The 55,726-nt window shown below is 70.2% G+C and carries 55 protein-coding genes and 1 riboswitch (1 of these 56 cut by a window edge); of the genes, 26 read left to right on the forward strand and 29 right to left on the reverse strand.

Annotated features, from left to right (window positions below):
- Nucleotides 1–96: 96 nt before the first annotated feature.
- Both ACWCRB_RS11975 and ACWCRB_RS11980 read right to left on the reverse strand, forming a co-directional pair.
- Nucleotides 97–795, reverse strand: coding sequence for an SDR family oxidoreductase (locus ACWCRB_RS11975; RefSeq protein WP_450995925.1), 699 nt, complete (start codon nt 793–795; stop codon nt 97–99).
- Nucleotides 796–802: 7 nt separating this feature from the next.
- Nucleotides 803–1,342, reverse strand: a complete 540-nt coding sequence (locus tag ACWCRB_RS11980; RefSeq protein WP_389348951.1) for an LOG family protein — start codon at nt 1,340–1,342, stop codon at nt 803–805.
- 70 nt (nt 1,343–1,412) lie between these two features.
- On the opposite strand from ACWCRB_RS11980, the gene ACWCRB_RS11985 reads away from it, so the two are divergent.
- Nucleotides 1,413–1,736 (forward strand): DUF427 domain-containing protein, encoded by a 324-nt coding sequence (locus ACWCRB_RS11985; RefSeq protein ID WP_450995926.1) that lies wholly within the window; start codon nt 1,413–1,415, stop codon nt 1,734–1,736.
- Nucleotides 1,737–1,773: 37 nt separating this feature from the next.
- Here the strand turns inward: ACWCRB_RS11985 and ACWCRB_RS11990 are convergent, their stop codons facing one another.
- Nucleotides 1,774–3,060, reverse strand: coding sequence for an MFS transporter (locus ACWCRB_RS11990; protein WP_450995927.1), 1,287 nt, complete (start codon nt 3,058–3,060; stop codon nt 1,774–1,776).
- 615 nt (nt 3,061–3,675) lie between these two features.
- On the opposite strand from ACWCRB_RS11990, the gene ACWCRB_RS11995 reads away from it, so the two are divergent.
- Nucleotides 3,676–3,942, forward strand: coding sequence for a hypothetical protein (locus ACWCRB_RS11995; RefSeq protein WP_450995928.1), 267 nt, complete (start codon nt 3,676–3,678; stop codon nt 3,940–3,942).
- The gene (locus ACWCRB_RS12000) at nt 3,939–5,249 is read left to right on the forward strand and encodes an ATP-grasp domain-containing protein (protein ID WP_450995929.1); all 1,311 of its coding nucleotides are present in this window, start codon (nt 3,939–3,941) and stop codon (nt 5,247–5,249) included. The genes ACWCRB_RS11995 and ACWCRB_RS12000 overlap by 4 nt, the downstream gene beginning before the upstream one ends.
- 330 nt (nt 5,250–5,579) lie before the next feature.
- On the opposite strand, the gene mnmA is transcribed toward ACWCRB_RS12000, so the two are convergent.
- Nucleotides 5,580–6,704, reverse strand: coding sequence for a tRNA 2-thiouridine(34) synthase MnmA (gene mnmA, locus ACWCRB_RS12005; RefSeq protein ID WP_450995930.1), 1,125 nt, complete (start codon nt 6,702–6,704; stop codon nt 5,580–5,582).
- 59 nt (nt 6,705–6,763) lie between these two features.
- On the opposite strand from mnmA, the gene ACWCRB_RS12010 reads away from it, so the two are divergent.
- From ACWCRB_RS12010 to ACWCRB_RS12020, 3 genes are all read left to right on the forward strand, one after another.
- On the forward strand, nt 6,764–7,516 hold the full coding sequence (locus ACWCRB_RS12010) for an N-acetylmuramoyl-L-alanine amidase (protein WP_450995931.1): 753 nt from the start codon (nt 6,764–6,766) through the stop codon (nt 7,514–7,516).
- Nucleotides 7,517–7,727: 211 nt separating this feature from the next.
- Nucleotides 7,728–9,299, forward strand: coding sequence for a multicopper oxidase family protein (locus ACWCRB_RS12015; RefSeq protein WP_450995932.1), 1,572 nt, complete (start codon nt 7,728–7,730; stop codon nt 9,297–9,299).
- A 230-nt stretch (nt 9,300–9,529) separates the two neighbouring features.
- On the forward strand, nt 9,530–11,113 hold the full coding sequence (locus ACWCRB_RS12020) for an alpha/beta hydrolase (RefSeq protein WP_450995933.1): 1,584 nt from the start codon (nt 9,530–9,532) through the stop codon (nt 11,111–11,113).
- A gap of 84 nt (nt 11,114–11,197) precedes the next feature.
- Here the strand turns inward: ACWCRB_RS12020 and ACWCRB_RS12025 are convergent, their stop codons facing one another.
- The 3 genes from ACWCRB_RS12025 to ACWCRB_RS12035 are packed head-to-tail and all read right to left on the reverse strand — an operon-like array spanning nt 11,198 to nt 12,846.
- Nucleotides 11,198–12,361 (reverse strand): cysteine desulfurase family protein, encoded by a 1,164-nt coding sequence (locus ACWCRB_RS12025; protein ID WP_450995934.1) that lies wholly within the window; start codon nt 12,359–12,361, stop codon nt 11,198–11,200.
- A 51-nt stretch (nt 12,362–12,412) separates the two neighbouring features.
- Nucleotides 12,413–12,688 carry a DUF4190 domain-containing protein gene (locus tag ACWCRB_RS12030; protein WP_450995935.1) on the reverse strand — a complete coding sequence of 92 codons (276 nt, stop codon included), beginning with the start codon at nt 12,686–12,688 and terminating at the stop codon, nt 12,413–12,415.
- 5 nt (nt 12,689–12,693) lie between these two features.
- Entirely contained in the window at nt 12,694–12,846 is a 153-nt protein-coding gene (locus tag ACWCRB_RS12035; protein ID WP_450995936.1) for a hypothetical protein, read from the reverse strand.
- Between the two features lie 121 nt (nt 12,847–12,967).
- Here ACWCRB_RS12035 and ACWCRB_RS12040 point away from each other — a divergent pair, with 121 nt between their 5' ends.
- Complete coding sequence (locus ACWCRB_RS12040) at nt 12,968–13,594, forward strand: TetR family transcriptional regulator (RefSeq protein ID WP_450995937.1); 627 nt, start codon at nt 12,968–12,970, stop codon at nt 13,592–13,594.
- Nucleotides 13,595–13,748: 154 nt separating this feature from the next.
- Here ACWCRB_RS12040 and ACWCRB_RS12045 read toward each other — a convergent pair whose 3' ends face one another.
- Entirely contained in the window at nt 13,749–14,108 is a 360-nt protein-coding gene (locus ACWCRB_RS12045; RefSeq protein ID WP_450995938.1) for a hypothetical protein, read from the reverse strand.
- 273 nt (nt 14,109–14,381) lie between these two features.
- On the opposite strand from ACWCRB_RS12045, the gene ACWCRB_RS12050 reads away from it, so the two are divergent.
- The 5 genes from ACWCRB_RS12050 to ACWCRB_RS12070 are packed head-to-tail and all read left to right on the forward strand — an operon-like array spanning nt 14,382 to nt 18,625.
- Nucleotides 14,382–14,936, forward strand: coding sequence for an RNA polymerase sigma factor (locus tag ACWCRB_RS12050; RefSeq protein WP_450995939.1), 555 nt, complete (start codon nt 14,382–14,384; stop codon nt 14,934–14,936).
- Complete coding sequence (locus ACWCRB_RS12055; RefSeq protein WP_450995940.1) at nt 14,933–15,766, forward strand: zf-HC2 domain-containing protein; 834 nt, start codon at nt 14,933–14,935, stop codon at nt 15,764–15,766. The genes ACWCRB_RS12050 and ACWCRB_RS12055 overlap by 4 nt, the downstream gene beginning before the upstream one ends.
- 47 nt (nt 15,767–15,813) lie before the next feature.
- Nucleotides 15,814–16,632: an ABC transporter ATP-binding protein gene (locus tag ACWCRB_RS12060; RefSeq protein WP_450995941.1), complete on the forward strand. Its 819-nt coding sequence runs from the start codon at nt 15,814–15,816 to the stop codon at nt 16,630–16,632.
- Nucleotides 16,629–18,020, forward strand: coding sequence for a hypothetical protein (locus tag ACWCRB_RS12065; RefSeq protein ID WP_450995942.1), 1,392 nt, complete (start codon nt 16,629–16,631; stop codon nt 18,018–18,020). The genes ACWCRB_RS12060 and ACWCRB_RS12065 overlap by 4 nt, the downstream gene beginning before the upstream one ends.
- 26 nt (nt 18,021–18,046) lie before the next feature.
- Nucleotides 18,047–18,625 (forward strand): hypothetical protein, encoded by a 579-nt coding sequence (locus tag ACWCRB_RS12070; RefSeq protein WP_450995943.1) that lies wholly within the window; start codon nt 18,047–18,049, stop codon nt 18,623–18,625.
- A gap of 216 nt (nt 18,626–18,841) precedes the next feature.
- On the opposite strand, the gene ACWCRB_RS12075 is transcribed toward ACWCRB_RS12070, so the two are convergent.
- Nucleotides 18,842–19,702 carry a thioesterase family protein gene (locus tag ACWCRB_RS12075; protein WP_450995944.1) on the reverse strand — a complete coding sequence of 287 codons (861 nt, stop codon included), beginning with the start codon at nt 19,700–19,702 and terminating at the stop codon, nt 18,842–18,844.
- A 147-nt stretch (nt 19,703–19,849) separates the two neighbouring features.
- Between ACWCRB_RS12075 and ACWCRB_RS12080 the strand changes: the two genes are divergently transcribed.
- A complete protein-coding gene (locus ACWCRB_RS12080; RefSeq protein ID WP_450995945.1) occupies nt 19,850–21,124 on the forward strand; it encodes an alpha/beta hydrolase in 1,275 nt (424 codons plus the stop codon).
- On the opposite strand, the gene ACWCRB_RS12085 is transcribed toward ACWCRB_RS12080, so the two are convergent.
- The 9 genes from ACWCRB_RS12085 to ACWCRB_RS12125 all read right to left on the reverse strand — a co-directional run bounded on the left by ACWCRB_RS12085 (nt 21,030) and on the right by ACWCRB_RS12125 (nt 31,257).
- Nucleotides 21,030–21,689: a trimeric intracellular cation channel family protein gene (locus ACWCRB_RS12085; protein ID WP_450995946.1), complete on the reverse strand. Its 660-nt coding sequence runs from the start codon at nt 21,687–21,689 to the stop codon at nt 21,030–21,032. The two genes, ACWCRB_RS12080 and ACWCRB_RS12085, sit on opposite strands and share 95 nt — an antisense overlap.
- Before the next feature lie 340 nt (nt 21,690–22,029).
- On the reverse strand, nt 22,030–23,286 hold the full coding sequence (locus ACWCRB_RS12090; protein ID WP_450995947.1) for an ABC transporter ATP-binding protein: 1,257 nt from the start codon (nt 23,284–23,286) through the stop codon (nt 22,030–22,032).
- Entirely contained in the window at nt 23,283–24,380 is a 1,098-nt protein-coding gene (locus ACWCRB_RS12095) for an ABC transporter ATP-binding protein (protein WP_450995948.1), read from the reverse strand. The genes ACWCRB_RS12090 and ACWCRB_RS12095 overlap by 4 nt, the downstream gene beginning before the upstream one ends.
- Entirely contained in the window at nt 24,377–25,375 is a 999-nt protein-coding gene (locus ACWCRB_RS12100) for an ABC transporter permease (protein WP_450995949.1), read from the reverse strand. Before ACWCRB_RS12100 ends, ACWCRB_RS12095 begins: the two co-directional genes overlap by 4 nt.
- A 110-nt stretch (nt 25,376–25,485) precedes the next feature.
- Nucleotides 25,486–27,282: an ABC transporter substrate-binding protein gene (locus ACWCRB_RS12105; RefSeq protein WP_450995950.1), complete on the reverse strand. Its 1,797-nt coding sequence runs from the start codon at nt 27,280–27,282 to the stop codon at nt 25,486–25,488.
- 68 nt (nt 27,283–27,350) lie between these two features.
- Nucleotides 27,351–28,358 (reverse strand): ABC transporter permease, encoded by a 1,008-nt coding sequence (locus ACWCRB_RS12110; protein ID WP_450995951.1) that lies wholly within the window; start codon nt 28,356–28,358, stop codon nt 27,351–27,353.
- Between the two features lie 339 nt (nt 28,359–28,697).
- Nucleotides 28,698–29,501, reverse strand: a complete 804-nt coding sequence (locus ACWCRB_RS12115; RefSeq protein WP_235479879.1) for an enhanced serine sensitivity protein SseB C-terminal domain-containing protein — start codon at nt 29,499–29,501, stop codon at nt 28,698–28,700.
- Nucleotides 29,502–29,687: 186 nt separating this feature from the next.
- The gene (locus ACWCRB_RS12120) at nt 29,688–30,488 is read right to left on the reverse strand and encodes an enhanced serine sensitivity protein SseB (protein ID WP_450995952.1); all 801 of its coding nucleotides are present in this window, start codon (nt 30,486–30,488) and stop codon (nt 29,688–29,690) included.
- An 82-nt stretch (nt 30,489–30,570) separates the two neighbouring features.
- The gene (locus ACWCRB_RS12125) at nt 30,571–31,257 is read right to left on the reverse strand and encodes an AAA family ATPase (protein WP_235479880.1); all 687 of its coding nucleotides are present in this window, start codon (nt 31,255–31,257) and stop codon (nt 30,571–30,573) included.
- A 213-nt stretch (nt 31,258–31,470) separates the two neighbouring features.
- Nucleotides 31,471–31,570, forward strand: a riboswitch (glycine riboswitch).
- Between the two features lie 148 nt (nt 31,571–31,718).
- Between ACWCRB_RS12125 and gcvT the strand changes: the two genes are divergently transcribed.
- From gcvT to ACWCRB_RS12170, 9 genes are all read left to right on the forward strand, one after another.
- Nucleotides 31,719–32,840, forward strand: a complete 1,122-nt coding sequence (gcvT, locus tag ACWCRB_RS12130) for a glycine cleavage system aminomethyltransferase GcvT (RefSeq protein WP_450995953.1) — start codon at nt 31,719–31,721, stop codon at nt 32,838–32,840.
- Nucleotides 32,841–32,950: 110 nt separating this feature from the next.
- Nucleotides 32,951–33,328, forward strand: coding sequence for a glycine cleavage system protein GcvH (gene gcvH / locus ACWCRB_RS12135; RefSeq protein WP_450995954.1), 378 nt, complete (start codon nt 32,951–32,953; stop codon nt 33,326–33,328).
- 30 nt (nt 33,329–33,358) lie between these two features.
- Nucleotides 33,359–34,621, forward strand: coding sequence for a serine hydroxymethyltransferase (glyA, locus tag ACWCRB_RS12140; protein ID WP_450995955.1), 1,263 nt, complete (start codon nt 33,359–33,361; stop codon nt 34,619–34,621).
- Nucleotides 34,622–34,687: 66 nt separating this feature from the next.
- On the forward strand, nt 34,688–36,055 hold the full coding sequence (locus ACWCRB_RS12145) for an L-serine ammonia-lyase (RefSeq protein ID WP_405535309.1): 1,368 nt from the start codon (nt 34,688–34,690) through the stop codon (nt 36,053–36,055).
- 396 nt (nt 36,056–36,451) lie between these two features.
- On the forward strand, nt 36,452–36,691 hold the full coding sequence (locus tag ACWCRB_RS12150) for a hypothetical protein (RefSeq protein ID WP_450995956.1): 240 nt from the start codon (nt 36,452–36,454) through the stop codon (nt 36,689–36,691).
- On the forward strand, nt 36,688–37,587 hold the full coding sequence (locus ACWCRB_RS12155) for a hypothetical protein (protein ID WP_450995957.1): 900 nt from the start codon (nt 36,688–36,690) through the stop codon (nt 37,585–37,587). The genes ACWCRB_RS12150 and ACWCRB_RS12155 overlap by 4 nt, the downstream gene beginning before the upstream one ends.
- A 64-nt stretch (nt 37,588–37,651) precedes the next feature.
- On the forward strand, nt 37,652–37,885 hold the full coding sequence (locus ACWCRB_RS12160) for a hypothetical protein (protein ID WP_235474690.1): 234 nt from the start codon (nt 37,652–37,654) through the stop codon (nt 37,883–37,885).
- Nucleotides 37,882–38,589, forward strand: coding sequence for an RNA polymerase sigma factor (locus tag ACWCRB_RS12165; protein WP_450995958.1), 708 nt, complete (start codon nt 37,882–37,884; stop codon nt 38,587–38,589). The genes ACWCRB_RS12160 and ACWCRB_RS12165 overlap by 4 nt, the downstream gene beginning before the upstream one ends.
- Nucleotides 38,586–40,646, forward strand: a complete 2,061-nt coding sequence (locus ACWCRB_RS12170) for a M48 family metalloprotease (RefSeq protein ID WP_450995959.1) — start codon at nt 38,586–38,588, stop codon at nt 40,644–40,646. The genes ACWCRB_RS12165 and ACWCRB_RS12170 overlap by 4 nt, the downstream gene beginning before the upstream one ends.
- Nucleotides 40,647–40,656: 10 nt before the next feature.
- On the opposite strand, the gene ACWCRB_RS12175 is transcribed toward ACWCRB_RS12170, so the two are convergent.
- The 3 genes from ACWCRB_RS12175 to ACWCRB_RS12185 all read right to left on the reverse strand — a co-directional run bounded on the left by ACWCRB_RS12175 (nt 40,657) and on the right by ACWCRB_RS12185 (nt 43,011).
- Nucleotides 40,657–41,115, reverse strand: coding sequence for a DnaJ domain-containing protein (locus ACWCRB_RS12175; protein WP_450995960.1), 459 nt, complete (start codon nt 41,113–41,115; stop codon nt 40,657–40,659).
- On the reverse strand, nt 41,112–41,846 hold the full coding sequence (locus ACWCRB_RS12180) for a hypothetical protein (protein ID WP_450995961.1): 735 nt from the start codon (nt 41,844–41,846) through the stop codon (nt 41,112–41,114). The genes ACWCRB_RS12175 and ACWCRB_RS12180 overlap by 4 nt, the downstream gene beginning before the upstream one ends.
- Nucleotides 41,847–41,952: 106 nt before the next feature.
- Nucleotides 41,953–43,011 (reverse strand): LacI family DNA-binding transcriptional regulator, encoded by a 1,059-nt coding sequence (locus ACWCRB_RS12185; RefSeq protein ID WP_450995962.1) that lies wholly within the window; start codon nt 43,009–43,011, stop codon nt 41,953–41,955.
- A gap of 122 nt (nt 43,012–43,133) precedes the next feature.
- Here ACWCRB_RS12185 and ACWCRB_RS12190 point away from each other — a divergent pair, with 122 nt between their 5' ends.
- The 4 genes from ACWCRB_RS12190 (at nt 43,134) to ACWCRB_RS12205 (ending at nt 47,173) form a co-directional block, all read left to right on the forward strand.
- A complete protein-coding gene (locus tag ACWCRB_RS12190; protein ID WP_450995963.1) occupies nt 43,134–44,312 on the forward strand; it encodes a phytanoyl-CoA dioxygenase family protein in 1,179 nt (392 codons plus the stop codon).
- A 17-nt stretch (nt 44,313–44,329) separates the two neighbouring features.
- Nucleotides 44,330–45,091: an SDR family oxidoreductase gene (locus ACWCRB_RS12195; protein WP_450995964.1), complete on the forward strand. Its 762-nt coding sequence runs from the start codon at nt 44,330–44,332 to the stop codon at nt 45,089–45,091.
- A 61-nt stretch (nt 45,092–45,152) separates the two neighbouring features.
- Complete coding sequence (locus tag ACWCRB_RS12200) at nt 45,153–46,157, forward strand: Gfo/Idh/MocA family protein (RefSeq protein ID WP_450995965.1); 1,005 nt, start codon at nt 45,153–45,155, stop codon at nt 46,155–46,157.
- Nucleotides 46,154–47,173, forward strand: a complete 1,020-nt coding sequence (locus ACWCRB_RS12205; RefSeq protein WP_450995966.1) for a Gfo/Idh/MocA family protein — start codon at nt 46,154–46,156, stop codon at nt 47,171–47,173. Before ACWCRB_RS12200 ends, ACWCRB_RS12205 begins: the two co-directional genes overlap by 4 nt.
- Before the next feature lie 57 nt (nt 47,174–47,230).
- Here the strand turns inward: ACWCRB_RS12205 and ACWCRB_RS12210 are convergent, their stop codons facing one another.
- The 8 genes from ACWCRB_RS12210 to ACWCRB_RS12245 all read right to left on the reverse strand — a co-directional run.
- Nucleotides 47,231–48,259 carry a Gfo/Idh/MocA family protein gene (locus ACWCRB_RS12210; protein ID WP_450995967.1) on the reverse strand — a complete coding sequence of 343 codons (1,029 nt, stop codon included), beginning with the start codon at nt 48,257–48,259 and terminating at the stop codon, nt 47,231–47,233.
- Between the two features lie 29 nt (nt 48,260–48,288).
- A complete protein-coding gene (locus tag ACWCRB_RS12215) occupies nt 48,289–49,188 on the reverse strand; it encodes an ATP-binding cassette domain-containing protein (protein WP_450995968.1) in 900 nt (299 codons plus the stop codon).
- 4 nt (nt 49,189–49,192) lie between these two features.
- Nucleotides 49,193–50,269 (reverse strand): ABC transporter permease, encoded by a 1,077-nt coding sequence (locus tag ACWCRB_RS12220; protein WP_450995969.1) that lies wholly within the window; start codon nt 50,267–50,269, stop codon nt 49,193–49,195.
- Between the two features lie 5 nt (nt 50,270–50,274).
- Nucleotides 50,275–51,294 carry a sugar ABC transporter substrate-binding protein gene (locus ACWCRB_RS12225; RefSeq protein ID WP_450995970.1) on the reverse strand — a complete coding sequence of 340 codons (1,020 nt, stop codon included), beginning with the start codon at nt 51,292–51,294 and terminating at the stop codon, nt 50,275–50,277.
- Nucleotides 51,295–51,716: 422 nt separating this feature from the next.
- The gene (locus ACWCRB_RS12230; RefSeq protein ID WP_450995971.1) at nt 51,717–52,565 is read right to left on the reverse strand and encodes a sugar phosphate isomerase/epimerase family protein; all 849 of its coding nucleotides are present in this window, start codon (nt 52,563–52,565) and stop codon (nt 51,717–51,719) included.
- 166 nt (nt 52,566–52,731) lie between these two features.
- The gene (locus ACWCRB_RS12235; RefSeq protein ID WP_450995972.1) at nt 52,732–53,643 is read right to left on the reverse strand and encodes a sugar phosphate isomerase/epimerase family protein; all 912 of its coding nucleotides are present in this window, start codon (nt 53,641–53,643) and stop codon (nt 52,732–52,734) included.
- Nucleotides 53,640–54,635 carry an NAD(P)-dependent oxidoreductase gene (locus ACWCRB_RS12240; RefSeq protein ID WP_450995973.1) on the reverse strand — a complete coding sequence of 332 codons (996 nt, stop codon included), beginning with the start codon at nt 54,633–54,635 and terminating at the stop codon, nt 53,640–53,642. The genes ACWCRB_RS12235 and ACWCRB_RS12240 overlap by 4 nt, the downstream gene beginning before the upstream one ends.
- A 4-nt stretch (nt 54,636–54,639) precedes the next feature.
- Nucleotides 54,640–55,726, reverse strand: the 3' portion of a protein-coding gene (locus ACWCRB_RS12245) for a Gfo/Idh/MocA family protein (protein ID WP_450995974.1). The gene runs 131 nt beyond the window's last position; only the last 1,087 of its 1,218 coding nucleotides appear in the window; its start codon lies off the right edge, out of view; its stop codon occupies nt 54,640–54,642.

A 55,726-nucleotide genomic window follows, 5' to 3' on the forward strand; every position in this document is an offset into this window, starting at 1 on the left:
GGTTGAGGACGAGCGCGTTCAGCGCGATACGGGGGTTCGGGGGCGGAGCCCCCGAGGATGGGAACGGGTAAGGGCGGCGGGGGCGGAAAGAATCCGTCAGCGGCCCGGGCGTACCGTCACGTCGTTGATTTCTGCGTCCCGGGGCAGGTCCAGTGCCAGCAGGATCGTCGATGCCACCGACTCCGGGTCGATCCACTTCGACGGGTCGTACTCCTTGCCCTCCTGCTGATGGACCTTCGCCTGCATGGGGCTCGCCGTGCGCCCGGGATAGACCGTGGTCACCCGCACCCCCGCCCCCCGCTCCTCCTGCCGCAACGAATCCGCCAAGGCCTTCAGCCCGTGCTTGGACGCGGCGTACGCCGACCAGTTCGCACTCGCGTTCAGGCCCGCACCCGAGTTCACGAAGATCACCTGTCCCTGGGAGAGGCGAAGTTGGGGCAGGAGGTGCCGGGTCAGTTCGGCGGGGGCGATCAGGTTGACGTTGAGCTGGTGGCGCCAGGTTTTGGGGGTCAGGTCGCCCACCGGGCCCAGGTCCACCACGCCCGCGATGTGCAGCAGGGAGTCCACCCGGTCAGGCAGCGACTGGTGCGAGAACGCCCAGGACAGGCGATCCGGGTCCGACAGGTCACCCACCAGGGTTCGAGCCCCGGGGAACTCCGCCGCCAACTCCTTCGCCCGCCCCGCGTCACGCGCGTGCAGCACGAGTTCGTCCCCGCGCGCGTGCAGCCGCCGCGCGACCGCCGCCCCGATGCCCGACCCCGCCCCGGTGATCACATGTGTAGCCATGCCCGCCATGCTCGCATCACACCGTGCCCGCCGACTCCTCCAGGTACGCCAGCGCCCCCACCGGCTCCTCCGCGAAGAACACCAGGTCGGTGAGCGGTCGGGGCAGGAAACCCTCGGTCTCCATGCGGCGGAACTGTTCCTTCAGGCCGTCGTAGAAGCCCGCGGTGTTCAGCAGGACCACCGGCTTGTCCGTCTTGCCGTGCTTCTTCAGCTCCAGGATCTCCGTGGCCTCGTCGAGCGTCCCGGTCCCGCCGACCATGATCACGACCGCGTCGGCCTTCTCCAGCAGGAGCCGCTTGCGTTCAGCGAGGTCCCCCGCGATCACCATTTCGTCCGCGCCCGGACGGGCCTTCGCCGCGAGGAAGTCCACCGAGACGCCCAGCAGCCGGCCGCCCGCCTCCTGGACCCCGTCCGCGACCACCTTCATCAGACCGACGTCCGAGCCGCCCCAGACCAGGGTGTGCCCGCCCTTGCCCAGCAGTTTCGCGAACTCCCGCGCGGGGCGCGTGTAGCGGTCGTCCAGGTCGGCGGCGGAGAGGAAGACACAGATGTTCATGCCGTCACCGTACGCGGGAGGAGCATGGTCGTTCAGGGAACAATCCGGGCTTCCCGAACGCTCTTCGGGTATGGCTGAAGGACACACGATCACCATCGAGCAGACCGACGACCGCGTACGGGTCGTCCACGGCGGTGAGGTGCTCGCCGAGAGCGAGCGGGCCCTCGTCCTGCGTGAGACCGGTTGTCCCCCGCGCTACTACCTCCCCGCGGAGGACGTCCGCCTCGACCTGCTGACCCCCTCCGAGACCCACACGTACTGCCCCTTCAAGGGCACGGCGTCCTACTGGTCCCTCCCGGACGCCGCCGACCTCGTCTGGGCGTACCCCGAGCCGAAGCCCGAGGTGGCCCGGATCAAGGACCACCTCTGCTTCTACGAGGTGGAGACCGTCTAGGCCCCCGAGCCCTGCGAAGAACGGAACGAGAGGGGATTCACGCGGGCGAAGCCGGCACGTCCTGGGTGCGGGGTGATTCCGGCTCGGAGACGGGGTCGGGCAGGACCCTGCGGGCCCGGACCGGGGAGAGGAAGACGGGCAGGAAGGCCGTCGACACGAACACGCCACCCACCCACAACGTGGCCTGGACGCCCACGAGTTCGCCGAGCACACCGGAGATCGCGGCACCGACCGCCAGGGCGCCCGTCAGCAGGAACCGGAAGGTCGCGTTCATCCGGCCGAGCAGCGAGCCGGGGGTCATCCGCTGCCGCAGGCTGACTCCGAGCACGTTGTCCACGCCCACCTTGAACATGGCCAAACACCAGCCCGCACCCGCGAGATACAGCCACGGGCCCCGGTCCACCAGCGGCACGAGCAGACCCGCCGGGGCCAGACAGAGCCCGGCCAGCCCGAGCGTACGGCCGAATCCCAGCCGGGCCGCGATGGGCCGCGCACTGCGGGCGCCGATCAGCAGACCGATCCCGCCGGCTCCCCAGAACAGGCCCAACGCGGCCCCGGGCAGGTCGAGTTCGCGGACGAACCAGATGGGCAGCATGGTGTTGATGACGGACGAGCCGAGGTTGGCGAGGGCCGCGGTGAGCACCAGCGCCCGCAGCTCCCGGTTGCCGAAGACATGCCGTACGCCCTCGGCGATCTGGGCGCGCAGCCGGTTGCCCGCACCGGCCTTCGCCGGGGCGGCCGGCGGGGTGCGCCGGATCGCGACGAGGCCGAGGCCGGAGCCCAGATACGTGCCGGCCGAGACCAGTACGGCCACGGGTGCGGTGAGCAGCGAGACGAGCCCACCGCCCGCGCCGCGGCCCAGGACGTTGCCTGCCGCGATGAGCGTGTTGATGTCGGCGTTGGCCTGAACGAGCGCCTCCTTGCCGACCAGTTGGGGCAGCACGCTCTGTGAACCCACGTCGAAGAACACCGTCGCACAGCCATTGAGCAGGACGACCGCGTAGAGCTGGCCGAGAGTGAGCGCGTCCAGCCACCAGGCCAGCGGCACCGAGGCGTAGAGCGCGGCGCGGCACAGGTCGGCGGCGATCAGCACCCGGCGGTGGCTGAGCCGGTCCACCCAGGCGCCGGCCGGCAGGCCGATGACCAGGAAGGCGATGGTGCTCAGGGTGGCGAGGGCGCCGACCTGGCCGGGTCCGGCGTCCAGCGCGGCCACGGCGACCAGGGGTACGGCGACATAACTGACGTTGCTGCCCAGCTGACTGAGCGCGGATGCGGTGAACAGCGTGCGGAAATCGGCCGTCCGCCATGGGGAGTCGGGTCGCATGATCCGTTCGTCCGGTGGGATCGAGTGAAGGAGGAAAAAAGGGCGCACGGCGGAGCAGGTGGGGGTCCGGGTAGCTACCGGCGCGGCGTGTTCGGCCGTGGCACCTGCCGTCGTACGGCCCGGCCGGTCGGCGGATCCGATGCGCTCCAGAAGAAAGGTGCAATTCCGCGCCGTCTTGGCCGGAAAACACCCGCCAGAAGATTGTTCACGCTTGCCCCCGTTCCGCTTGTTCCTCTTCGACGTGGCCGAAGAGGACTCCTGGAGGATGACGCCGGAACCGGTCCGCTTCCCAGGTTCCCGACGCCATTTCATCGACTGTTCACAGTACTTGGCCGGGCGGTGCAGCATACTTTCGAGGTGCCCGTTCGACCGACGGACACTACCTGGTCGGTGCGGTCCGAGTGCAAGGGTCTCTTCCGCGTGTCACGGGCAAGCGGGAAACGGAATTGTGGCGAATTTGCCGTCGAATTCGAGTACGACGTCGACCGAGCAGGCCGACAAGGCCTACATACGGCGTATTCCGATTCTCGACAAAGAACCCCATGTCAAGGGTATTGCGGTGGCGCGGACCCGAATTCAGGAATGGGCGCCGGACACGGACTCCATGCAGAGCCTGTGATCGGCGGCTTCCTGGTCGAGCAGGGCTACGATCTGGGGCCCGTGACCCGGGAGTTGGCGGCCATGGAGCGCTCTGCCCGTGATTTCGGGGTGAGTTGGGCGCCGATGAGCATGTTCTACCTCGAAGGCGGCGGCGACCGCGAGATCCGGCTCGGCTTCGGCAACCTCGCTCCCGACGCGATTCGGGAAGGCATCACCAGGCTGGCACGCTTCGTCGCGGACACTCCCCGCGAGAGACCCGAACCATCCGAAGGACAGGCATGAGCGTTTCCGAGACCCCCGCTTCCAAGGCAGCAACTTCTCAGGCCACAGGCGCAGTTGACGGCGCCGCAGCCGCCGCCGTGGTCGTCGACGGCTACTCCGCCGGCAACTTCTACCCGGCCGCCTTCACCGCTCTCGGCGCGCGCGTGATCCACGCGCAGACCACGGCGGAGCTGATCCCGACGATGCTCGCGCCCGACCTGACGGCGTACGAGCAGAACCTCGTCAGCACCGACGAGACCGAGCTGGCCGGGCTGTTGCGCGCCCACGCCCCGGTCGCCGTGGTGCCCGGCCAGGAGTCCGCCGTACAGGCCGCCGACCGGCTCAGCGAGGCGCTCGGGGTGAAGTCCAACGGCACCGCACTGTCGGCGGCCCGCCGGGACAAGTACGAGATGATCGAGGCGCTGCGCCGGGCGGGGGTGCGCTGTGCCGACCAGTTCAAGAGCGACGACGCCTCACTGATCGTCAAGTGGGCGGAGGACCAGGGGCGTTGGCCGGTGGTCGTGAAGCCCCTGGACTCAGCGGGCTCGGACGCGGTGTTCGTCTGTCAGGACGCCGCCGAGACCCGTACCGCCGCCGAGAGTGTGCTCGCCGGGCGGACCATCTTCGGCAACGCCAACACCGAGGCGCTGGTCCAGTCGTACCTCAAGGGCACCGAGTACATCGTCGACACGGTCAGCGCCGACGGTCACCAGTATGTGTGCGGGGTCTGGGAGTACGAGAAGACGCTGCTGCCGACCGGCCGCAACATCTACAACCGGGACATCCTGGTGGCCCCGGACGCCGACCCCGTACCGGCCCTGATCGCCTATGTCACCGAGGTCCTCGCGGCCCTCGACGTGCGCTGGGGGCCGACGCACGCGGAGGTCATCGTCACGGACGAGGGCCCGGTGCTGGTGGAGATCGCCACCCGTCTCAACGGCAATCTGAACCCGGCCTTCCAGGACCTGTGTCTCGGCCACAACCAGGCGGGGCTGTCCGCGCTGGCGTACGTCCGCCCGGCGGAGTTCGTCGAGCGGTACGGCGACGGGGTGTACCGAAAGCTCCAGTCCGCCTACACCTACAACGCGCCCACCGTCCTGGACGGCGTCGTGTCGGCCGTGGACCAGGAGACGGTGGCGGCGATCGACGCGCTGCCGAGCACGGTCGTCACCGCGGTCAAGTACCGGCCCGGGTCCCGGATCCGGCCCACGAACGACCTGATGACGGCCGCCCTGCGGATCTATCTGACCTCCCCCGACGACACCCTGCTCGACGCCGACTACGAGAGGGCGCGCGCCCTCAAGGACGCGGTCTACCAAGTGAACTGACCCGACCGGAGCCTCTCCGACTTCGACGCGGCCTGGTTCGGTCAGCACCACACGCCTGGTTGGAGGTTGGCCGGCGCATCCCAGACGCCGGTGCACACCGCGGCGGACGCGCGGGCCGCGGTGTCCTGGGCTTCCGGATCGGCGTGCAGGTCATGACCGAGGAGACGGAGGTCGTCCTCGTGTGCGTCGGTGACGCGGACGGCACCCCGAAGTACGCGGGGTACGCCTTCGGCAACGACCCGCGGGCGTGGCGCCGTATGTCTCCCTGGGTTCGCCACGCACGGGGTGACGCTGTCCCATCCCCTGCACTGGGGATGAGGTCCGGCTCGTTCAGGACACGCCCGCCGTGACCCTCGTCGTCGTGGCGATCGTCGCCGAGCCCACGACGCGTGTGCCGTCGTACAGGACGATCGCCTGGCCCGGTGCCACCCCGCGCACGGGCTCGGTGAACGTGACCTCCAGGGTGCCGTCGACGAGTTCGGCGGTCACCTCGGTCTCGCCGCCGTGGGCACGCAGCTGGGCCGTGTAGGTGCCGGGGCCGGTGGGGGCCGCTCCGCACCAGCGGGGCCTGATCGCGGTGAGGGCGTCGACGTCGAGGGAGGCGGCCGGGCCGACCGTGACCGTGTTGTCTACCGGGGAGATGTCGAGGACGTAGCGCGGCTTGCCGTCGGCGGCCGGGGTGCCGATGCGCAGGCCCTTGCGCTGGCCGATGGTGAAGCCGTACGCGCCCTCGTGGGTGCCGACGACCGCGCCGGACTCGTCGACGATGTCGCCCTCGGCCTTGCCCAGGCGGTTGGCCAGAAAGCCCTGGGTGTCGCCGTCGGCGATGAAGCAGATGTCGTGCGAGTCGGGCTTCTTGGCGACCGCGAGACCGCGCCGCTCGGCCTCCGCGCGGATCTCGTCCTTCGTGGTGAGGGTGTCACCGAGGGGGAACATCGCGTGGGCGAGCTGACGGTCGTCGAGAACGCCGAGGACGTACGACTGGTCCTTGGCCATGTCCGAGGCGCGGTGCAGCTCGCGGGTGCCGTCGGCCAGGGTGACGACCTGCGCGTAGTGGCCGGTGCAGACCGCGTCGAAGCCGAGGGCGAGGGCCTTGTCGAGGAGCGCGGCGAACTTGATCTTCTCGTTGCAGCGCAGGCAGGGGTTCGGGGTGCGGCCCGCCTCGTACTCGGCGACGAAGTCGTCCACCACGTCCTCGCGGAAGCGCTCGGCGAGGTCCCAGACGTAGAAGGGGATGCCGATGACGTCGGCCGCGCGGCGGGCGTCGCGGGAGTCCTCGATGGTGCAACAGCCACGCGCGCCCGTGCGGAACGATTGGGGGTTCGCGGACAGGGCGAGATGGACGCCGGTGACGTCATGGCCGGATTCCGCCGCCCGGGCGGCGGCTACGGCGGAGTCCACGCCGCCGGACATGGCGGCCAGTACGCGGAGGGGCTGCTGCGAGGTGTGAGTCATAACCCTTCCAGGGTACGGGGCGCCGGGAACCGGGGCGCGCGAGTATCCGTTGGGATCACATGGAGGAAACACAGGCTCGTCGCGACACCGGCCACGGCCTTCCACAGGACGTTCCCCGGCAGTCGCGCGGCGAGGGCCACCGGAGAGCTGCTCCGAAGGACGGCGACCGGCGGATCGGGCGGCGGGCCCTGCTCATCGGCGGCGCGGTCGCCGCCGTCGCCACGGGCGTGCTCGCGCGGGACGAGCTGGGGCGCATGTGGTGGCGGATGCCCGGGATGGCGAAGCCGCGCAAGGAGGGCGAGGTCGACTACACGGGGGCGCGCTGGGTGGCGGCCTCCTCGGCGAACTGGCGGATGGCGGACCGGCCCGACGACTACGCCGTGGACCGGGTGATCATCCATGTCACCCAGGGCAGCTTCGACAGCGCGGTGAAGGTCTTCCAGAACCCGGCGCACGGGGCCGCGGCGCACTACATCGTCCGCAAGGACGGGCACGTCACCCAGATGATCCGCGAGCTGGACGTGGCGTTCCACGCGGGCAACCGGGAGTTCAACGAGCGGAGCGTCGGCATCGAGCACGAGGGCTTCGTGGACAAGCCCGAGGACTTCACAGACGCGATGTACGCGGCCTCGGCGCGGCTGACGGCGAGGGTCTGCGCGCGGTACGGCATACCCGTCGACCGGGAGCACATCATCGGGCACGTGGAGGTGCCGGGCACAGACCACACCGACCCGGGGAAGGGCTGGGACTGGGACAAGTACCTGGGGCTCGTCGCCCGGGCGAGCACTGCGCTCACCCAGCAATCAGCGTGACACACATCACACACCTCGGATCATGAGCCTTTGATGAGAGCGGGCCGCCCGAACTGTCCCGCCCGCCGATCCTGACCTGCGGGACACCAACTCGCCTTTTCTCTCATGGAGTTGAGGTCGGGAGAGGCGACTTCAGGTTCCACAGGCTTTCATCGGGTTTCCTAAGTTCGCCTCAGTCTTTACACAGTCCTTAGCTCAAAGCTCCGCAGCCATGACCCAAACAAACGATCCCCTCGACTCGACGGGACAGCAGAGCAAGGGTGCCCACGCGAAGCGCGACCGGGCGGGCAAGGGCGAACACTCGCACGAGAGCAGGAGCCGGTCGGGCAAGGGCCTGCACCGGCGGAAGTTCCTCGGCGGCATGGCCGGGGTCGGGTTCGCGGCCGTCGGCGCGGCGACGGGGACGTTCGCCCTGCTGACCGACGGCAACACCTTCAAGGCCTCCGCGGCCGACACCACCCTGAACATCCCGGACCTGCTGGAGGGCACCACCGCCGACGGCACGACGACCTTCACCCTGACCGCGCAGACCGGCACGGCGGAGGTGATCAGCGGTGTCACGAGTACGACGGCCGGCTACAACGGGTCGCTCCTCGGCCCGACCATGAAGTGGACCAACGGCAGCACGGTCCTGCTGAACATCACCAACAACCTGGGCGACGACACCAGCGTCCACTTCCACGGCGCGCACATCCCGCCCAAGATGGACGGCGGCCCGCAGAACGCCTTCGCCGACGGTGAGACCTGGTCGCCGACCTTCGAGATCAAGGACGAGGCCAAGACCCTCTGGTACCACCCGCACGCCCTGGGCACCACGGCCGAGCAGGTCGTCCACGGTCTGGCCGGGATGATCATCGTCGAGGACGACTCGGACGCCTCGGCCGCGCTGCCGAGCGAGTACGGCGTCGACGACATCCCGCTCATCCTGCAGTGTCTGGCGGTCGACACCAGCGGTGACATCAAGTACAACATCACCGGCTACCTCAGCTCCGGCCTCACCTATCCGGTGCTCTGCAACGGCACCAACGTCGACGCGACCACCCTGGGCTTCACCGCCACCAAGAAGCGCACCCGCTTCCGCGTCCTGAACGCCTCCCCCTCCGACATCCTGACCCTGCAGCGCAGCGACGGCGGCACGCTCACCCAGATCGCCACCGACCAGGGCTATCTCACCGAGGCCACCGAGGTGACCTCGATCCGGCTGGTGGCGGGCGCCCGCGCCGAGTTCGTCCTCGACCTCGACGCGGCGGTCACGCTCCAGACGGTGGTCACCACGGGCTGGATCCGGGGCGGCAGCGGGACGTACGACTTCCTGACCGTCACGCCGGACGCCTCCGACACCCCGGACGACCTGCCGAGCAGCCTCAACACGATCACCCGGTACGACACGACCGACTTCGCCGCCCGCACGATCACCCTCGGGCAGAGCGGGCAGCTGATGACGATCAACGGCTCCGCGGGCACGACCATGGACTCGATGGCCACGATCATGACGACCCTCGACGCCGAGGAGATCTGGACGATCACCAACAGCACGCAGCTGGAGCACTCCTTCCATCTGCACGACGTGCCGTTCCAGCTGATCGAGATCAACGGCGAGGAACCCACCGGCGTCGACCTCGGCTGGTTCGACACCTACGAGGTGGTCGGCGGTGGCTCCATCAAGATCGCGATGAAGTTCACGGACTTCACCGACGACACGTACATGTACATGCTCCACTGCCATCTGCTGCAGCACGAGGACGAGGGCATGATGGCGGCCCTCATGGTGATGGACAGCTAGCACCTTCCCGCCTCCCCTGGGACGGTTGCCGCCGGCAGTGGAAGTGCCGGCGGCAACCTGCTGCGGAAGGTAGACGAGCAGCGCGACACTGTCGACAGTCAGCGCAGATATTGAGCGAGATCTCTGGAATTCAGTCCGAGTGTCGACACTCACCCGGACCGTGTGACGAATTTACTGATGATCCGTCAGTTTCCTTGGGCTGTGGGGCAGTTGGGTTCATGCTGTGATCCATGTCAGCCCCCACATACACATCCAGACGCAGGCTCGCGGCCGTCGCCGTGGCGGCCTCCGCGCTCCTCGGCCAGTTACTGACCGGCACGGCCACCGCGGCCGTCCCCGCCGCCACCACCTCGTCCATAGCCTGGCAGCCCTGCGAATCCCCGTCCGGCGAGGGCGAGTTCGAGTGCGGGACCCTCACGGTCCCGGTGGACTGGCAGCACCCGGACGGCACGACCGTCGAGCTGGCCCTCGCCCGGCACCGGGCCACCGACCCCGACCGGCGGATCGGCTCGCTGCTGCTCAACCCGGGCGGCCCCGGCCAGTCCGGGGTGAGCCTCGCCCTGAGCGCGCCGTTCTCCTTCTCCCCCGAACTGGCCGCCCGTTTCGACTTCGTGGGCTTCGACCCGCGCGGTATCGGCGGCAGCGCGGAGATGCGCTGCGACAAGGAGATGGTGACCGCGCGGCGGGCCGCGCTGAGCCCGACGGACGAGGCCTCGTTCCAGACCCTCCGTGAGGCCAACCGCGCCCTCGCCGACAACTGCCGCGAGGTGTCGGGACCGCTCGCCGACCACATGGACACGGGGAGCGTCGCCCGGGACATGGACGCGATCCGCGCGGCTCTCGGCGAGCGGCGGATCAGCTACTGGGGCGGCTCGTACGGCACGCTGATCGGCCAGCAGTACGCCGAACTGTTCCCGCACCGGGTCCGCGCGATGGTGCTGGACTCGAACATGGACCACAGCCTGGGCGCGTGGGGCATCCTCAAGACCCGTACGGAGACCCTGGAGGCCTCGTTCGGCCTGTTCGCCGACTGGTGCGAGCGCACGCCGAGTTGCGATCTGTACGGCCAGGACGTACGCGCCCTCTTCGCGGCGTACTACGACGCGGCCGAGGAGGGCCGTCTGATCTACACCCTCTCGAACCGGCCCTTCCCCACCTCGACGCTGCTGAGCTCCGCCTACAGCTACATGTACGACCCGGACGACTGGTCCACGTTCGCCTTCATCCTCTCGAAGATGACCGTGGTGACCGAGGCCCCGGCGGCGACGACCACGGACACGAAGGCGGCCACGGCGGCGGCCGGTACCCCGGTGGCGTTCACCTACGACCCGGTCCTGTGCCAGGACTTCGACCTGGACGTTCCCTCGTACGCGACGACGGCCCGGTACAAGGCGGAGTTGGCCCGGATCGCGCCCCTCACCCGGGTGGCGTCGCTCGGCTGGTCCTACATGACCAGCTGCCAGAACTGGACGGACCAGGTGGCCAACCCGCAGCACCCGCTCCGCGTGAACGGCACCCCACCGATCCTCCTCACCAACAGCCGCTACGACGTGGCCACCCCGCACGCCTGGGCGACGAACGCGGCCCGCCAGATGGGCCGGGAGGCCCGCCTCCTGACATACGACGGCGTCGGCCACATCACGTACTGGCGCAGCCCATGCATGCGGGAGGCGACCGACACCTACCTGACGACCCTGACACCCCCGGCACCGAACACCCACTGCCCGGCAATCTGGCCGGGCAGCAGCGAGGCGGCGGCAAGCCAACTGGCGCCTGGCGCGGCCCTGGTGAACCCGATACCGAACCTGAACTGAGCCGCGCCCCAAAGGGGCGCGGGGAACTGCGCGACAAGCCCCCACCGGCCCGCGGACAAAGAAACCGCCTGTCCAGCGGAGCGCTCAGCTCAAACCGGCCGCACGAGCCCGCTCCACCGCAGGCCCAATCACCTTCGCCACCGCCTCCACGTCCGCCTGCGTGGAGGTATGGCCGAAGGAAAACCGAAGCGTGCCCCGAGCCAGGTCGGGATCCGTCCCGGTGGCCAGAAGCACATGGCTCGGCTGCGCCACCCCTGCCGTACAGGCGGACCCGGTGGAGCACTCGATGCCCTGCGCGTCCAGAAGCAGCAGCAACGAGTCGCCCTCACAGCCGGGAAACGTGAAGTGCGCGTTGGCGGGGAGCCGGTCCACCGGATCGCCGCCCAGGATCGCGTCCGGCACCACCCGCCGCACCTCCTCGACCAGCGAGTCCCGCAGCGCGCCGATCTCGTGCGCGAACCACTCCTGCTGCTCGGCGGCGATCCGCCCGGCCACCGCGAAGGAGGCGACGGCCGGCACATCGAGGGTCCCGGACCGTACGTGCCGCTCCTGACCGCCACCGTGCAGCACCGGTACGGGGCTGTACTCACGGCCGAGCAGCAGCGCGCCGATGCCGTACGGGCCGCCGACCTTGTGGCCGGAGACGGTCATCGCGGCGAGCCCGGAGTCGGCGAAGGAGACGGGCACCTGGCCGAAGGCCTGTACGGCGTCGGCGTGCAGGGGGACGCCGAACTCGGCTGCCACGTCGGCGAGTTCACGGACCGGCATGATGGTGCCGATCTCGTTGTTGGCCCACATGACCGTGGCCAGGGCGACATCGTCGGGGTTGCGGGCGATGGCCTCGCGCAGGGCGTCGGGGTGGACGCGGCCGTACGCGTCGACGGGGAGGTACTCGACGTCGGCGCCCTCGTGCTCGCCGAGCCAGTGCACGGCGTCGAGGACGGCGTGGTGCTCGACGGGGCTGGCGAGGACGCGCGTACGGGCCGGGTCGGCGTCGCGGCGGGCCCAGTACAGGCCCTTGACGGCGAGGTTGTCGGCCTCGGTGCCGCCGGAGGTGAACACGACCTCGCTGGGCCGGGCGCCGAGCGACTCGGCGAGCGTCTCGCGGGCCTCCTCGACCGTACGCCTCGCTCTGCGGCCGGCCGCGTGGAGTGCGGAGGCGTTACCGGTGACGCCCAGCGTCGCGGTCATTGCCTCGACCGCCTCCGGAAGCATCGGGGTGGTCGCGGCGTGGTCGAGGTATGCCATGGTGTCGTGATTCTACGGCGCCCCGCCGGCGGGGAAACTGGTGGACCCCGGTCAGAAGCTCCATGAGACGGTGTGGTCGAGCTGCATGAGGGTGACGAGCACGACCAGGTCGGCGATGCCGAGACCGAGGCCGAGGATCGCCCGGCCACGCCGCTGCGTACCGCGCCAGAGGGCGACGACGGCCAGGACGATGGCGACGGGGCCGAGGAAGATGTTGAGGACCAGCAGGCCCAGCAGCCCGAGGACGAAGGACGCGACGGCCATGCCGTCGGCGTCGCGGGGGCCGGTGTGCTCGGTACGGCCGGTGGCCGATGCGGTGAGTTGCATGGTGATCAGCTCCGACGGGCGAGGCGCTCACGGAGCGCGAAGATGCCGAGCCAGACGGCGATGCCGGCGGCGGCCAGGACGGCGAACGAGACCGGGACGTGGGCGACGGTGCCCAGCACCATGCCCAGCAGCAGAAGGACAGCCACGAGGAAGAACATGGGAGGAGTTCCCTTTCGTTACAGTTCAGTGAACGCTTGTAGTAACACTTGTTCACTGACTCCTGAGTCTAGCGCGCCGCCCGGCTTTTCAATTACAGAGAACAGTTGTTAACTGCATGGCATGAGTCACACTCTCGGCATCCGACAGGCCCAGAAGCAGAAGACCCGGCAGGCACTCCTGGACGCGGCGCTCGCCCTGCTGGAGGACCAGAGCCTGAGCAGCCTCGGTCTGCGCGAGGTCACGCGCGCCGTCGGAGTCGCCCCGACCGCCTTCTACCGCCACTTCCGCTCCACGGCCGACCTGGGCGTCGCCCTCGTCGAAGAGGCGCTCGGCAGCCTGCACCCGATGATCGCCACGACGGTGTCCGGGTCGGGCGACAGCGAGGACCGCATAGTCCGCGCGGTCGACCTGATCGCCCGTCACGTCCAGACGCAGCCCGCCCACGTCCGCTTCATCGCGCGCGAGCGGCACGGCGGGGTCCAGCCGGTCCGCGAGGCCATCCGCGACCAACTGGCCCGCTTCGCCGAGGAAGTTCGGGACGCGCTCGCGGAACAGCCCGAGTCGGCGGGCTGGACGGAGGAGGACCTGCTGATGCTGGCGGGCCTGTACGTCGACCAGATGCTGATGACGGCGTCGCAGTTCCTGGAGACCCTGGACGCCCCGGAGGCGCAGCGCGACCAGGTGGCCCAGGTGGCCACGCGGCGGATGCGGTTGATCGCCATCGGGCGTCGGCACTGGCTGGGATGAAGTGTCGTAGTGAGCTGCGGGCCGGTGGGGGCTTGTCGCGCCCACGCGGCGGAGCCGCATATGGACACAGCCCCGCGCCCCTAAAAGCAGGACGCGGCGCGCCCGTCGATTCGAGCGCGCCGCCTCATGTCGTACCCGTATCCCCTACGGCGTGTCAGCCCTGCTGCTGGGCCTGCTGGCCCTGGCCGCCGCCCGGGCCACCGCCGCAGCCACCACCGCCTCCCTGACCGCCACCACCGCCGGGGCCGCCCGACGGCATGCCCGAGGGGGCGCCGGACGGGGCCGCGCCGGTCGGCGCACCTGATGGGGCTCCTGACGCACCGTCGGTCGGGGCGCCTGACGGGGCGCCGCTGGGGGCGCCCGAGGGGGCACCGGACGGGACCTGGCAACTCTGGCTGGACGTGCCGGAGTTGCCGCTGGTCGAGGTCGACGAGTCACCCGAACCGCAGGCGGTGAGGACCAACGGGGACAGCGCCAGCAGGGCAACGGCGGGGACGAGACGCACACGCTTCATGAGAAACAACTCCAGGAAAGATGAGGGAGTTTCGAGGCGGGCATCGAATCAACGGCACCTAGCGCTTCCTTGGGCCCGCCCTGTTCCCTGCCTGTGCGTCAGGCAAAGCGCCCCTATAGGAACGGCTCTGACCTGGTCTTTCTCCTCAACGGTCAAACTACCCGCTGGTACAGGGCCGTGACAGAAGCATGAGATCGCCGCCCCTGTGTGGCGGGGGTCACGTCCAGGGGAAAACCCGTGGGCCCGCTCGGGCGTCTAGCCGGTGTGAGATCAGTGAGGGCAGCAGCGCTGCATCGGGTGGACGAGGAGCGTCTCGTGCGGCTGGTGGCCAAGGGCGACCGGCGCGCTTTCGAGGAGTTGTACCGGCGTACGTCGCCGTGGCTGGCGGTGCGGTTGCGCCGCCGGTGTGCGGACGAGCAGATCGTCGCCGAGGTCATGCAGGAGACCTACCTGGCGGTGTGGCGCGCGGCGGGTGCGTTCGCGGGGGCCGCGGTCGGTGGGACGGCCGTCGGCTGGCTGTGGACGATCGCGGCGCGCCGGCTGGTCGACGCGTTCCGGCGCCGGGCCCACCACGCGGAGCCGCCGCCTGCCGCCGCCGGGCCCGAAGTGGCGCCCGCCGCCGAGGAGTTGGCGCTCGCGGAGACCGTCGGCGGTGATGTCGGGGACGCACTGCGGTGCCTCGCGCCGGAGTTGAGACAGGTACTGCAGGCCATGGTGCTGGACGGGCTGTCCGTCAGGGAGACCGCGGTCCTGCTCGGGCTGCCCGAGGGCACGGTCAAGACCCGTGCCCGCCGGGCCCGGATCGCGATGCGGAGGGCGCTGGCATGAGTGGGGACAGTGTGGAACACGCGTCGGCGCGGATCATCGAGGGGTACGCACACGGCGGCACCGACCTCGCCGCCGACGAAGTGTGGGCCGTGGAGGCCCACTTGGAGACGTGCCGGGAGTGCCGTGACCGGCTCTCCGCCGCTGTCGGTGCCGGGGTGCCCGCCGTGGCGTCGCTGGTCGGCAGCGTGTGGTCCGGCCTCGAACCGCAGTTGGCGGCCACCGCCCCGATGCCGCGCGGGCGGCGCTGGTCGGGGCGGCTGTCGCGGTGGATGACGCCCACGATGGTGCCGTGGCTGGCCATGGTCGTGGCCGTGACACTGCTGGCCCTGCTGCTCGACCTCGGCGACAGCGGCTCGGGTTCCGGTGATGTCTCGCTGGTGCTGCTGCTCGCGCCCGTCCTGCCCGTGCTCGGCGTCGCGGCGTCCTGGTCGCGCGGTCTCGACCCGGCGTACGAACTGACCGCCTCGGTGCCCAGGGCGGGGCTCCAACTGGTGCTGCGGCGCACCGCGTCGGTGCTCGGCGTGGTCGTGCCCGCGCTGCTGGTGGGCGGGTGGGTGACGGGGGTGATGGTGGCCCAGTGGCTGCTGCCCTGTCTGGCGTTCACGGCGACGACCCTGGCGCTCGGCGGTGTCGTCGGGGTGACCCGGGCCGCCGTCGCGCTGGCCGCCGTATGGGCCGCCGTGGTCGTGGCACCGACCCTGGCCGCCGGCCGTACGGCTCTCGCTCTGCGGGCGGACGGTCTGCCCGTGTGGGGGCTGCTCCTCGTACTCGGCATCGGTGTCGTGATCGCCCGCAGAGGCGCGTACTCCGTGCTGGGAGCCCATCGATGACCAGACCGATGACCAAAACAACGAACAACAGAAAGGCAGGACCGCCCATGCCCTCCGCCGTGAGCGCGGCCGACATCGCGCCGACCGCCTACGCCTGGGAGATCCTGGCGACCGGGCTGAAGGTCAGGGTCGGCAGGAAGCGGATGGCCGTCGACGGCCTCGATCTGTCGCTGGGCACCGGTGTCCACGGTCTCCTCGGTCCCAACGGGGCGGGCAAGACCACCCTAATCCGGACGCTGGCGACCGTGCTGCGCCCCACGGAGGGCACCCTGGAGCTGCTCGGCGAGTCCGTGGGCGGTGTGGCCGGCATGGGTGAGCACCGTGCGCTGCGCCGTCGGATCGGCTATCTGCCGCAGGAGTTCGGCTACTACAAGCGCTTCACCGTGCGCGAGTTCGTCGAGTACATGGCGTGGCTGAAGGAGGTGCCGAAGGCGGAGATCCCCGGGGCGGTGCAGCGTGCCGTGGAGCGCGTGGGCCTCGCGGACCGTGCCGACGAGCGGATGAAGGCGCTGTCGGGCGGCATGGTCCGGCGGGTCGGTATCGCCCAGGCCATCGTCAACGACCCGACGATCCTGCTGCTCGACGAGCCGACGGTCGGCCTGGACCCGGCGCAGCGGCTCCGATTCCGGGAGCTGCTCCAGGAGTTGGGCACGGACACCTGCGTGCTCGTGTCCACCCACCTGGTCGAGGACGTCGCCGCCGCCTGCACCGACGTGGTGGTCTTCGCCGAGGGGCGGCTGGTCTTCCAGGGCCCGCCGGACGAGCTGGCCTCGATGGGCGGCCCGGAGCACCCGGGCGACAGCCCCCTGGAGCGCGGCTATTCGGCGCTGCTCCTCAACCCCGAGCAGGGAAGGGGCACTTGGTGAACACGCGTGTGCTGCGTATCGAGTTGAGGCGTTCCGTCGCCCCCTGGGCCGGTCTCGTGGTGCTGACGACCGCGCTGGCGTTCCTGTATCTGCTGAACGGCGCCTGGTGGTGGGGCACCACGGCGTGGACGGCCCAGTGGACGTCGCTGGCCATGTGGACCCGCTCCCTGCTGTTCTACCTGTGGCCGGTCGCCGTCGGGCTCGGCGCGCTGCAGGGTCTGCGCGACCACCGCTCGAAGATGTCCGAGCTGCTGACGAGCACCCCGCGGCCCGCCCGGCACCGCGCGGCCCTGCTGGCGGGCACGACGGCGCTCACACTGGCCTCGGCCTTCGCGCTCCTCGTCCTCGTGGGCGGGGTCCAGGTGCTCGCCCACACCGAGTACACGCACCTCGGCTGGCTGCCGATCTCGCTGGTCGGGGCAGGCTTCCTCGTCGCCGGTGCAGTGCTCGGTATGGGCGCCGGGCGGGCCGTGCCGTCCGCGCTCACGCCGCCCGCGCTGGCCATGACCGCCTTCGTGTTCACGGCCCTCATGCACATGTCGCTGGGCCGGACGGACACGCCCACGGCGGACGGGTTCACGATCACTGAGCCGAACCGGATCTCGCTGCTGTCACCGGAGGTGGAAGAGGTACGCAGCGTGATCATCACGCTCTCCGCCTCCGTACACATCGGGCAGACCGTCTGGCTGCTCGGCATGGCCGCGACCGGCTTCGCGCTGCTGGTCGCCGTCACCCCGCGCGCCCGGCTGACCGCCCTGACGCCCGTCCTGGCGAGCGCGGCGATCGCCCTGCTCGTCCTGCCCTCCGACCCGCGCCGGATGTACGTGGTCGACAAGGCGGCCGCCGAGTCGGTGTGCGACGGCCCGGTGTGCGTGACGAAGGCGCACCAGGACCGGCTCGCCGGCCTGGCGGGCCCCGGCAAGGAGGCACTGCGTCTGCTGCGCACCGCCCTGGGCGCCGAGGCGCCGGTCTCGGTACGGGAGAACACCGCCGTACTGCCGCACGGCTCCACGCCGAAGTGGTCCCGTACGACCGTCCTGCTCGACTTCGACGACGACATCGTCACCGCCCCGAAGGGCGAGGAGCTGACCCGGGCCCTGGTCGCCAAGGGCATGGTGCCGGGGTGCTCCCCCGTCGGCTGGAGCAGCGTAGGGGGAGACGACATCGCGCAGACCGTCGCGGCGGGCTGGGTCCTCGGGGACCTCAAGCGGATCGACGGCACCTACTCCTTCTCGGGCGACCCGCTCGTCGAGAGCCGCCCGGTGTGGAAGAAGCTCATGGCGATGCCACGGCCCGAACAGGTCTCGCGCATCAACGCGATGCGCGCCGCCGCACTCTCCTGCGAGGCCGACGCGTTCGAGGTGCTGTCCGGCGGGGCGTCCCGATGAGAGGGGTGACGACAGGACGGCTGCCCGTGAGATGGCTGACGCTGTACGCGCGTTCACGTCAGGTACCCGCGTCGCTGACCGCCGTGCTGATCAGCGCGGTGGCGGTGTGGGCGCTCGCGGGGGACGGGGGCGAGGGGCCAGGTGATCCCCGGCCGGTCGTGCTCGTCCTCGCCACGGGGGCGATGGCGGCCTCGATCGGACTCGGCGGCCAGGACCTCGCACTGGACCGTACGGCCGCGATCCGCTGGGTACCGCGCAGAGCGGCGCACGTACTGCTCGCCGGCACGGTCGTCGCCGCGACGCTCCTGGCCGTACAGGCGTTGGGCGGCGGGGAGACGGCCACGACCGCGTTCGTCGTCCGGGACAGCGCGGGCCTGATGGGCCTGGCCGCCCTGGGCGCGGCACTCTCGGGCGCCCAGTACGCCTGGACGCTACCGTTCGCCTGGCTGTCGTTCGCGTTCGTCGCCCCGCCCCCGACGAGCACGCCACTACAGGTGGCGACCTGGATGCTGCTGCCCCCCGACACGGCGACGGCCACCTGGACGGCCCTGACCCTCACGGTCGCGGGCACCACGGCCTACGCGGTCACGGGCCCGAGACGCTGACCGAACCGGGCCACAGCACCGGCGCCGACAAGCGGCCGCCAGCCATCCACCTAAGCGGTTGCGGACCCGAGACGACAACCGGCCAACACCACCGGGCCGGGACCACTGGCCCGGGCCGCCCGACCGGCGCCGACAAGCAGGCGCCGGTTACCCACACGCCTCACCCGAGCCGTACACCTGGCCCGAGCCAAACACCTCACCCGGGCCATACGCGCCTCAGCCGAGCCGCACGCTAGCCAACTGTCGTGACTGGGCGACCAGTCGGTCCGTGCTGTCCCAGACCTCCGCGTCCTCCTCCAGGAAGCCGCCGGCCAGGTTGCGGGTCGTTATCGCGACCCGTAGGGGGCCCGGGGCGGGGCGGCAGCGTACGTGCACGGTCAGTTCGACCGTCGGGACCCAGCCGGAGAGGCCGATCTCGAAGGCGGTCGGCGGCAGCGCGTCGACGGCGAGGAGCAGTGAGAGCGGGTCGGCGTCGCGGCCGTCGGCGAGTCCGAACCAGGACCGCATCTCGCCCTTGCCGGAGGGCGCGCCGACCGCCCAGCCGAGGGTGGACGGGTCGAGCTTGAGGAACAGCCGGTCGGCGATGGCGGAGCGGCCGGCAACCCGGTCGGGGGCGTCCTGCGGCCCGAAGCACTGGTCCATGGGCGGTATCGCGGGCGGCTCGGCGGTCGTCCGGACGTCGTCGGGAAGGGCGTCCAGGTCGCCGTAGGAGGCGAGGACGCGGATCCGCTCGACCTCCTGGCCCTCCTCGTCCTGCTGGAAGAGCGAGGCCTGGCCGGTCGACAGCCTGCGGCCGGTGCGGATCACGTCCGTGCGGACGACGGCCGGACCGGGGCGGGACGCGGTCAGATAGTGCGCCGAGATGCTGAAGGGGTCACTGTGCGGAAGGGCGTCCGCGAGGGCGCGGCCCAGTACGGCCAGCAGATAGCCGCCGTTGAGGGCGTTCTGGATGGTCCAGCCGACGTTGAGGTCGATGTCGTAGACGCCGGTCTCGCGGCGGGTGACGGCGGTGTCGCGGTCGAACTCGCTGTCGCCGATGGTGGCCCACGCGGCCTGGGCGGAAGCTGCTTCTGGCATGCGTGAACCGTACAACAGAGAAATACTAAGCGGTAGCTTTTGTCATCAAACTCCCCGCCTCTCGTACTTGGTAAGTGTCCGGAATGTCTTGGGTAAGGGTTTCTGCCCAGCCGTGACCCGACCGGCCCGATCACCCTCCTCCCAGACATGAGCCTCACCGGTACGCCGTTCCTCATCACGACGATCGCCCTCGCCGCCGTCGCCGTACTGCTGCCCCTCGCCCTCTGGTCCCGGGTGCGCGGGCCCGCGCTGGTGCGCGGCGCCGCCCGGCTGCTGATGGTGCTGTTCGCCCAGGCCACGGCGGTCACCCTGGTCTTCCTGCTGGTGAACAACTCCAACAACCTGTACGACAACTGGGGCGACCTCCTCGGCACGGGCGACCATGTCCAGGCCGCCGCCGATCTCGGCGCCGACGGCACCGGCGGTATCTCCCTGCGCGAACTGCCGAAGGTGAAGCAGACGTTCCGCGAGGCCAACGGGCCCGGCATGCACGCGGCCGGCGGCGTCCAGGTCACCGACCTCAAGGGCCAGGTCTCGGGCGTCGACGCCGAGGTCTACGTCTGGCTGCCCCCGCAGTACCACGAGGCCGCCTACCGGCACCGCAGGTTCCCGGTCGTGGAGCTGCTGCCGGGCTACCCGGGCTCGGCGAAGTCCTGGTTCGGCTCGCTGCACGCGCCCCAGCAGCTGCTGCCGCTGATGAAGAGCGGCCAGGTCACGCCCTTCATCCTGGTGTCTCCGCGTACGACTCTCATCGCCGACGCGGACACCGGCTGCGCCAACATTCCGGGCCGGGTCAACGCGGACACCTGGCTCAGTGTCGACGTACCGAAGATGGTCACGGACAACTTCCGTGCCGAGGGCGGGCCGGGCGGCTGGGCGGTGGCCGGGTACTCGGCCGGGGCGCACTGCGCGGCGAAGCTCGCGGTCGCACACCCCGACCGCTACCGGGCCGGGGTGTCGCTGTCCGGCTACAACGACCCGATCGGCGAACCCCTGTCCCTGGCCGCGCAGACCCCGCAGCTGCGGGCCGCGAACAACCCGTATCTGATCCTCAAGCACGACCGCGTCGCGCCCGCGATCTCGCTCTACGTCTCCGGCGAGTCCGGCGACGGCTACGAGGCCGGCATGGCCCTGCAGAAGGTGGCGAAGTCACCGACCGCCGTGGACGTCGTCTATCTGCCGCGCAGCGCCGGCGGCCACAACATGGCGCTGTGGCGGCCCCAGATCACCACGGTGTTCCGCTGGCTCACCCAGCAGTTCGACGCGGGCGGCCACAAGACGACCGGCAATACGTCGAACACGACCGGCTCCACGCCTTCAGGACGGACTACTCGTCCTCACTTGCCGTCGACCGCCGGTTCCACGCGCGCGGCGCTCGCCAGTGGAACCGCATCGCGAGCAACCGCAGTACGAAAGCCGTGACGACCGCCAGCCCGCTGGTGAGCGAGGTGAGCGCGTCGTAGCGGATGCACAGGACGGTCAGCGCGGAGCCGACGATCGCCGGGACCGCGTACAGGTCCCGGTCCCAACGCAGCAGCGAGGGAACCTCGTTGGCGAGGACGTCACGCAGCACTCCGCCGCCCACGGCGGTCGCCAGACCGAGGGCGGCGGAGGCGGTGAGGCCCAGGCCGTAGTCGTACGCCTTCACCGTGCCCGTGACGCAGAACAGCCCGAGCCCCGCCGCGTCGAACACGTTGACGCCGACCTGGATGCGCTCCACCTCCGGGTGGAGGAAGAACACGAGCAGGGCGGCGAGCAGCGGGGTCAGGAAGTACCCGAGATCCGTGAACGCGGCCGGCGGCACGGCCCCGATGACGACATCCCGCAGCAGCCCGCCGCCCAGCGCGGTGACCTCGGCGAGTACGGCGATCCCGAAGACGTCGAAGTTCTTGCGTACGGCGAGCAGGGCGCCCGAGATCGCGAAGACGAAGATGCCGACGAGGTCGAGGGTGTGCTGGACGGAAGGGCTGAAGAGCTGCTGGATCACCCCCATATTCTCACCAAGAAACGGGCGTGTGCCTTACAAAGCAAGGCAGGGCGTGCGTGACCTCTTAGATGACAGGCTCAGAACACCTGGAGGGTCATCGCGCCGCGCCGGCGGCGGCCTCGGCGACCGCGCACACGCCTCTCCTCGCGCCAGGATGTCGAAGGCGGCGTTGGCGCCGAGCGGTTCGGGTACGCCGCCGTAGGCCAAGGCCTCGGTCAGCGGTGGCATCACCGAGTCCGTGGCCATCATGGCTTCGCCGATGACTTCTGCTTGTTGAACGCGTATGCCCCGGCAGCCAGCTCACTGGCTGCCGGGGCATACGCGTCGATAAGACTTTCCTCTATTTTTTCTCGCCGCCGGTTTCCGGTGCGTCCGGCGTCTCCGGCTCCTCGGACGTGGCCTCGGTGTTGTCGGCCGCGACCTCCGCCGCGACAGCCGCCGACGTCTCCGCCGACACCGCCAGCACCTCGTCGGCCACCAGCTCCGCCGCCTCCTTGGCGACCGTGAGCAGCACGGTGTCCTGCGGGGCCTGGTCCTCGAAGTTCTCCGGGTGGTGGCAGGCGACCTGCTGGCCCGGCTTCAGCTCCACCAGCTGCGGCTCGGCCGTCGTGCAGATCTGCGTAGCCTTCCAGCACCGGGTGTGGAACCGGCAGCCGCTCGGCGGTGAGATCGGTGAGGGCACGTCACCCTTGAGCAGGATGCGCTCGCTCTTCGCCGACCGGCGCCGCGGATCCGGGATCGGCACAGCCGACATCAGCGCCTTGGTGTACGGGTGCATCGGCGCCCTGTACAGGGACTCACGGTCGGCCAGCTCGACGATCTTGCCGAGGTACATCACCGCGATCCGGTCCGAGACATGCCGGACCACCGAGAGGTCGTGCGCGATGATCACGTACGTCAGGCCCAGCTCCTGCTGGAGGTCGTCCATCAGGTTGACGACCTGGGCCTGGATCGACACGTCCAGCGCGGAGACCGGCTCGTCCGCCACGACCAGCTTCGGCTTCAGGGCGAGCGCGCGGGCGATGCCGATGCGCTGTCGCTGACCGCCGGAGAACTCGTGCGGGTAGCGGTTGTAGTGCTCGGGGTTGAGACCCACGACCGACAGCAGCCGCTGGACCTCCTTCTTGATGCCGCCCTCGGGCTCGACGCCCTGGAGCCGGAAAGGAGCGCCGATGATCGTGCCGATGGTGTGCCGCGGGTTCAGCGACGAGTACGGGTCCTGGAAGATCATCTGCACGTCACGCCGCAGTGGGCGCATCCCACCGACACCGAGGTGCGTGATGTCCTTGCCCTCGAACTCGACCGTACCGGCGGTCGGTTCGAGCAGCCGTGTGATCAGCCGGCCCATCGTCGACTTGCCGCAGCCCGACTCGCCCACCACGCCCAGGGTCTCGCCGGCCCTGACCTCGAAGTCGATGCCGTCGACCGCGCGCACCGCGCCGACCTGCCGCTGGAGCAGGCCCTTCCGGATCGGGAAGTGCTTCTTGAGGCCAGTCACCTTGAGCAAGGTCTCGCCGGGGGCGGCGTCCTTGGCGAGGATGGCGCCTTCACTCTGCGCGGGAATCTTCACTGCCGCGTCCTCGGGTTTCTCGCTCACAGCTTCGGCGCAATCTCTTCGGTCCAGATACGCTCCCGCTGCTCCTGCGTCATGTGGCAGGCGGCCCAGTGCCGACTGCCGACCTCGGCCAGCTCGGGGCGGACCGTGCGGGTGACGTTGTCCTTGGGGATGTCCGCGTACGGGCAACGCGGGTTGAAGGCGCAGCCGGACGGAATGTTGATGAGGGAGGGCGGGGAGCCCTTGACCGGGATGAGGCGTTCCTGCTGGTCGCGGTCGAGGCGCGGCATCGAGCCGAGCAGGCCCCAGGTGTAGGGGTGCCGTGGCTCGTAGAACACCTGCTCGGCCGGTCCCCGCTCCACGCAGCGGCCCCCGTACATCACCAGGAGGTCGTCGGCCAGCTCGGCGACGACGCCCAGGTCGTGGGTGATGATGATGACCGCCGAGCCGAACTCCGTCTGCAGGTCGCGGATGAGGTCGAGGATCTGTGCCTGGACGGTCACGTCCAGGGCGGTCGTCGGCTCGTCCGCGATGAGCAGTTCGGGGTTGTTGACCAGCGACATCGCGATCATCGCGCGCTGCCGCATACCGCCCGAGAACTCGTGCGGGTAGCTGTCGACCCGCTTGTCCGGCTGCGGGATGCCGACCCGGTCGAGCATCTCCACGGCCCGGCGCTTGGCCGTCTTCTTGTCCACCTTGTGGTGGATGCGGTACGCCTCCACGATCTGCTGGCCGATCGTGTAGTACGGGTGCAGCGCCGACAACGGGTCCTGGAAGATCATCGACATCTCACGGCCGCGCAGCTTGCGGACGTAGTCCGGGTCGGCGGACAGCAGCTCCGTGCCGTCCAGCCAGATCTCACCGGACACCTGCGCCTTGCGCTTGCCGTACTGGCCGGCACTGTGCAGGCCCATGATGCCGAGCGAGGTCACCGACTTGCCGGAGCCGGACTCTCCCACGATGCCCAGGGTCTTGCCCTTCTCCAGCTGGAAGCTGAGCCCGTCGACGGACTTGACCAGGCCGTCGTCGGTCGGGAAGTGCACCTTCAGATCGCGCACTTCGAGGAAGGCGGTCGGTGCCGACAGGGCGGTGGTGGGCTCGCCCACGGCCGCTCCGCTCTTGCTGAGTTCGGTCATGACAGCCTCACTCGGGGGTCGATCACGGCGTACAGGACATCCACCACGAGGTTGGCGAAGAGCACGGCGAGGGAGGTGATCAGGGTGACGCCCACGATGATGGGCAGGTCCTGGTTCCTGATGGCGTCGAGCACCGCCCGGCCCAGGCCGGGCAAGTTGAACGTGGACTCGGTCAGGATCGCGCCGCCGATGAGGGCGCCGAGGTCCATGCCGAGCATGGTCAGGATCGGCGTCATCGTCGAGCGCATGGCGTGCTTGCCGATGACCGTCTGCTCCTTGAGGCCCTTGGCACGGGCGGTGCGGATGTAGTCCTCGCCGAGGATCTCCAGCATCGTGGCGCGGGTGATCCGGGCGTACATCGCCGCGTACAGGAACGCCAGGGTGATCCACGGCAGGATCATCGCGCCGAACCAGCCGGAGAAACTCTCGTCCAGGGGCACGTACTGCGCGTCGATCCACTTCAGCCCGAAGGCGAAGACCGCCAGGCTGAGCATGCCGGTGAAGTAGATGGGCAGGGAGACACCCGCGAGGGCGACCACCATGGCCCCGCGGTCCCACAGGGTGCCCCGCTTGAGCGCGGAGAGGACACCGGCCGCCACACCGAAGATCAGCCACAGCACGGCCGCACCGAGCGCGAGACTCAGGGTCACCGGGAAGCGGTCGGTCAGCACCGGCCAGACGGCCTGCTCGCTGCGGAAGGAGTAGCCGAAGCAGGGTGCGGCGCAGTGGATGGTGTCGCCGCCGCCCGAGTAGGTGCGGCCGGCGAAGATCCCCTTGAAGAACTCCCAGACCTGCGCGTAGATCGGGTCGCCCAGGCCCAGCTTCTGCCGGACGCCCTCGACGGCGGCCGGGTCGGCCTGCTTGCCCACGAAGCTCGTGGCGATGTCGACACCCGCCCACTTGGGGACGAGGAAGAAGATGCCGAAGACCACCATGACGATGACCACGAGCATCACTGCGGCGGCGAACAGCCGCCTGATGAGGTAAGCGAGCACAGCTCTTGGCCCGCTGCGCACTGCGGGCCACCAGAGGTCGTCCGGTGGCCCGCAGTCACGCCGCGCCGGCCTTCACCTGCCTTTCGTGCAGTACGGCGGGTGCGCCGGGGCTACTTCGGGGACTTCAGGCCGAGGTTGACGAAGTCGTACATACCGCTGTAGCCGTTGCTGGTGTACACGTTCGCCAGGTTGTCCGAGCGCCAGTTGATGAACTTCTCGAAGACGAAGGGCAGGTAGTACGCGCCCTCCATGACCTTGTGGTTGATCTCCGTCGACAGCTTGGTCTTGCCCGCGTCGTCCAGCGTCGTGACGTACTGGTCGAACAGACCGTCGATGGTCTTGTCCTTGATCAGCGCGTAGTTGGAGTTACCGCTGTCCAGGATGTACTTGCTGTTCCACAGCGGCAGACCGAAGCCCTGGACGGACGGGAAGTCCGGGCCCCAGCCCATGATGATGATGCCGTAGCCCTTCTTCTTCACGTTCTCGGGGCTGCCGATGATGCCGGTCGTCTGCGAGCCGTCGTACTGGTCGATCTCGGCGGTGATGCCGATCTTCTTCAGCGACGCCTGGAGCGACTGGGCGGTGGCCACCTCGACCGGCTTGTTGTTGCGGACGGCGATGGTGGTGCTGAAGCCGTTCGGCTTGCCGCAGGCCTTGAGGGCCTCCTTGGCCTTGGCCTCGTTGCCGCTCTTGTTGGCACCCGCGATCTCGTACGGGTCGTACTTCTGGCCCTCGGCGCCCGGGACGGACGGCGGCAGCATGTTGGTGCCGATGTCACCACCGGCGACCGGGCCACCGCGCGCGGTCTGCAGCGACACGTGGTCGGCACCGTAGATCACGGCCTTGCGGCACTCGATGTTCTCGAACGGCGCGACGCTCTGCGGGAAGACCGCGTAACGGACGTAGCCGGAGACCGGGTTGTCCAGGTTGGCCTTGTGCTCCTTCAGGGCGGTGGTGCGGCCCTGCGGCGACATGCCGGTCTGGTTGATGTCCAGGTCCAGGTCACCGTTGAGCAGACGCTGGTCCAGCTGGTTGGCGTCCGAGAAGAACGTGACGGTGATCTTGTCCGGGTAGGCCTTGCGGATCGGGTCCGAGGCCTGCTTCCAGGAGGCGTTGCGGGTGAGGGTCAGTTCCTTGCCCGGGCTGTACGACTCGAACTTGTACGGGCCGGAGGAGAACGGCTTCAGGCCGTACTTGGACTTGGTGTCCTTGTCCTGGCGGACCGGGGAGGCCGAGACCAGGGCAAGCATCTCCTCGAAGTCGGAGTTGGCCTGCGGCAGGTGGAAGACGATGGTCTTGTCGTCCGGCGTGTCGATCGCCTTCAGGCCGAGCTTGTCCGCGGAGGTGTCCTTGTACGGGCCCTGGTACTCGCCCTTCGGGTCGAGCACGTCCTTCAGGTAGACCGGACCGCCGGACAGCACGTCCTGCGCCCATACCCGCTCGATGCCGTACTTCACGTCCTTGGACGTGATCGGCTTGCCGTCCTCCCATGTCACGCCGTCACGCAGGGTGTACGTGTAGGTCTTGCCGTCGTCGGTGACCTTGGCGAGACCGGTGGCGAGGTCGGGGGTCAGCTCGGCGCCCGCGACACCGGGCTCCGCCTTGCCGGTGACCAGCTGACGGCTGTAGTAGCGCGCGAAGTTCCACATGAAGCCGTAGTAACCGCGCGTGGTGTCCCAGGAGTCCGCGTCCTGGGCGCCACCGAACTTCAGCGTGCCGCCCTTCTTGGCCAGCGAAGCCTGGGCGACCTTGTTGTTCGCGGCGTCGAAGCCGGCGGCACCGGTGCTCGAGCCATTGTCGCCGTCGTCTCCACCGCCGCCGCACGCCGCCGTGGTCAGCAGCGCGGCCACCGCGGCGACAGCGGCGAATGCGCGCTTCCGCCGTCCTGAGGTGCGTTGGGTAGTCACGATCTCGGATCCTCCGGATTGATGAGAGACCCCGTGTGAGTAGCACGGGACGGTTGTGGTGCAGCGGTTCAGCGGGAAGCCTTCGGGTCCAGCGCGTCCCGGACGCCGTCGCCGAAGAGGTTGAAGGCCAGCACGGTGATGAAGATCGCCACGCCCGGGACCACCATGTACATGGGATCCGACTCGTAGTAGTCGATCGCACTCGAGAGCATCTGCCCCCAGGAGGCCGTGGGCGGCTTGACGCCCACGCCCAGGAAGCTCAGTGCCGCCTCGGTGAGGATGTTGGTGGGGATCATCATCGTCGAGTACACGACGATCGGGGCGACGAGGTTGGGCAGCAGTTCCTTGAACAGGATGTACACCCGCCCGGCACCCAGCGACCGGGCAGCCTCGACGTACTCGCGCTCACGCAGCGAGAGCGTCTGGCCGCGCACCACGCGTCCGATGTAGGGCCAGCCGAAGAAACCGATGACCAGGATCATCACGAACACACGCACGCTCGACCCGGTCAGGCCCAGCATCTCGTTCGGCATGACCGAGACCAGAGCAATGATGAACAGCAGCTGCGGGAAGGCCAGCAGGCCGTCCATCACGCGGCTGATGAGGGAGTCGAGCCAGCCGCCGAAGAAGCCGGCGAGGATACCCAGGACCGTTCCGAGGATCACTGCGACCATGGCGGACAGGAAGCCGACAAGGAGCGAGATCCGGGCGCCGTAGAGGATGCGCGCGAAGATGTCGCGGCCGTTGACCGGCTCGACACCCAACAGGTGGTCGCCGCTGATGCCGCCGAGAGAACCCGTGGGCGTACCGAACAGCGGATCGATGAGGTCCTCGTGGTACTCGTTCGGGTCCTGCCCGAGGATGCCCGTGATGAGGGGGGCGGCCAGTGCGACCACGACGAGCAGGAGCACCACGACACCGCCCGCGAGGGCGAGCTTGTCCCGCTTGAGCCGCTCCCAGGCGATCCGGCCCAGCGAACGCCCCTGAACGGCCTTCGCATCGGTGCTGGCCACCGCCGCTTCCTCGGCCGCGCTCGGGGCCGTTTCCGCAGTCGGCTCGTGCAATGGTGCCGTCATCTGGCAGGGACCCCTCTCAACCGGCGGTAGCCGGCTCACACTTGCCGCTGTAGCGACGTGACCAGTCCGTTGTACGCAGGGGAGGACAACCCCCTGCTGCGGGAGTCTTCAACGGTTCAGCGATCTGTCACCAGACCTGGCGATGAATGGATGCGTAACCGTGATGCTGTCCTGGGGATTCCGTTATCCGAACGGCGGGTAGCGGCGGCCGGACAGGTACGGATGTGGACATTGAACGTAGGCTCGAACATTTCACCTTGATCTACGCGCGGAGACACCGCTCACGCCTCGATGCGCGATCACCGTGAGGTGACGCGCTCAACGCGCTGGTGTTTCCGCTCAGTAACGACCCCGCGCCGGCGGATACCCGTACCCCGCGGCCGGAGCCTGGGGCGGGGCGGCGATCGCGTGGGCCTCACGGTCGTAGAACGGGCGGGCGTTCACCCGCAGCCACATCACGACCGGGTCCTGCTCGTCCGACATCGCGACCGTCGACACCGGCAGCCCGTCGGGGACCGCCCCTATCGACTGCTGCATCATCGCCCGCACCGAGTCCACGGCCGGCGGCGAGGTGTCGTACACATCGAGCCCGATGGCGAGGTACGGCGCCCCGAGCGCCGGCTGCACCCAGGCGCGGCGCAGCGAGCGGACCGCCGGGGTGCGGTGGGCGTTCTGCGAGAGGAGGGCGTAGAACTGCGGGATCTCGATGCCGGGTTCGGCGAGGCGCAGGGGCCCGGCGGGCTGGCGTTCCAGGCCCGTCGCGATGCGGCGCAGATCGAGCCAGGGGATGCCGACGCCGCCGCCCGGGGAGTGCGGGTTGAGCCAGAGGCCGTACTGGTCCGGGTAGAGGGTGCGGGCCACGTCGAGGCCGTCGACCACCTCGTACGACCTGTTCCAGCCGCTGACCGACAGCTCCTGGGCGGAGGTCACGCAGGGGGCGTAGCCGTACCCCTCGACCTGCATGTTTCCGTACTGGGCGTCCGGGGAGCCGGCCTGGCCGTGCCAGAGCAGCATCCAGATCTGGCCTGAGGACGGGGTTGCGAGGGCGCGCAGGAGTGCCTCGTAGGCGTCGTAGCGCCCGGGCGTGACTTGGCGCAGCATGTGCTCGACCTGACCGGCCGCGGCCGTGCCCGACGCGCTCACCATTACCGCCCCTTCGTTTCCCCTACCGAGTTGTGCGTTCCCTAGCTTAAGCGGCGCCACTGACAGACACGGCCTGTCGAAGGCGCCCAGGAACTCGTGACTTGCGGTTTTTCGGCGACTGCGGGCCGTCGTGGCTGGTCGCGCAGTTCCCCGCGCCCCCAGGTGGGTGCCCCTGAGGCAAGTTCATCAGTAACCGTGCTGGTAGAAGGGGCGGACTCGGTCCCTCAGCCAGTCCGTTACCGGGTCCTGGGCCGCGTCCAGGAAGACCAGGTTCACCGGCCAGGGGGAGCCCACCCGGCCGAGTGCTCTTCCTACCGCGTCCATGGGGATTGTGCGGGCCACCGGGTCCCAGGGGGAGAGTTCTACGCCGATGAACATGACGGGGGCGGAGGTCTCGATGGTCGCCAGGCAGCGGCGGGCCGTTCGGACGACGCCCGTGCCGGCGAACTCCGTCGCCGCGGCGGTGAGGAAGTCGACCGGGTCCTCCTGCCAGTTCGGCTCGTAGAGGCGGACCCGGCCGCCGCCGGCGCCGTCGAGGACGGTGCGGCCGGAGCGGCAGAGTTCGGCGACGGCGGGCGGGGGCAGCGGGACGCCGACCATGCCGTCCGGGTTCATGGCGATGCCGACCTGGGGCGGGAGGCCACGGGCGAACTCGACGGCGGGGGCCACGGTGTACGCCATGTGGCCGCCGACGACCTGCCGGAACTGCTCCTCCGAGCTGAAGACCGGCACGTACGCCTGGCCGCCGATGTCCATCGTGGGCAGGTCGAGGGGGCCGGAGTGGGGGCCGCCGCCGGACGGGAGGGGGACCCAGACGAAGCTGCGGCCGAGGACCTCGACGATGCGGGCGCCCGCGCCGGGCACGCCGAGGGAGGCCGAGAGCACCTCCTCCAGCTCGTTGCCGGGCCACCCGCCGTGCGAATGGGGGTGCGCCTGTGCGGGGAAACCCCCGGGAAAGTCCGGGGGGAAGTCCGCCGGGATGTCCATCTGCTGCCTACCGCCCGCTGTGAACCGCTGCCTTGAGTCTCTTAATGGGCAAAACCCTAACCGGCCCCGGCGGGTACGGACATCAGTCCGCGAAGTCGATCCTGCGCAGGGTGTCCGCCGCGTCCCGGTCGATCAGCACCGCCGAGCCGCAGCCCTCCGGCAGGTTCCCCTTCTCCACCGAGCGCAGCAGGCGCGAAGCGGCCTGGCGGTGGCGCAGGAACGCGTACCGCGAGACGCCCCGGCCGCGTTCGCGCTGGCCCTCCAGGGCCTCGTCCGGGGTGACGTCGAGGAGGAGCAGGTGGAGGGTGCCGCCGCGGCGGCGGGCCTCGCGGGCCAGCCAGCCGCGCACCCAGGCCTGCGTACCGCAGTCGTGTACGACGACCCCGGCGCCGGAGCGCAGGGTGCGGCGCAGTCCGGCGTAGTGGGCGAGGCGGACGAGCGGCCGGTAGACGGCGTAGGGGAGGAACGAGGGCGTACGGGCGTCCCAGCGGTCGCGGGTGTTCTGCGAGTCGATGCCGGGGCCGCGCACCGCCCGGCGCATCAGCGTGGACTTGCCGCTGCCGGGCAGGCCGGTGACCACGACGAGGTCGCGGGCGCCGAAGGTGAGGCCGTGCGGGCTGTGGCCCGCGCGCTCCCGCAGATCGCGGATCACGGGTGCAGGGCGTGGGGCGCACGCCTCCCGGGCGGGGGCGGCGGGCTGCGTGGGCAGCGCGTCGGTCAGTGCGAGGGCTGAGGTCGTCGCGTACGCCGTGGTCCTGTTCACCGTGATCGTCCTCCCATGGGGTCGGGAAGTACCGTCCCCGTCGAGTGTAAAGAGAAGGTAATACGCGGTGTCTCTCGTTTGGGTCCGCTTACTGCAACAGGCCTGCTACAGGGCGGTATGTGCCGCTGTGGCGTGACTGTGTTCTCTCTGTGAAGGGTCCCCCTGCCGTGCCGAAGCAATGCGTGCGATGATGTGCCCGCCAACTGCATACCGGCCGCTTGAATCCGCGCGGGAGAGTTCCGGACACCTACGGGTGACCGGGCGCCGAAGGAGCAAGTCCCTCCCTTGAATCTCTCAGGCCCCGTACCGCGCGGGCGAGGCACATCTGAAAAGAGGGCTGCCGGTCCTGTGACCAGCGGCTCCACCCACGGTGCAAGCCATGCCCTTGATGGTCATGGCGAACCTCTCAGGTTCCGATGACAGATGGGGAGGAACGACCTCGCCGTCATGCCCTGGGAGCACAACCGATGAGCAGTAGCCCTGTTCCGCGTACGACCGCGCTCGATGCCCTGCATCGTTCGCTCGGCGCGACGATGACCGACTTCGCCGGCTGGGACATGCCCCTGCGGTACGGCTCCGAGCGCGACGAGCATCTGGCCGTGCGCACGAAGGCCGGCCTCTTCGACCTCTCCCACATGGGGGAGATCACCGTGACGGGGCCGGAGGCCGCCGCCCTCCTCGACTACGCGCTGGTCGGCAACATCGGGTCCATCTCTGTGGGCCGCGCCCGCTACACGATGATCTGCCGGGCCGACGGCGGCATCCTCGACGACCTGATCGTCTACCGCCTGGCCGAGACCGAGTACCTGGTGGTGGCCAACGCCGGCAACGCGCAGGTCGTCCTCGACGCCCTCGTCGAGCGGTCCGACAGCTTCGACGCGCTCGTCCGCGACGACCGGGACGCCTATGCGCTGATCGCCGTACAGGGCCCCGAGTCCCCGGGGATCCTGAAGTCCCTCACCGACGCCGATCTCGACGGCCTGAAGTACTACGCGGGTCTGCCCGGCACGGTCGCCGGGGTCCCCGCCCTCATCGCGCGCACCGGATACACCGGCGAGGACGGCTTCGAGCTGTTCGTGGCGCCGGGCGACGCGGAGAAGGTGTGGCAGGCGCTGACCGACGCGGGTACGCCCGCCGGGCTCGTCCCCTGCGGACTGTCCTGCCGGGACACCCTGCGCCTGGAGGCGGGCATGCCGCTGTACGGGCACGAGCTGTCGCTCTCGCTGACCCCGTTCGACGCCGGGCTCGGCCGAGTGGTGAAGTTCGACAAGGCGGGCGACTTCGTGGGCCGCGCGGCCCTGCGCGAGGCCGCCGAGCGCGCCTCGTACGAGCCGCCGCGGGTCCTGGTCGGCCTGGTCGCCGAGGGCCGTCGCGTCCCGCGCGCGGGATACGCGGTGGTCGCCGACGGCCGGGTGATCGGCGAGGTCACCTCGGGCGCCCCCTCCCCCACGCTCGGCAAGCCGATCGCGATGGCGTACGTCGACTCCACGCACGCGGCGCCGGGCACAGCGGGCGTGGGCGTGGACATCCGGGGCAGTCACGAGCCGTACGAGGTCGTGGCACTGCCGTTCTACAAGCGCCAGAAGTAGCCCGGGTTTCACTCAGGCGTCGTCAGCGACCCGTGTCATGGCTGCTCACGGGCAGTCCCCTGTAGTACCCCATGCATGACCAGTCCCCCGCGTACAGGAGAATTCAGGCCATGAGCAACCCCCAGCAGCTGCGCTACAGCAAGGAGCACGAGTGGCTGTCGGGCGCCGAGGACGGCGTCTCGACGGTCGGTATCACCGAGCACGCGGCCAACGCGCTCGGCGATGTCGTGTACGTCCAGCTTCCCGAGGCAGGTGCCACGGTGACCGCGGGCGAGACCTGCGGTGAGCTGGAGTCGACCAAGTCCGTCAGCGACCTGTACTCCCCGGTCTCCGGTGAGGTCACCGAGGTCAACGAGGACGTCTCCAACGACCCGTCGCTGGTGAACTCCGCCCCGTTCGAAGGCGGTTGGCTCTTCAAGGTGCGCGTCGCGGAGGAGCCGGGCGACCTGCTCTCCGCGGACGAGTACACCGCGTTCTCCGGCAGCTGAGATCCCCAGGCGTAAGGACGTATTGCCCCCATGTCGCTTCTGAACACTCCCCTGCACGAGCTGGACCCGGACGTCGCCGCCGCCGTCGACGCGGAGCTGCACCGTCAGCAGTCCACCCTGGAGATGATCGCCTCGGAGAACTTCGCTCCGGTCGCGGTCATGGAGGCCCAGGGCTCGGTCCTCACCAACAAGTACGCCGAGGGCTACCCCGGCCGCCGCTACTACGGCGGCTGCGAGCACGTCGACGTCGCCGAGCAGATCGCGATCGACCGGGTCAAGGAGCTGTTCGGCGCCGAGTACGCCAACGTCCAGCCGCACTCGGGCGCCTCCGCCAACCAGGCCGCGCTGTTCGCGCTGGCCCAGCCCGGCGACACCATCCTCGGCCTGGACCTGGCGCACGGCGGCCACCTCACCCACGGGATGCGGCTGAACTTCTCCGGCAAGCAGTTCGACGTGGTCGCCTACCACGTGGACGAGGCCGGTCTTGTCGACATGGCCGAGCTGGAGCAGCTCGCCAAGGAGCACCGGCCGAAGGTGATCATCGCGGGCTGGTCGGCGTACCCGAGGCAGCTGGACTTCGCGGAGTTCCGCCGCATCGCCGACGAAGTCGGGGCCTACCTCTGGGTCGACATGGCGCACTTCGCCGGTCTGGTCGCGGCGGGCCTGCACCCGAACCCGGTGCCGTACGCGGATGTCGTCACCTCGACGACCCACAAGACGCTGGGCGGCCCGCGCGGTGGGATCATCCTGGCGAAGCAGGAGTTCGCGAAGAAGCTGAACTCGTCGGTCTTCCCGGGCTTCCAGGGCGGCCCCTTGGAGCACGTGATCGCGGCGAAGGCGGTGTCCTTCAAGGTCGCCGCTTCGGACGACTTCAAGGAGCGCCAGCGGCGTACGGTGGACGGTGCCCGCATCCTGGCCGAGCGCCTGGTGCGGGCGGACGTCGGCGAGCACGGCGTGTCCGTCCTCTCCGGCGGTACGGACGTCCACCTGGTCCTCGTCGACCTGCGCAACTCCGAGCTGGACGGCAAGCAGGCGGAGGACCGTCTCCACGAGGTCGGCATCACCGTCAACCGGAACGCGATCCCGAACGACCCGCGTCCGCCGATGGTGACGTCGGGGCTCAGGATCGGCACACCGGCCCTCGCGACCCGCGGTTTCACGGCCGAGGACTTCACGGAGGTCGCGGACGTCATCGCGGAGACCCTGAAGCCGTCGTACGACGAGCAGAGCCTGAAGGCACGGGTCAGGGCGCTGGCCGACAAGCACCCGCTGTATCCGGGCCTGACCAAGTAGTACCCCCCGGAGTGAGTGGGCTCCGCCCCGGCGCGGAGCCCACCGCCCCCGTTCTGAGGAGTCACCGTGGCCGTTTCGGTCTTCGACCTGTTCTCGATCGGTATCGGCCCGTCCAGCTCCCACACGGTCGGCCCCATGCGCGCGGCCCGGCTGTTCGCCCGCCGGCTGCGCAACGAGGAGGTCCTCGGGGCGGTGGCGTCGGTCCGGGCGGAGCTGTACGGCTCGCTCGGCGCGACCGGCCACGGCCACGGCACGCCCAAGGCGGTGCTGCTCGGTCTGGAGGGCGCCTCGCCGCGCACGGTGGACGTGGAGGGCGCGGACGTCCGGGTGGAGCAGATCAAGGAGTCGGGCCGGCTCAGGCTCCTCGACGACCACGAGATCGCCTTCTCCTTCGACGACGACCTGGTCCTGCACCGCCGTAAGACGCTCCCCTACCACGCGAACGGCATGACCCTCTGGGCGTACGACGCCTCGGGGGCCGAGCTGCTGTCGAAGACGTACTACTCGGTGGGCGGCGGATTCGTCGTCGACGAGGACGCCGTGGGCGCGGACCGGATCAAGCTCGACGACACACCGCTGAAGTACCCCTTCCGCACGGGCGACGAGCTGCTGCGCCTGGCGAAGGAAACAGGCCTGTCGATCTCCGCGCTGATGCTGGAGAACGAGCGGGCCTGGCGCACCGAGGACGAGATCCGCTCCGGGCTGCTGGACATCTGGCGGGTGATGCAGGCGTGCGTGTCACGCGGTATGTCCCGCGAAGGCATCCTGCCGGGCGGGCTCCGGGTGCGCCGCCGCGCGGCCATGTCGGCGCGTCAACTCCGGGCGGAGGGCGAGCCGTTGGCCCGCGCGATGGAGTGGATCACGCTGTACGCGATGGCGGTGAACGAGGAGAACGCGGCGGGCGGCCGGGTCGTGACGGCCCCGACGAACGGCGCCGCGGGCATCATCCCGGCGGTCCTGCACTACTACATCAACTTCGTGCCGGGCGCCGACGAGGACGGCGTGGTCCGCTTCATGCTGGCCGCCGGCGCGATCGGCATGCTGTTCAAGGAGAACGCGTCCATCTCCGGCGCGGAGGTCGGCTGCCAGGGCGAGGTCGGCTCGGCCTGCTCGATGGCAGCGGGGGCGTTGGCGGAGGTGCTGGGCGGGAGTCCGGAACAGGTGGAGAACGCGGCCGAGATCGGCATGGAGCACAACCTCGGGCTGACCTGCGACCCGGTCGGCGGCCTGGTCCAGATCCCGTGCATCGAGCGCAACGGCATGGCCGCGGTGAAGGCGGTCACGGCGGCGCGGATGGCGATGCGGGGGGACGGCTCGCACAAGGTGTCCCTGGACAAGGTCATCAAGACGATGAAGGAGACGGGGGCCGACATGAGCGTCAAGTACAAGGAGACGGCCCGGGGCGGGTTGGCGGTGAACATCATCGAGTGCTGACGCTCTCGGCGCCCGTGCCCGCACGTCGCGCCACCGAGACGAAGGCCAGCTTCGCGCGTTGCAGTTCGTCCGGCCTCTCATGGCTCCGCAGAGAGTCGACGAGGTGTTGGGCCCGCCTCGGCAGCCTCGGGTGGACCTTCCAGGAGGACCCCGCTCAAGGCACGTTGCAGCAGAACGTCGTCGTCGGGCTGACCCCGCCCGTTCCGTTCGGTGAGGATCCGGGCCTCCGCGGCTCCGAGGAACTCCGCGTAGGTCTGACGACGGAGGACGAACTCACGGTGACCGGCCTCGGCTCGGAGCGTCATGCGCACCGATTCGAGCAGCGCCTCCGCCTGGCGGTCGCCCGCGTGACGCGCGGCCGCTGCCTGCCGGATCCCCGCGCCGCGATCCTCGGCGGTGGCTCTCTATCGACTTCTCGACGTTCTTCCCGTTTTCCCCGGTGATGACCGGATCACCCGTCTGTTCACCCTCGTTCCCGGGTCCGGCTTCGGTGTCGACGCTCTCGCGGCGATCGACGGCCTCGGCGGCCGCACGGTGCCATGGGCCGAAGCGTGCGGGCGCACGTACGACCTGGTCGTGGCCGCGAGCCCGAAGGGCGACCTGAGGCTGCTGCACGGCCCGCGCGTCCTCCTGTGATCGGCGATCTCACTCTGGAGCGGGTCCTCGCCTCGACGTCCCTGCGCGACCGCTACCGCGCGGCGTTGGGCACCGGGGCCCGCTCCCTGATCGTCCTGGTCTCCACCTGGGGGAGGGAGTCCCTCATCCGGCGACATCCCGGGCTGCCCGCCCGACTCGCGGCCCAACTCCCCCACGACGAACACCAGTTGGCGCTCGTGGTCCATCCGAATGAGCGCAGCCTGCTGGTGACGTACGAACTGAACGAACGCCTCGCGCCGGCCCTCGACACGGGCATGATCCTGCCGGACCCTCACGAGGAGTGGGCCTCCGCACTGATCGCCGCCGATGCCCTGGTGACCGACCACGGATCTTCCGCCCTGTACTACTGCGCCGCCCAGGACCGCCCCGTCGTGAGCGTCCACCGAGGCGGCGGCGAACTGATCCGCGACAGCCCGATGGGTGAACTCCTGGGCCGAATACCGCAGTTGGGACGCGCCGAAGACATCGCCGACGCACTGCTGGCGTACCGGCCGGGTCCCGGGGATGCCGTGGACCGTCTGAGAACCGAGATGTACACCCTGCTCGGTCTCGCGCCGCCCGCGCATCACGTCACGCCCCGGTTGCTGCCCCTCCCGGCACCCGCCGTGCGTGTCCCCACAGCCTTCGACGTCCACGCCGAGGTCACCGCGACCGGCGTCCGGATCACCCGGCCCGCACCGGGCCGCCCGGCCACCACCTGGCCGTGGAGCACGGCGCCGCCGACGAACAACTCGCCCGGTCCGCAGGCCTGTTGTACCGCCGCCCGCTCCCGGCGTCCGCCGCCCCCGTGGACCTGGCCTGGACCGCCGACGGATGGATCCGGCATGCCCTGTCCGCACTGCCCGACGATCATGCACTATTCCGGTCCCGGGTAAACCAGTTGGGCGCTGACGGCTGTATCAGGGTGTCACTGCTGTGATCCTGTGGAGGGACCCTGAAATGGTTGTCGAACCTGTGGTGGTGGTCGTCGTGCTGACCTGTGCACGGCTGGTGTATGGGCTTGCGGTGCTGTGGACGCGGCCGGCGCGGGAGCGTGCGTGGGCGCATGCGCTGGCCACGGTGGTGCGGGCGGCGGGGCCCGGTGGCACGGTCGAGGTGACGCGGGCCGACGGCGACATGCTGACCGCGCGTTCGGCGACGGCCGTCGAGGCGGCCGGGGCGGACCGTCGGTGAGCGCGGAACAGGCCGTGCGGCCAAGGGACTTCGAGACGTTCTTCGCGGGCGCGTACGGACGTGTCCTGGCGCAGGTGATCATGCTCTGCGGCAGCCGTGAGGACGCCGAGGACGTCGTTCAGGAGGCGTTCCTGGAGGCCTACCGGGCCTGGGACCGCATCGCCTCGTACGAGCTGCCCGAGGCGTGGGTGTACCGCGTCTCGGTCCAGCGGCTGTGGAAGACACAGCGCAGGCGCCGGAAAGGCCAGGAACGGCTGCCGGATGTGCCGGTGCCGGTGCTGGCGAGCCCCGAGGAGAGTGCGGAGGCCCGCGAGGTGCTGCGGCTGCTGGCCGCCCTGCCGCCGCGGCAGCGGGTCACCATGGTGCTGTTCTGTCTGCACGGCTGGTCCCAGAGCGAGATCGCCAAGACGCTGCGGATGACGCGCGGCGGCGTCGCCGCGAACGTGGCGAAGGCCCGCCTGACGCTCAAGGAGGCGCTGGACATGGCCACGGACGACACCAACCGGCGCGACCCGTTCATGTCCGGCCCGCGGCCGGTCGGCTCGGGACGGCTGGACGCGAGCCGGATCGGCCTCGGCCGCGACCCCGTCGTCATGGCCCTGCGCGGCGCGGAGGCCTGGCTGCGGGCGGCCGTCGAAGCGGACCCGGAGGCGCTCGGCCGGGCGCGGGCGGCGCTGGCCCGCAGGCTGGAGGAGAAGCGTTGACCGCTGTCCTGGGGTGGTTACGCGGGCTGTTCGCCGTGGCGCTGCTCGCCGGGTTCTACGTCGTGGCGTTCGGCCTCCTCGCGGCCGACACGGCACTCGTCGGTCTCATGCTGTGGGGGATGGTCGAGTTTCCCTCGCGGGCAAACAACTGGTGGCTCGCCCTGGCCGCCAGCATCCCGGCGGCCTCCGCCCTGCTGTACGGGATAGCCACGGTGAGCCGTACCGAGGAGCCCCCGCCCGACGCGGTTCTCCTGCGCCGCGCCGACGCGCCCGGCCTGTGGCGGCTCGTCGAGGATCTGGCCGGGCAGTTGCGCACCCGGCCGCCCGGCCGGATCTATCTGACGTCGGAGGCGAACGCGTCGGTGTCGGAGGACGCCCGGCTGCTCGGCTTCGCGGTCGGCGAGCGGACCATGTACCTGGGCGTGCCGCTGCTCCTCCGGCTGCGGCCCATGGAGCTGCGGGCCGTGCTCTGCCATGAACTCGGCCACTACGCGGGCCGCCACACCCGGTTCGGCGCGATCGCCTACCGGGGCGCCGCGTCGCTGCACTCCACCCTGTTCCGGCTGCGGATGACCGCGCGGTCGGAAAATGCCCTCGGGTATGCCTGGCTGTTCCAGGCGGCGATCGGCGCCTATGCCTGGATGTATCTGCGCCTGTCCCTGGCGGTGCGCCGGCGCCAGGAGTTGGAGGCCGACGCGGAGGCCGCCGCCGCGGTCGGACCGGAGGTGACCGCCCAGGCGCTGCGCGCCGTCCACGCGCTCGGCATCACCTGGGCCGGGTTCGAGAGCCGGTTCCTGCGGCCCGTACAGCGGCTCGGGTTCGTGCCCGAGGACGTGTTCGAGGCGTTCGCCGCCATGGTGGGCGACCCGCTGGTGCGGAAGCGGATGGCCGACCTGCGCGCGCACCCCGTCGAGGCGGGCCGTTCCCCGCTGGACTCCCATCCTCCGCTGGCCCGACGGCTGGCCCTGATCGAGGCGCGGCCCGCCACGAGCCCCAGGACCGTCGTCGACGACGAGGAGCCGCTGGTCGCCGACCCGTCACCGGTGCCCCGGGTGCAGCGCAAGATGCTCGGCGAGCCCTGGCAGACGGCGACGGCGCTGCCCTGGACGGAGTGGGCCGACCTGGCCGCCGAGGCGTTCGCCATCGAACTCGCGAGCTTCCTGCTCGACGCGGCCCGCGACCCCGACCTGGCCGCGCGCCCCACTCTCGCCACTGTTCTCGGCCTGCTGGAACGCGGCGAGCAGACAGGGCTGGTGCGCCGGCTCACCGACGCGCCCCATCCCGAGGAGCAGCTCACCGAGGCTCTGTACGCGCTGACCGGGCAGGCGCTGGCCGGCGCGGGCCGGGCGCGCTGGGTGCTCAGTTGGACCCAGGGCTACCTCCTGGACTGTCCCCGGGACCCGCGCGGGCGCCTGGACGATCTCGTCGCGGCCGCCGCACGCGACCGTACGGCGGTGTCGGCCCTGCGCGGTGAACTCGTGCGCCTCGGACTGGACATCGAGGCGCCGGTCGTGCTGGCCCTGCGTACCGTGGCCGCACCGGCCGGACCGACGACGGCTCGGCGGAGTACCAGGAGCGCGTCGAACCTGGTCGTCGAGGAACTCGCGCGGCAGCGCAAGGTCGCCAAGGTGACCATGGGTGCGCTGATCGTCGCGGGGGTGGTGTGGGGGATCGCCCTGATCGGCTCCGACTCCTCCCAGCCCTACCAGACCTTCCCGCAGGCCTACCGGACCGCGCAGCCGACTCCGGCATTCCCGCAGTACTCAGCCTTGCCCGGCTACACCGATCTCCTGCCGGAGTCGAGCTTCACCCCGCGGCTGCCCACGCCGGTCTTCACCGACCTGTTCTCGCCCCCGCCACTCGAGCTCTACTTCGGCTTCCATGAGGTCGTACGCGGTGACACGCTGTCCGGCCTCGCCTGCGAGTACGGCACCACTGTCGAAGACCTGCAGGAACTCAACGAGATGGGTAAGAGGACCGACCTCTCGGTGGGACAGAGGCTGCTGGTGCCGACACGAGAGCAGGGCTCCGGAAGCGGGGCGGCGGACTGCCGGTGACCGGAGCGGGTCAGCGGCGGTCTCGCTTCGGCGGCGGTTCTTCGGCGGGTGCCCACCAGGCGAACCGGTCGGCCCGCCGCCACGAGCGGCCCGGGTCGTGCGCCGGGAAGGAACCCGCGTACGCCTCTTGGTCACCGAAGTGGCCCGAGCCCGCACCCGCACCTGTGCGCGGGCCTGCGCCGGAGGCCCAGGCGAAGGTGTCGGCCGCCGTGGGCGGTGGCTCGGCGGAGGTCCTCGGCTCCGCATCGCGCGGCGGTGCCTGGCGGCGGCGGTCGTACGCCCTGCGACGCACCGGGTCGGACAGCGTCTCGTAGGCCCGGTGCACGTCCTGGAAGGCCTCCGCGTCGCCGCCCCGGTCGGGGTGGTGGGTCAGTGCCCTGCGGCGGAACGCGCGTACGATCTCGGCCCTGGTGGCATCGGCCGGGACGCCGAGCAGGGCGTAGAGGTCCGGCTCGTCCGTCGAGGTCATCGCGCCGCTACCTCGGCCTGTCGGCAGATCAGCCGCCACGACGCGCGGTGCGCCGGACCGGACAGGGCCGAGCCGTGACCGGACACGAACGTCACCCACCGGCGTCCGGCCAGGTAGCACCAGACGTCCAGCTCGTTGTCGTCCCCGGAGTAGAAGAAGTCTCCCCGGTCGAACTCGTCGCCGTTGACGAACGGTGACTGCAACCGTGCCTGTGCCTCCGCGGGCAGATTGCCGAGAAATCCGCGCAGGGGCGCCGACAGCGGCAGTTCCTCGCCGTACTCCGGCGGCGCTGCGCCGCCCGGCAGTGCGGGACGGGCGGAGCGCGCCCGGGTCGGCTTCTGCACGACCACCGCGTGCCGCAACGACGACGGTACGAACGGCACGACCTTGAGCAACTGCGCGGGCCCGCCCCGGTCGTTGACGGTCGGCGTGGCCACGGCGAGACCCCGCTCGCCGAACACCACCGCGTACGGACGTTCGTGGTCCGTACGGTGGCAGTACGCCCACCACTCGACGATCGGACCGACCCTGGCGACCATCCGGTCCCGGGCCGCCTCGCTCAGCTGACGCCACCAGTACTCGCGGCCGGGCCGGTCGACGAACCCGAGCGTCCCGGCGTCGTGCACGGGAGCGTCCACCCTCGCGGCGCGTCCCGGAACGGGAAGCGACCCGGCCCGATCCACCGGGCCGACCTCACCGGCCTTGCGCCGGGGCACGGGTTGCGACGCCATACGGGACCCCCCAGGTCTCGGTTCCGCCGACAACGGCCGGTCCATTGTGGCCGCGCGGCTCCGGCCGGGGAAGAGTGCCGCCCGGCCACCGCACCGACGGTGTCCGTCAGAGCGGACTCCGGTCGGCGGCCGGCACCGACGGAGCGCCCGGTGGCAGGTTGAACGGTGTGACCACCTGGATCGCCGAGGGCAGTGACGGGCCGTCGTCGGGGAGTGCCTTGTGGGCGCGCATGATGATCTGGCAGGCGCGGCGCATGTCCTGGCGCAGGTCGTGGTGGAGGACCGCGGAGAGGCGGCGCTCGCGCAGCAGGCGGGTGTTGTCGTGGTCGAGGTCGTGGGCGACGAACACCGCGCACTCCCGGCCGAGCGCGTGGAAGGCGTCGAGGGTGGCGAGGTTTCCGCCGCCCGCCGAGTAGACGGCGATGATGTCCTCGTCCCGCTTGAGCGCCTCCAGGACGAGATCGCGCTGGGTGGCGTCGAGGCCGTCGCTGTCGGTGACCTCCACCAGGGACCGTCGGGGGTCGGCGAGGCGCATCGCGCTGCGGAAGCCCATCTCGCGTTCCTCCTCGCCCCGGAAGGAGCCCCGGCTGATGGTGGTGAGCACATTGCCGGGCCGTCTGCCCAGCCACTGGCCCAGGAGGTAGGCGGCGGTGGCGCCGGCCGCGCGGTTGTCGATGCCGACGTACGCCAGGCGGGCGCTGTGGGGCAGGTCGGTCACCAGGGTGACGACGGGGATGCCGGCCGCGACCAGCCGGCCGACCGCGGCCGCGATCTCCGGCTCGTCGGGGGCCTTGAGGATCACCCCCTGCGTACCGCGCTTCGCGATCTTCTCCAGGGTCCCGATCAGTTCGTCGGGAGAGCAGGTCTCGCGGAAGTGGAAGCGTGAGCGGACGTGAGCGGGATGCAGGGAGGGCAGTTCGGCTTCGAGCGCCTCCCGTACGGCGGTGGAGAACCGCTCCGGGGTCTGCATCACGATGTCGATCATGAAGGTGCGGCCGCCGAGCCGGACCTGGCTCTGCTGGCGGTCCAGGTCGCTGATGGCTTCGTGGACCTCCCTGACGGTGCTCTCCGTCACGTTGCCCCGCTGGTTGAGGACGCGGTCGACCGTGGCCGTGCTCAGCCCGGCCTGCCTGGCGATTTCCCTGATCGGGTAGCGGTGTCGCATGACTGGTCCCAAGAGGCGATGGTGAATAACCGATGATGGACTTTTGATGCAATGAGAAGCATTGAATGATGGGTTCGGGTTCTCAAGACTGGCAGAAACGCACGGACTGCGAAAGGACCCTGATGTCTCCCCCAGCCGTGGGAGCGCGGACTTGGCCGACCGAGGCCGACTGCGATCTCGATGTGTTCCGCTCGCTCGTGGAGCAGGCCACCGACCCCGCCGACCACCTCTCGGCCGAGCGGATCGAACAGAACGTCCCGCTGTACGACAGCGATCGGCTCCGCGGCCTCGCGATCACCGCCGAGGGCCGCCGGGACGTACAGAGTGAACTGGTGCGGGCACTGCTGGACGGGCCCGGCATCGTGGTCCTCAAGGGCGCCTTCCCGGACGCGGTTGTCGTGGACGCGGCGTCGGAGGCGTTCCGTGCGCTGATCGAGGAGGAGCGCGCGAGCGGCGCGGCCCGTGGTGACCACTTCGCCAGGCCGGGCGCGAACGACCGGGTCTGGAACGCGCTGGACAAGGTGGCCGTACGGGCGCCGGAGGTGTTCGCCGACTACTACGCCAACGACGTCCTGGAGCTGGTCGCGGAGGCCTGGCTCGGCCCCGCCTACCAGGTGACCTCGCAGGTCAACGTGGTCAACCCGGGCGGCGCGGCGCAGCACGTCCACCGTGACTACCACCTCGGTTTCCTGTCCCAGGAGCGCGCTGCCGCCTACCCGGCGCACGTCCACCGGCTCTCCCCCGTGCTGACCTTGCAGGGCGCGGTGGCCCACTGCGACATGCCCGTGGAGTCCGGCCCGACGCTCTATCTCCCGCACTCGCAGAAGTTCGAGCCCGGCTATCTCGCCTGGCGGCTGCCGGAGTTCGTCGAGTACTTCGACGCCCACCGCGTCCAGCTCCCGCTGGAGAAGGGCGACGCGGTCTTCTTCAACCCGGCGCTCTTCCACGCCGCCGGGCACAACCGGTCGGCCGGCATCCGGCGTATGGCGAACCTGCTGCAGATCTCCTCCGCCTTCGGCCGCGCCATGGAGAGCGTGGACCGCGAGGCGATGGCGAACGCGCTGTTCCCTGTACTGCTGCGCCGCAAGGCCGAGGGCGCCTCGGAGGACTGGCTGCGCCGCGTGGTCGCGGCCACCGCCGAGGGGTACCCCTTCCCCACCAACCTGGACCTCGACCCCCCGGTTGCCGGTCTCGCCCCGCCCTCCCAGGCGGACACCGTCCGGCAGGCCGTCGCCGAGGGCTGGGCCCCTGAGCGACTGCGCCAGGAACTGCAGGCGGCCGCCAAGCGCCGCCGGAGCTGAAAGGAACACCACTGCTCATGGGACTGCTTGAGGACAGAGTCGTCCTCGTCAACGGCGGCAGCCAGGGCGTCGGCGCGGGCATCGTGCGGACGGCCGTACGGGAAGGCGCGACCGTCGTCTTCACGGGCCGCCGGACCGACGTCGGCGAGAAGCTCGCCGCGGACACGGGCGCGCACTTCGTGCGGGCGGACCTCTCCGATCCGGCGCAGGCGCGCGACAGCGCCGTACGGGCCGTCGACGCCCACGGGCGTATCGACTGCCTGGTCAACGCGGCGGGGCTGACGACGCGTGGCTCGCTCCTCGACACCACGCCGGAGCTGTTCGACCAGCACATGGCGATCAATCTGCGTGCGCCGTTCTTCGCGATGCAGGCGGCGGTGGCCGACATGGTGGCGCGCAAGGCGCCGGGGACCATCGTCAACATCGGCTCCAACTGTGCGCACGGCGGGCCGCCCCACCTGGCTCCGTACTCGGCGGCCAAGGCCGGTCTGGCGGGCCTGACGCGCAACGCCGCCCACGCCCACCGCTTCGACCGGATCCGGATCAACGCCCTCAACATCGGCTGGACGGACACCGAGGGCGAGGACGCCACACAGCGCGCCTTCCATGACGCGGGCGACGACTGGCGCGAGCAGGCGGCCCGGTCGCAGCCCATGGGCAAGCTGGGGCAGGTCGACGAGATCGCCGACTTCGTCGTCTTCCTGCTCTCCGACCGCAGCGGTGTGGTGACCGGCTCGGTCATCGACTGGGACCAGAACGTCGTCGGCGGCCAGGACTGAACCGCCCTCGGGCAGACCGCCTTCGGGCATTCCGCCTTCGGGCAGAAGGAGCACGATTCTCATGCGTATAGGAGTCATGGGGCTTGGCCGCATCGGCGCCTTCCATACGGAGACCCTCGCCGGGCTCGACGCGGTGGACTCCCTGGTGGTCACCGACCCGGTGGCCGCCGCCGTCGCCACGGCAACCGAACGGTTCGGGGCCACCGCCGCCGACTCCCCCGAGGCGCTGCTGGCCGCCGGGGTCGACGGCGTCGTGATCGCCGCCGCGACCGACGCGCACCCACAGCTCATCCTCGCCGCCGTGCGGGCGGGCATCCCCGTCTTCTGCGAGAAGCCCGTGGCACGCGGCGTCGAGGAGAGCCTGGAGGTGCTGCGCGCGGTGGAGGGCAGCGGCGTCGAGGTGCACATCGGCTACAACAGACGCTTCGACGCGGGCTGTATGGCCGCACGCCGGGCCGTCCTGAGCGGTGAACTCGGCGAGCTGCACACCGTACGGTCCACCACGCTCGACCCCGCCCCGCCGCCGCCCGCCTATGTGGCCGTCTCCGGGGGCATCTTCCGGGACTGCAGCGTGCACGACTTCGACATCGTGCGCTGGGTGACCGGCCGCGAGGTGGTCGAGGTGTACGCGACCGGCGGCAACCGGGGCGCGGAGTACATCCGTGAGGCGGGCGACGTCGACACGGCGTCCGCCCTGCTCACCCTCGACGACGGAGCCATCGCCGTCGTCTCCAACTCCCGTCACAACGCCCGCGGTTACGACGTACGTCTGGAACTGCACGGCATGAAGGACAGCATCGCGGCCGGCCTGGAGGACAAGCTGCCGCTGCGGTCCGTCGAGCCGGGGACCGCCTTCCCGGCGGGCACCCCGCACGACTTCTTCATGGACCGGTTCGCCCCCGCCTACCGCGCCGAACTCACCGCGTTCACCGAGGTGGTGGCGGGGAACCGGACCTCCCCCTGCACGGTCGCGGACGCCATCGAGGCGAGCTGGATCGCCGAGGCGTGCACCCTGTCGCTGCGTGAGCACCGGCCCGTACGACTGGACGAGGTGCGCAAGTCGTGACGTACGAACCCCTGCGCATCGGGGTCCTGGGCGCGGCCCGGATCGCCGAGCTGTCGATCGTCGGGCCGGCGCGTGCGACCGGTCACCGTCTCGTCGCGGTGGCCGCCCGCGACCGCGGCCGGGCCGAGGCCTTCGCCGCCGCGCACGGCGTGGAGCGGGTGGTCGGCTCCTACGCCGACCTGGTCGCCGACCCGGAGGTCGAGGTCGTCTACAACCCCCTCGCCAACAGCCTGCACGGGCCGTGGAACCTGGCCGCTCTGCGGGCCGGCAAGCACGTCCTGACCGAGAAGCCGTCCGCGAGCAACGCGGCGGAGGCGGCCGAGGTCCACGAGGCCGTCGCCAAGGCGGGCACGGTGTTCATGGAGGGCTTCCACTATCTGTTCCACCCGGTCACCCGCCGCCTGCACGAGCTGCTGGGCAGTGGGGAGTTGGGCGACCTCCGGCATGTCGAGACCGTGGTCGCGATGCCCGCGCCGCCGGACAGCGACGTACGGTGGTCGCTCCCGCTGGCGGGCGGCGCGCTGATGGACCTCGGGTGCTACAGCCTGCACGCCCAGCGCGTCCTCGCGCCCTGGGCGGGCGGCTCGCCCCGGCTGGTCGCCGCACGCGGCGGCGAGAAGGCGGGGGCCTCGGGGGTCGACGAGTGGCTGGACGCCGATCTGGAGTTCCCGGACGGCGCCACGGGCAGCGCCCGCTGCCACATGGCGCACGACAGCTGGCAGATGAGCTGCCGTGTCGTGGGTTCGCGCGGCGAGGCCACGGCGGTGAACTTCGTGCAGCCCCATCTGGACGACCGGGTCGTCGTCCGTACGGCCGCCGGTGAGCGCACGGAGGAACTCGGACGCCGGTCCTCGTACACCTACCAACTGGAGGCCTTCGCCGCCCGGTTGAGGCACGGGGTACGTCCGGCGCTCGACGCGGACGACGCGCTGACCACGATGCGGCTCATCGACGACTGCTACCGGGCGGCCGGGTTCCCGGTCCGGCCGCGTACGGTCCTGCCGAACGCCGGCTGAAGCAAAGGCAGTTGGGGCGGTACCCGAACGGGTACCGCCCCAACTGCTGTGTGCCGCCTACCGGTAGAGGACCGGCCGCTCGATCAGCTCGACCTCGACGCGGTGCCCCTTCCGCTCGTCCCGCTGGGAGCGGACGCCCGCCTCGCAGACTGCCGCGGCGGCGTAGCCGTCCCAGACGCTGGGGCCGGTGATCCCGCCGCGCCGGGTGGCGTCCACCCAGGCCTGGACCTCGCGGTCGTAGGCGTCCTCGAAGCGCTCGACGTAGTCAGGCGTGATACGTCCGCCCCAGCGGCCGTCGGCGCTCACCCGTGGCCCGGGCTCGTCGCCGATGCGTACGGTGCCCCGCTCGCAGACCGCTTCGGCGTGCACCTGGTAGCCGTAGCCGCAGTGGCCGAAGATCTCGACGTCGACCAGGGCGCCCGACTCGGTCTCGAAGAGGACGAATTGAGGGTCGTTCATCCCGGCCGGGGCATGTGCGGTCGGGGCCGGCTTGTGCACGGTGACCGCCGTGATCTCCTGGTCGAGGAGCCAGCGCGTCACGTCCATCTCGTGCACCACCGAGTCGTTGATGAGCATCTCGTTGGTGAACCAGGGCGGCATGGACAGGTTCCGGTGCCGGTGGTGCAGCATCAGGGTCCGGCCCAGTTCCCCGCTGTCGAGGAGCCGCTTCAGCCTCATGTACTCGGCGTCGTACCGCCGCATGAAGCCCACCTGGACGCGCCGGTGCCCGAGCCGCTGCTCCGCCTCCAGGACGCGCAGGGCGGAGGCCGCGTCGGGGGTGAGCGGCTTCTCGCACAGGACCGGCAGGTCACGGCCGAGCGCTTCGAGCAGGGCCGCCTCGTGGGCGGGCCCCGGGGAGGCGATGAGTACGGCGTCCACGTCCTGCGCCGCCATGGCCGCCGCGGGTTCGGTGTACGCGGTGCAGCCCTCGATGGCGTCCGCGAGCGACTTGGCGCGCTCCGCCTCGATGTCGACGACGGCTGTCACGCGTGCGCCGCTGATGACGTCGTGGAGTCTGCGTACGTGGTCCGCGCCCATCTTGCCGGTGCCGACGATGGCAACACCCAGTGCTCGCTGAGGTGACATGTTCGTGAGATCTCCCGTGCTGGTGAGGGTCAGTCGGCCTGGCGGGCGCCGACCTGAAGATCCTCCGCTTCGGGGAGTTCCTCGACGTCGACGCCGCGTACCTGGGCCAACTCGTGCTTGAGGGCCGCGAGTTCGGCGCCGCCGGCCATGTGGTTGGTCAGTTCCTCCAGGGTGATCTCGTTCCGTTCGGCCGACAGTTCCATGGTGCCCAGACGCAGGACGCTGAAGTGGTCGCCGACCATGTAGGCGTGGTGCGGGTTGTGGGTGATGAAGATGACCCCGAGGCCCCGGTCGCGGGCGGCGGCGATGTACTTGAGGACCACGCCGGACTGCTTGACGCCGAGGGCGGCGGTCGGCTCGTCGAGGATCAGGACGCGGGCGCCGAAGTAGACGGCGCGGGCGATGGCGACGCACTGACGCTGGCCGCCGGAGAGGGTGCCGATGGGCTGGTCGAGGTCGTCCAGGACGATGCCCATGTTGCGCAGTTCGGCGTCGGCGGTCTGCTTCATCTTCTCGATGTCGAGACGGCGGACCGGCCACGGGCCCTTGGTCATCTCGGAGCCGAGGAAGAAGTTGCGCCACACCGGCATCAGGGGGACGGTGGCCAGGTCCTGGTAGACGGTGGCGATCCCGGCGTCGAGGGCCTCGCGTGGGGTGTTGAACCGGACCGGCTCACCGTCGACGAGGAACTCGCCCTCGGTGTGGTGGTGCAGGCCGGAGATGATTTTGATCAGGGTGGACTTGCCGGCGCCGTTGTCGCCAAGGACACAGGTGACCTTGCCGGGGTGCACGGTGAGGTTCACGCTGTGCAGGGCGCGGATGTTGCCGTAGGACTTGCCCGCCTCGCGCAGTTCGACGACTGAAGTGCCGTCACGCGGTGGGGTGTCGATGACAGCGGTCGGGTTGGTGGTCGGGGTGTTGGTTGTCATGCGATCACCTCCGGGTCGCCTGGCGGCGGACCCACAGATTGACGAGGGCGGCGACCAGGAGCATCACGCCGAGGAACGCCTTGAACCAGTCCGGGTTCCAGTTGGCGTACACGATGCCCTGGGAGACCATGCCGAAGATGAACGCACCGATCACCGGGCCCACCGCCGAGCCGTAGCCGCCGGTCAGCAGGCAGCCGCCGATCACCGCCGCGATGATGTACAGGAACTCGTTGCCCACACCCTCGCCGGACTGCACCGTGTTGAACGAGAACAGCAGGTGCATCCCCACGAACCAGGCACCCGCGCCCACACCCATGAACAGGGCGATCTTCGTGAAGTTCACCGGGACACCGACCGCACGGGCGGAGTCCTTGCTGCCGCCCACCGCGAAGATCCAGTTGCCGAACTTGGTGCGCAGCAGCAGCCAGGTGGCGATGGCGGCGAACGCCAGCCAGTAGAAGATCGTTATCTTGAAGTTGACGCCGCCGATGCCGATCTCCGAGGCGAAGACGCTCTTGGCCTGGTCGAAGCCGGCCATGTCGGAGATGGAGTCGGACGCCACGTTGCCGGTGAAGATCTTCGTCACGGCGAGGTTGGAGCCCTGGAGGATCAGGAACGAGCCGAGCGTGATCAGGAAGCTGGGGAGCCCCGTCCTGATCAGCAGCCAGCCGTTGAAGGCGCCGACGGCCAGCGACACGATCAGGGCGACGATCACGCCCGTCCACACGTTCATGGACAGCTGGAAGCTGAGGATCGCCGCGGTGAGCGCCGAGGTGGTGACCGCGACACCGGCGGAGAGGTCGAACTCGCCGCCGATCATCAACAGGGCCACCGGCAGCGCCATGATGCCCATGACGGAGGCCTGGTAGAGCACGGTCGCGAGGGCGCTGGTCTCCCGGAAGGAAGGCGCGACGGAGAAGAAGAACAGATAGACGCCGATCGCCGCGATCAGGGCGCCGACCTCGGGGCGGGCCAGCAGCCTGCGGCCCAGGGAGCGTTCAGCGGTACGGCCGTCCTTCTTGGCGGCCGCCGGAGCCGGCGGCGAGGGGGAGCTCGCCGCCGGTGCCGTCGTCTGGGTCATGTCGATCACCGGGTGCCCTTCGCGGCGAACTTGGCGATGGTGTCGATGTTGGACTTGTCGACGAACGCCGGGCCGGTCAGCACGGGTGCCACCCCGCCACCGCTGTAGTTGCCGTTGTTCTTGTAGAGCCAGATGGCATCGACCGACAGATAGCCCTGCAGGTAGGGCTGCTGGTCGACCGCGACGTCGATGTCACCGTCCTGGATGGCGCCGACCAGGTCCTTGTTGAGGTCGAAGGTGGAGAGCTTGGCGTCGCTGCCCGCGTCGGCGATCGACTTCACCGCGGTCAGCGCGAACGGGGCGCCGAGGGTGACGACCTGGTCGATGGACTTGTCCTGGTTGAGCTTCGCGGTGATCGTCGACTGGACCGACGGCATGTCGGTGCCGTTGACGTAGAGGACGTCGGTCTTGCCCTTGAAGCCGTCCTTCACACCCTTGCAGCGGGCCTCCAGGGCGACGTGTCCCTGCTCCTGGATGACGCAGATGGCGTGCTTGGCACCCGCCTCGGTGAACTTCTCGCCGAAGGCCTTGCCTGCGACGTACTCGTCCTGCCCGAAGTACTCCAGGAGTCCCTGGCCCTGCCAGTCGTCGACGCCTCCGTTGAAGCCGACGACGGGGATGCCCGCCTTCGTCGCCTGGGCCACGACGGCCTTCATGGCGTCCGGCTTGGCGAGAGTGACCGCGATGCCGTCGACCTTCTGGTCGATCGCGTTCTGGACGAGGTTGGCCTGGTTGGGGCCGCTGGGGTCGCTGGAGTAGATCAGCTTGATGTTGTCCTTGGCGGCGGCGGCCTGGGCGCCCTTGCGGATGGTGTCCCAGAAGGTGTCGCCGGGGGCGGCGTGCGTGATCATCGCGACCGTCAGACGGGGAGTGCCGGCCTGGCCGGCCGAGACGGCGTCCCCGCTCTCCTCGGTCTGCTTGCCGCCGGAGCTGCTGGAGCATCCGGCCGCGAGCAGTGCGGCTGCGGCTGCCGCCGCGACGACGGGAGCGATTCTGCGGGAGCGGGGGTGGAATGAACGGTCCATCTTTCCGGCACCTCACTGTGCTTCAGGGGAAAGGGATAAGCGGCTGACCGAGCGAACACTGCGGATCACATGCCGTTAACACGGCTGTTGCCTATGACGAGATAGAACCGTCATGCCATCCCGAGGTCAACGTTTGTCATGACATCATTTGTCCATCAGGCCAAGACGTCAGAGCAATTGCGTGGCGCCGGTAAAGCGTGGCCCATGCATGTGAAATGACCGGTGCTCCTGGCCATTTCCCTCCGCTTTCGCGACTGCTTTTCAGGGCGCGAGCAACCACGACGACCCCGCACCCGCCCACGAACCCGGTCATCCGAGCTGTGGGGCGTGCGGGGTCGAAGGGGCGCAGCCCCTGGGGATGGGACGGGTAGGGGCGGCGGGGGCGAGGAGAACGGCGTCGTGGCCGCGTCCGCCGAGGTCGTCTACCTCACCAGCATCGCGGCGCTGCGGTACGCCGCTGCGGCGGCCTCCCGTACCGGGAGTGCGCGGTGGGTGTCGGAGAGGATCTCCACGCCCCAGGGGCCGCGGAAGCCGGCCGTGCGGAGGGCGGTGATGATCCCCGGGAGGTCGAACGAGCCCTCTCCGCACAGGCGTCGGCGATGGACGGTGTCCTCGAAGAGGGTGCCGATGACCTGGCTGTCGGCGTCGTTCAGTTCCACGCCCACGATCCGGGACCCGGGTATCGCCGCCAGGTCGGCGGGCGGGGTGTGGGCGCGCTCGGTGTGCCAGACGTCGATGATCAGGCCGCCCGCCGGGTGACCGGCCGCCTCGACGAGCCGGAGTCCGTCGTGCACGGTCCTGAGGTTGGACCAGGGCAGGGGCTCGACCCCGAGCCGGGCGCCCACCCCGTCGGCCTGCGCCGCCAGCGTCGCGAACTCCCTGGCCCAGACGTCGAGGTCCCAGGGCTCGTCCGCCACGTCGGGGCCGATCTTGAAGGTGCGTGCGCCGAGAGCCTCGATGGCCCGCAGCATTCCGACGCGGAGGGCGTCCGACGCGGCCCGTCGGGGTCCGTCGGCCCACCAGTCGGTCAGCAGCTCCAGCTCGATGTGGCCGATCCCGTTGTCCGCGAAGAGCGAGCGGACGCCGGCGAGCCCGTACTCGCGCTCGGCCTCCACCAGGTCCGCGTACAGCAGCCCGAAGGCCGTGAATCCGGCGTCGCCCGCCGCTTCCACCCGTTCCCGCAGGCTCAGCGGACTGCGCTGGTCGGGCTGGTCGGGAGCGGCGTCGCCCGCGGTGGTCCAACACGTGGCCAGCAATTCGTCAGCGGTCATTTCTGTTTCCTGGATTCCTCAAGCTCGGATTCCTCATGCTCGGAAAAGACGCGGCACCCAATAGCCTCGGCATTGTTGGGTGCCTCGTACGTGCCGGTCAATCCCTCAGAAGACATCAAAAACACATCAGGCCTGCATACGGACCTGTATTCGGGTCCACATACGGCTACGCGGCCCCGCGCAGCACCGCGCGCAGGTGTTCGGCGCTGGCCCACACGTCCTCGACCGGTCCCTTCGCCCTGGGTTCCTCGGTGAGGACGGTGTCCTGTTCCAGGACGTACCAGCCGTCGTAGCCGTGTGCGCCGAGGTGGGTGACGATGGCCTGGACGTCCACGTCTCCCGCGCCCAGCGGGCGGTACATGCCCTTGCGCACGGCCTCGGTGTAACTGAACTGCCCGGACCGGACCTTGGCGGCGAGGGAGGCGTCCACGTCCTTCATGTGGGTGTGGGCGATGCGCTCGGGCGCCTGGCGGGCCAGCTCGGCCGGGTCGGTGCCGCCGATGAGCAGATGCCCGGTGTCGAGGCAGAGCGAGACCGCGGAGTGCTCCAGGACGCGCCGGACCTCGTCGCCGTTCTCGATCATCGTGCCGACGTGCGGGTGCAGCACGGCGCGTACGCCGCGTTCGGCGGCCAGCGAGGTCAGGCGGTCGAGGTTGGACAGCAGCAGCTTCCAGCCGTCGGCGTCGAGTTCGGGGCGGGAGTCGTAACCGTCCTGGCCGGTGACCGCCGACAGGACGAGCACCTCGGCCTTCGAGGCGGCGTAGCTCTCCAGGAGCTGTTCGGTCTCGGGCAGCGGGTCGTGTCCGGGCACGTGCAGCAGCAGAGGCGTGAAGCCGCCGACCGCGTGCAGGTCGTGGTCGGCGAGCACCCGGGCCATGGCGTCCGGCTCGCCGGGCAGGAAGCCCTCGGGGCCGATCTCGGTGGCGGCCAGGCCGACTTCGCGCATCTCGTTCAGCACGCGCTCCGGCGTCAACTGGTAGCCCCAGCCGGGGACTTCGCACACGCCCCAGGAGATGGGCGCGCCGGCGATCCTGTTCAAGGGCGAGTTCGAGGGCGAGTTCAGCGGTGAGGTGGTCATGCCGTGGCCTTTCGGTGGTTCCAGTCGGGGTTGGCGACCGCGGCCGGCGGGCGGCCCGCGAGAACGTCCGCGACACCACGGGCGGCGTCGACGAAGGTGAGGGTCATGGCCCGGCGCGTCATGCCCATCAGGTGGGGGGTGAGGACGACGTCGGGGTGGTCGAACAGCGGGTGGTAGAGGGCCGGTTCGGGGTCGAAGACGTCCAGTCCGACACCCGCCAGCCGGCCCGACTCCAGGGCGGCCAGGGCGGCGTCCGGGTCGAGCAGGCCGCCACGGCCGCAGTTGATCAGGACCGCTCCCGGCTTGACCCGGGCCAGCAGCCGCTTGTCCACGAGGTGCCGGGTCTCCTCGACGAGCGGCGCGTGCAGGGTCAACACGTCGCTGGACTCGGCCAGTTCACCGAGGTCGGCGCAGGCAATCCCGGCGGGCGGCGGGCTGAACGGGTCGTACGCGAGCGTCCGCATCCCGAAGGCAGCGCCGAGTTCGCTGACCCGGCGGCCGATACGGCCGTAGCCGACGATCCCCAGGGTGGCGCCGTCCAGGTCACCGACCGGTACGGCGTTCCGCGCGGCCCAGCGGCCGTCCCGTACCAGCTCGGTCAGCGGTCGCAGCCGCTTGGTCAGGTGGAGGGCCATGGCGAAGACGCCCTCGGCGACGGCCCGGCTGCCGCTGTTCGGGGTGATGACGACGGGGATGCCGCGGTCGGAGGCCGCCGCGACATCGACCAGGTCGACGCCGACGCCGGTGCGGGCGACGACCCGCAGCCGTGGCGTCCGGCTGAGGAAGTCCTCGTCGACCCGCCGGTCGGCGCGCACGATGGCGCCCTCGGCGACCGCGAGGTCCTCGGGGGTGGGATCGGTGACGAAGGTGACCCGCTCGCCGAGGACGGGGCGGACGGTGTCGGTGTCGACGGGACCGAGGGCTACCACGACATGCTCGGCGACGGGCTCGGCGACCTGCTTGGTGACGGGCTTGGTGACGGGCTTGGTCATACGATCAACTCCGCGCCGGATGCCCGAAGTTCGCGCCGGGCACCGCGGGCACCGGCTGCCAGGAGCCGCTCGCCGCGGAGGCCGCCGCAGCCGCGATCACCTCGGCGACGGCGTGCGCGTCCTCGATCGTCGAGTTGTGGTGCTCGATGCCGGCGACGGCGGCGAGGAACTTCTTGGCCTCGATCACCTTGAGGTCGTCGTAGCCCATGCTGTTGCCGGGGCCGGGCTGGAAGCTGGCGTAGTCGCCCATGTGACCGTTGCCGAGCACGGTGGTGTAGCCCTGCTGGGGGCCGCTGCGGTCGAGGGCGACACGCAGCTCGTTCATGCGCTCGAAGTTCCAGGTGACCGAGCCGTCGGTGCCGTAGATCTCGAAGCCGATGCCGCACTGCGGTCCGACGATGACGCGGGACGCCTCCAGTGTCCCCACGGCTCCGCCGCTGAAGCGGACGAGGGCGGCGCTGTAGTCGTCGTTCTCCACGGCCGCCATCTCGCCGTCCTCGATCACCGCGAAGTGCGTGCCCGAGCCCATGGGCAGGAGCGGACGTTCGGTGTAGACGGTGCTGGTGAGGGCGGAGACCTCGTCGATCGGGGCGACGACATAGCTGACCAGGTCCACGACATGGCTCAGCAGGTCGCCGAGCGCGCCGTGCCCGGCCAGGTCCCGCTTGAAGCGCCAGGACAGGGCGCCCTTGGGCTCGGAGGCGTAGCCGGAGAAGAAGGTGGCGCGGACGTTGGTGATCCGGCCGAGCCGGCCCTCGGCGATCAGCTCGCGGGCCCGCTCGACGGCGGGGGCGTGCCGGTAGTTGTAGCCGATGGAGGTGACGACCCCGGCCGTGCGGGCCGCGGCGGCGACCTCGGCGGTCTCCTCGGCACCGCGCCCGACCGGCTTCTCGATCCAGAACGGCTTGCCGGCCTTGGCGGCGGCGATACCGATCTCGTGATGGAGGAGGTTGGGCGCACAGATCGAGACGACCTCGACCTCCGGGTCGTCGAGAACGGCACGGTAGTCGGTACCGGCCTTCTCGTAGCCGAGGACGTCACGGGCATAGGCGGCGCGGTCCTCGGCCGTGTCGGCGGCGTGCACGAGCCGG

The organism is Streptomyces sp. NPDC002156 (assembly GCF_053593675.1).

Bases quoted from the DNA above. Each gene is read 5' to 3' on its own strand.
- ACWCRB_RS12175 (WP_450995960.1), bottom strand. From the start codon at position 41,115: ATGACCTCGACGGACGAGCCGGACCTCTACGCCCTGCTCGGCGTCCCG.
- ACWCRB_RS12220 (WP_450995969.1), bottom strand. From the start codon at position 50,269: ATGACCCAGACGACGGCACCGGCGGCGAGCTCCCCCTCGCCGCCGGCT.
- ACWCRB_RS12200 (WP_450995965.1), top strand. From the start codon at position 45,153: ATGCGTATAGGAGTCATGGGGCTTGGCCGCATCGGCGCCTTCCATACG.
- ACWCRB_RS12000 (WP_450995929.1), top strand. From the start codon at position 3,939: ATGAGCGTTTCCGAGACCCCCGCTTCCAAGGCAGCAACTTCTCAGGCC.
- ACWCRB_RS12080 (WP_450995945.1), top strand. From the start codon at position 19,850: ATGAGCCTCACCGGTACGCCGTTCCTCATCACGACGATCGCCCTCGCC.
- ACWCRB_RS12095 (WP_450995948.1), bottom strand. From the start codon at position 24,380: ATGACCGAACTCAGCAAGAGCGGAGCGGCCGTGGGCGAGCCCACCACC.
- ACWCRB_RS12035 (WP_450995936.1), bottom strand. From the start codon at position 12,846: ATGTTCTTCCTCGTGGCTGTCCTTCTGCTGCTGGGCATGGTGCTGGGC.
- ACWCRB_RS12120 (WP_450995952.1), bottom strand. From the start codon at position 30,488: ATGGACATCCCGGCGGACTTCCCCCCGGACTTTCCCGGGGGTTTCCCC.
- ACWCRB_RS11990 (WP_450995927.1), bottom strand. From the start codon at position 3,060: ATGCGACCCGACTCCCCATGGCGGACGGCCGATTTCCGCACGCTGTTC.
- ACWCRB_RS12110 (WP_450995951.1), bottom strand. From the start codon at position 28,358: ATGACGGCACCATTGCACGAGCCGACTGCGGAAACGGCCCCGAGCGCG.
- glyA (WP_450995955.1), top strand. From the start codon at position 33,359: ATGTCGCTTCTGAACACTCCCCTGCACGAGCTGGACCCGGACGTCGCC.
- ACWCRB_RS12235 (WP_450995972.1), bottom strand. From the start codon at position 53,643: ATGACCACCTCACCGCTGAACTCGCCCTCGAACTCGCCCTTGAACAGG.
- mnmA (WP_450995930.1), bottom strand. From the start codon at position 6,704: ATGACTCACACCTCGCAGCAGCCCCTCCGCGTACTGGCCGCCATGTCC.
- ACWCRB_RS12045 (WP_450995938.1), bottom strand. From the start codon at position 14,108: ATGAAGCGTGTGCGTCTCGTCCCCGCCGTTGCCCTGCTGGCGCTGTCC.
- ACWCRB_RS12025 (WP_450995934.1), bottom strand. From the start codon at position 12,361: ATGGCATACCTCGACCACGCCGCGACCACCCCGATGCTTCCGGAGGCG.
- ACWCRB_RS12060 (WP_450995941.1), top strand. From the start codon at position 15,814: ATGCCCTCCGCCGTGAGCGCGGCCGACATCGCGCCGACCGCCTACGCC.
- ACWCRB_RS12075 (WP_450995944.1), bottom strand. From the start codon at position 19,702: ATGCCAGAAGCAGCTTCCGCCCAGGCCGCGTGGGCCACCATCGGCGAC.
- ACWCRB_RS12040 (WP_450995937.1), top strand. From the start codon at position 12,968: ATGAGTCACACTCTCGGCATCCGACAGGCCCAGAAGCAGAAGACCCGG.
- ACWCRB_RS12010 (WP_450995931.1), top strand. From the start codon at position 6,764: ATGGAGGAAACACAGGCTCGTCGCGACACCGGCCACGGCCTTCCACAG.
- ACWCRB_RS12210 (WP_450995967.1), bottom strand. From the start codon at position 48,259: ATGTCACCTCAGCGAGCACTGGGTGTTGCCATCGTCGGCACCGGCAAG.
- ACWCRB_RS11985 (WP_450995926.1), top strand. From the start codon at position 1,413: ATGGCTGAAGGACACACGATCACCATCGAGCAGACCGACGACCGCGTA.
- ACWCRB_RS11975 (WP_450995925.1), bottom strand. From the start codon at position 795: ATGGCGGGCATGGCTACACATGTGATCACCGGGGCGGGGTCGGGCATC.
- ACWCRB_RS12055 (WP_450995940.1), top strand. From the start codon at position 14,933: ATGAGTGGGGACAGTGTGGAACACGCGTCGGCGCGGATCATCGAGGGG.
- gcvH (WP_450995954.1), top strand. From the start codon at position 32,951: ATGAGCAACCCCCAGCAGCTGCGCTACAGCAAGGAGCACGAGTGGCTG.
- ACWCRB_RS12015 (WP_450995932.1), top strand. From the start codon at position 7,728: ATGACCCAAACAAACGATCCCCTCGACTCGACGGGACAGCAGAGCAAG.
- ACWCRB_RS12195 (WP_450995964.1), top strand. From the start codon at position 44,330: ATGGGACTGCTTGAGGACAGAGTCGTCCTCGTCAACGGCGGCAGCCAG.
- ACWCRB_RS12185 (WP_450995962.1), bottom strand. From the start codon at position 43,011: ATGCGACACCGCTACCCGATCAGGGAAATCGCCAGGCAGGCCGGGCTG.
- ACWCRB_RS12225 (WP_450995970.1), bottom strand. From the start codon at position 51,294: ATGGACCGTTCATTCCACCCCCGCTCCCGCAGAATCGCTCCCGTCGTC.
- ACWCRB_RS12180 (WP_450995961.1), bottom strand. From the start codon at position 41,846: ATGGCGTCGCAACCCGTGCCCCGGCGCAAGGCCGGTGAGGTCGGCCCG.
- ACWCRB_RS12240 (WP_450995973.1), bottom strand. From the start codon at position 54,635: ATGACCAAGCCCGTCACCAAGCCCGTCACCAAGCAGGTCGCCGAGCCC.
- ACWCRB_RS12030 (WP_450995935.1), bottom strand. From the start codon at position 12,688: ATGCAACTCACCGCATCGGCCACCGGCCGTACCGAGCACACCGGCCCC.
- ACWCRB_RS12215 (WP_450995968.1), bottom strand. From the start codon at position 49,188: ATGACAACCAACACCCCGACCACCAACCCGACCGCTGTCATCGACACC.
- ACWCRB_RS11980 (WP_389348951.1), bottom strand. From the start codon at position 1,342: ATGAACATCTGTGTCTTCCTCTCCGCCGCCGACCTGGACGACCGCTAC.
- ACWCRB_RS12230 (WP_450995971.1), bottom strand. From the start codon at position 52,565: ATGACCGCTGACGAATTGCTGGCCACGTGTTGGACCACCGCGGGCGAC.
- ACWCRB_RS12020 (WP_450995933.1), top strand. From the start codon at position 9,530: ATGTCAGCCCCCACATACACATCCAGACGCAGGCTCGCGGCCGTCGCC.
- ACWCRB_RS12160 (WP_235474690.1), top strand. From the start codon at position 37,652: ATGGTTGTCGAACCTGTGGTGGTGGTCGTCGTGCTGACCTGTGCACGG.
- ACWCRB_RS12190 (WP_450995963.1), top strand. From the start codon at position 43,134: ATGTCTCCCCCAGCCGTGGGAGCGCGGACTTGGCCGACCGAGGCCGAC.
- gcvT (WP_450995953.1), top strand. From the start codon at position 31,719: ATGAGCAGTAGCCCTGTTCCGCGTACGACCGCGCTCGATGCCCTGCAT.